This is a genomic window from Pseudomonas sp. NBRC 111131, assembly GCF_001320525.1.
Lineage (GTDB): Bacteria > Pseudomonadota > Gammaproteobacteria > Pseudomonadales > Pseudomonadaceae > Aquipseudomonas > Aquipseudomonas ceruminis.
On record NZ_BCBH01000036.1, the window covers coordinates 1 to 56,424 of the forward strand.

54 protein-coding genes (1 of these 54 only partly in view) are annotated in these 56,424 nt (G+C 64.0%); 18 read left to right on the forward strand and 36 right to left on the reverse strand.

Annotation, left to right across the window (positions count from 1 at the left end; genetic code table 11):
- Positions 1-13: 13 nt before the first annotated feature.
- Genes APH34_RS23735 through APH34_RS23750 form a run of 4 tightly spaced genes read left to right on the forward strand, consistent with a single transcriptional unit; the run spans position 14 to position 4,214 of the window.
- A complete protein-coding gene (locus APH34_RS23735; RefSeq protein ID WP_054903223.1) occupies positions 14-1,054 on the forward strand; it encodes an ABC transporter ATP-binding protein in 1,041 nt (346 codons plus the stop codon).
- Between the two features lies 1 nt (position 1,055).
- Entirely contained in the window at positions 1,056-1,976 is a 921-nt protein-coding gene (locus tag APH34_RS23740; RefSeq protein ID WP_054903224.1) for an ABC transporter permease, read from the forward strand.
- Entirely contained in the window at positions 1,966-2,772 is an 807-nt protein-coding gene (locus APH34_RS23745; RefSeq protein WP_054903225.1) for an ABC transporter permease, read from the forward strand. The genes APH34_RS23740 and APH34_RS23745 overlap by 11 nt, the downstream gene beginning before the upstream one ends.
- A gap of 17 nt (positions 2,773-2,789) precedes the next feature.
- The gene (locus tag APH34_RS23750; protein WP_054903226.1) at positions 2,790-4,214 is read left to right on the forward strand and encodes a gamma-aminobutyraldehyde dehydrogenase; all 1,425 of its coding nucleotides are present in this window, start codon (positions 2,790-2,792) and stop codon (positions 4,212-4,214) included.
- Positions 4,215-4,304: 90 nt separating this feature from the next.
- On the opposite strand, the gene APH34_RS23755 is transcribed toward APH34_RS23750, so the two are convergent.
- The 3 genes from APH34_RS23755 to APH34_RS23765 form a co-directional block, all read right to left on the reverse strand.
- Positions 4,305-5,411, reverse strand: a complete 1,107-nt coding sequence (locus APH34_RS23755; protein WP_054903227.1) for an NADH:flavin oxidoreductase/NADH oxidase — start codon at positions 5,409-5,411, stop codon at positions 4,305-4,307.
- Positions 5,412-5,563: 152 nt separating this feature from the next.
- Positions 5,564-7,273: a single-stranded-DNA-specific exonuclease RecJ gene (gene recJ, locus APH34_RS23760; RefSeq protein ID WP_054903228.1), complete on the reverse strand. Its 1,710-nt coding sequence runs from the start codon at positions 7,271-7,273 to the stop codon at positions 5,564-5,566.
- Positions 7,274-7,281: 8 nt separating this feature from the next.
- A complete protein-coding gene (locus APH34_RS23765; RefSeq protein ID WP_054903229.1) occupies positions 7,282-7,824 on the reverse strand; it encodes a YaeQ family protein in 543 nt (180 codons plus the stop codon).
- A gap of 133 nt (positions 7,825-7,957) precedes the next feature.
- Here APH34_RS23765 and APH34_RS23770 point away from each other — a divergent pair, with 133 nt between their 5' ends.
- Positions 7,958-9,157 carry a CaiB/BaiF CoA-transferase family protein gene (locus tag APH34_RS23770; protein WP_054903230.1) on the forward strand — a complete coding sequence of 400 codons (1,200 nt, stop codon included), beginning with the start codon at positions 7,958-7,960 and terminating at the stop codon, positions 9,155-9,157.
- A 14-nt stretch (positions 9,158-9,171) separates the two neighbouring features.
- Positions 9,172-10,029: a TIGR02285 family protein gene (locus APH34_RS23775; RefSeq protein WP_054903231.1), complete on the forward strand. Its 858-nt coding sequence runs from the start codon at positions 9,172-9,174 to the stop codon at positions 10,027-10,029.
- Between the two features lie 127 nt (positions 10,030-10,156).
- Here the strand turns inward: APH34_RS23775 and APH34_RS23780 are convergent, their stop codons facing one another.
- From APH34_RS23780 to ffh, 12 genes are all read right to left on the reverse strand, one after another.
- A complete protein-coding gene (locus APH34_RS23780; protein WP_054903232.1) occupies positions 10,157-10,438 on the reverse strand; it encodes a DUF3509 domain-containing protein in 282 nt (93 codons plus the stop codon).
- Positions 10,439-10,517: 79 nt separating this feature from the next.
- A complete protein-coding gene (locus tag APH34_RS23785; RefSeq protein ID WP_054903233.1) occupies positions 10,518-10,916 on the reverse strand; it encodes a histidine kinase in 399 nt (132 codons plus the stop codon).
- A gap of 129 nt (positions 10,917-11,045) precedes the next feature.
- Positions 11,046-12,455, reverse strand: a complete 1,410-nt coding sequence (thrC, locus tag APH34_RS23790) for a threonine synthase (protein ID WP_054903234.1) — start codon at positions 12,453-12,455, stop codon at positions 11,046-11,048.
- A gap of 159 nt (positions 12,456-12,614) precedes the next feature.
- Positions 12,615-13,919 carry a homoserine dehydrogenase gene (locus APH34_RS23795; protein WP_054903235.1) on the reverse strand — a complete coding sequence of 435 codons (1,305 nt, stop codon included), beginning with the start codon at positions 13,917-13,919 and terminating at the stop codon, positions 12,615-12,617.
- Between the two features lie 82 nt (positions 13,920-14,001).
- Positions 14,002-14,763, reverse strand: coding sequence for a thioredoxin fold domain-containing protein (locus APH34_RS23800; protein WP_054903236.1), 762 nt, complete (start codon positions 14,761-14,763; stop codon positions 14,002-14,004).
- 152 nt (positions 14,764-14,915) lie between these two features.
- Complete coding sequence (gene xerD / locus APH34_RS23805; RefSeq protein ID WP_054903237.1) at positions 14,916-15,812, reverse strand: site-specific tyrosine recombinase XerD; 897 nt, start codon at positions 15,810-15,812, stop codon at positions 14,916-14,918.
- Positions 15,813-15,920: 108 nt separating this feature from the next.
- Positions 15,921-16,328, reverse strand: a complete 408-nt coding sequence (locus APH34_RS23810; RefSeq protein WP_054903238.1) for an acyl-CoA thioesterase — start codon at positions 16,326-16,328, stop codon at positions 15,921-15,923.
- 94 nt (positions 16,329-16,422) lie between these two features.
- Positions 16,423-16,773 (reverse strand): 50S ribosomal protein L19, encoded by a 351-nt coding sequence (gene rplS, locus APH34_RS23815; RefSeq protein WP_029613346.1) that lies wholly within the window; start codon positions 16,771-16,773, stop codon positions 16,423-16,425.
- 42 nt (positions 16,774-16,815) lie between these two features.
- Positions 16,816-17,568 carry a tRNA (guanosine(37)-N1)-methyltransferase TrmD gene (gene trmD / locus APH34_RS23820; RefSeq protein ID WP_054903239.1) on the reverse strand — a complete coding sequence of 251 codons (753 nt, stop codon included), beginning with the start codon at positions 17,566-17,568 and terminating at the stop codon, positions 16,816-16,818.
- A 3-nt stretch (positions 17,569-17,571) separates the two neighbouring features.
- Positions 17,572-18,108, reverse strand: coding sequence for a ribosome maturation factor RimM (gene rimM / locus APH34_RS23825; RefSeq protein ID WP_054903240.1), 537 nt, complete (start codon positions 18,106-18,108; stop codon positions 17,572-17,574).
- 5 nt (positions 18,109-18,113) lie between these two features.
- Positions 18,114-18,365, reverse strand: coding sequence for a 30S ribosomal protein S16 (gene rpsP / locus APH34_RS23830; RefSeq protein WP_008094480.1), 252 nt, complete (start codon positions 18,363-18,365; stop codon positions 18,114-18,116).
- A 235-nt stretch (positions 18,366-18,600) separates the two neighbouring features.
- The gene (gene ffh / locus APH34_RS23835; RefSeq protein WP_012270758.1) at positions 18,601-19,977 is read right to left on the reverse strand and encodes a signal recognition particle protein; all 1,377 of its coding nucleotides are present in this window, start codon (positions 19,975-19,977) and stop codon (positions 18,601-18,603) included.
- A gap of 273 nt (positions 19,978-20,250) precedes the next feature.
- Between ffh and APH34_RS23840 the strand changes: the two genes are divergently transcribed.
- The 3 genes from APH34_RS23840 (at position 20,251) to APH34_RS23850 (ending at position 23,850) form a co-directional block, all read left to right on the forward strand.
- On the forward strand, positions 20,251-21,060 hold the full coding sequence (locus APH34_RS23840; RefSeq protein ID WP_054903241.1) for an inner membrane protein YpjD: 810 nt from the start codon (positions 20,251-20,253) through the stop codon (positions 21,058-21,060).
- 9 nt (positions 21,061-21,069) lie between these two features.
- Positions 21,070-22,275, forward strand: a complete 1,206-nt coding sequence (locus tag APH34_RS23845; RefSeq protein ID WP_054903242.1) for a transporter associated domain-containing protein — start codon at positions 21,070-21,072, stop codon at positions 22,273-22,275.
- A gap of 276 nt (positions 22,276-22,551) precedes the next feature.
- A complete protein-coding gene (locus APH34_RS23850; protein WP_054903243.1) occupies positions 22,552-23,850 on the forward strand; it encodes an MFS transporter in 1,299 nt (432 codons plus the stop codon).
- 61 nt (positions 23,851-23,911) lie between these two features.
- Here APH34_RS23850 and purT read toward each other — a convergent pair whose 3' ends face one another.
- The 5 genes from purT to APH34_RS23875 form a co-directional block, all read right to left on the reverse strand.
- A complete protein-coding gene (purT, locus tag APH34_RS23855) occupies positions 23,912-25,093 on the reverse strand; it encodes a formate-dependent phosphoribosylglycinamide formyltransferase (RefSeq protein WP_054903244.1) in 1,182 nt (393 codons plus the stop codon).
- Between the two features lie 76 nt (positions 25,094-25,169).
- Positions 25,170-25,637, reverse strand: coding sequence for a VUT family protein (locus tag APH34_RS23860; RefSeq protein ID WP_054903245.1), 468 nt, complete (start codon positions 25,635-25,637; stop codon positions 25,170-25,172).
- A gap of 81 nt (positions 25,638-25,718) precedes the next feature.
- Complete coding sequence (locus APH34_RS23865) at positions 25,719-25,913, reverse strand: DUF1289 domain-containing protein (RefSeq protein ID WP_054903246.1); 195 nt, start codon at positions 25,911-25,913, stop codon at positions 25,719-25,721.
- Complete coding sequence (locus tag APH34_RS23870; protein WP_054903247.1) at positions 25,906-26,430, reverse strand: gamma carbonic anhydrase family protein; 525 nt, start codon at positions 26,428-26,430, stop codon at positions 25,906-25,908. The genes APH34_RS23865 and APH34_RS23870 overlap by 8 nt, the downstream gene beginning before the upstream one ends.
- Positions 26,431-26,471: 41 nt before the next feature.
- Entirely contained in the window at positions 26,472-27,071 is a 600-nt protein-coding gene (locus APH34_RS23875; protein ID WP_054903248.1) for a CoA pyrophosphatase, read from the reverse strand.
- A 123-nt stretch (positions 27,072-27,194) separates the two neighbouring features.
- On the opposite strand from APH34_RS23875, the gene APH34_RS23880 reads away from it, so the two are divergent.
- The 4 genes from APH34_RS23880 to APH34_RS23895 all read left to right on the forward strand — a co-directional run bounded on the left by APH34_RS23880 (position 27,195) and on the right by APH34_RS23895 (position 34,713).
- The gene (locus APH34_RS23880; protein ID WP_054903249.1) at positions 27,195-27,746 is read left to right on the forward strand and encodes an NUDIX hydrolase; all 552 of its coding nucleotides are present in this window, start codon (positions 27,195-27,197) and stop codon (positions 27,744-27,746) included.
- Positions 27,747-27,764: 18 nt separating this feature from the next.
- Positions 27,765-28,319, forward strand: a complete 555-nt coding sequence (locus tag APH34_RS23885; protein WP_054903250.1) for a murein L,D-transpeptidase family protein — start codon at positions 27,765-27,767, stop codon at positions 28,317-28,319.
- Between the two features lie 160 nt (positions 28,320-28,479).
- Positions 28,480-30,159 (forward strand): ShlB/FhaC/HecB family hemolysin secretion/activation protein, encoded by a 1,680-nt coding sequence (locus tag APH34_RS23890; RefSeq protein ID WP_054903251.1) that lies wholly within the window; start codon positions 28,480-28,482, stop codon positions 30,157-30,159.
- Between the two features lie 27 nt (positions 30,160-30,186).
- Complete coding sequence (locus tag APH34_RS23895) at positions 30,187-34,713, forward strand: hemagglutinin repeat-containing protein (protein WP_054903252.1); 4,527 nt, start codon at positions 30,187-30,189, stop codon at positions 34,711-34,713.
- Positions 34,714-34,773: 60 nt separating this feature from the next.
- Here APH34_RS23895 and gspN read toward each other — a convergent pair whose 3' ends face one another.
- The 12 genes from gspN to APH34_RS23955 are packed head-to-tail and all read right to left on the reverse strand — an operon-like array spanning position 34,774 to position 45,446.
- Positions 34,774-35,433, reverse strand: coding sequence for a type II secretion system protein N (gspN, locus tag APH34_RS23900; RefSeq protein ID WP_054903253.1), 660 nt, complete (start codon positions 35,431-35,433; stop codon positions 34,774-34,776).
- Entirely contained in the window at positions 35,430-35,816 is a 387-nt protein-coding gene (gene gspM, locus APH34_RS23905) for a type II secretion system protein GspM (protein WP_054903254.1), read from the reverse strand. The genes gspN and gspM overlap by 4 nt, the downstream gene beginning before the upstream one ends.
- Positions 35,813-36,895, reverse strand: a complete 1,083-nt coding sequence (gene gspL / locus APH34_RS23910) for a type II secretion system protein GspL (RefSeq protein ID WP_054903255.1) — start codon at positions 36,893-36,895, stop codon at positions 35,813-35,815. The genes gspM and gspL overlap by 4 nt, the downstream gene beginning before the upstream one ends.
- Positions 36,892-37,482, reverse strand: coding sequence for a type II secretion system protein J (locus APH34_RS23915; protein WP_054903256.1), 591 nt, complete (start codon positions 37,480-37,482; stop codon positions 36,892-36,894). The genes gspL and APH34_RS23915 overlap by 4 nt, the downstream gene beginning before the upstream one ends.
- A complete protein-coding gene (locus APH34_RS23920) occupies positions 37,479-37,847 on the reverse strand; it encodes a type II secretion system protein GspI (RefSeq protein WP_054903257.1) in 369 nt (122 codons plus the stop codon). The genes APH34_RS23915 and APH34_RS23920 overlap by 4 nt, the downstream gene beginning before the upstream one ends.
- A complete protein-coding gene (gene gspH / locus APH34_RS23925; protein WP_054903258.1) occupies positions 37,844-38,320 on the reverse strand; it encodes a type II secretion system minor pseudopilin GspH in 477 nt (158 codons plus the stop codon). The genes APH34_RS23920 and gspH overlap by 4 nt, the downstream gene beginning before the upstream one ends.
- A 3-nt stretch (positions 38,321-38,323) precedes the next feature.
- Positions 38,324-38,758, reverse strand: coding sequence for a type II secretion system major pseudopilin GspG (gene gspG, locus APH34_RS23930; protein WP_054903259.1), 435 nt, complete (start codon positions 38,756-38,758; stop codon positions 38,324-38,326).
- 18 nt (positions 38,759-38,776) lie between these two features.
- Complete coding sequence (gene gspF, locus APH34_RS23935) at positions 38,777-39,979, reverse strand: type II secretion system inner membrane protein GspF (RefSeq protein ID WP_054903260.1); 1,203 nt, start codon at positions 39,977-39,979, stop codon at positions 38,777-38,779.
- A gap of 3 nt (positions 39,980-39,982) precedes the next feature.
- The gene (locus APH34_RS23940; RefSeq protein ID WP_054903261.1) at positions 39,983-41,431 is read right to left on the reverse strand and encodes a GspE/PulE family protein; all 1,449 of its coding nucleotides are present in this window, start codon (positions 41,429-41,431) and stop codon (positions 39,983-39,985) included.
- Positions 41,431-43,362, reverse strand: a complete 1,932-nt coding sequence (gene gspD / locus APH34_RS23945) for a type II secretion system secretin GspD (RefSeq protein WP_371263324.1) — start codon at positions 43,360-43,362, stop codon at positions 41,431-41,433. The genes APH34_RS23940 and gspD overlap by 1 nt, the downstream gene beginning before the upstream one ends.
- Before the next feature lie 21 nt (positions 43,363-43,383).
- A complete protein-coding gene (locus APH34_RS23950; protein ID WP_054903263.1) occupies positions 43,384-43,809 on the reverse strand; it encodes a pilus assembly protein PilZ in 426 nt (141 codons plus the stop codon).
- On the reverse strand, positions 43,806-45,446 hold the full coding sequence (locus APH34_RS23955; RefSeq protein ID WP_054903264.1) for a hypothetical protein: 1,641 nt from the start codon (positions 45,444-45,446) through the stop codon (positions 43,806-43,808). The genes APH34_RS23950 and APH34_RS23955 overlap by 4 nt, the downstream gene beginning before the upstream one ends.
- Positions 45,447-45,669: 223 nt before the next feature.
- On the opposite strand from APH34_RS23955, the gene APH34_RS23960 reads away from it, so the two are divergent.
- Positions 45,670-47,733, forward strand: coding sequence for a PhoX family phosphatase (locus tag APH34_RS23960; protein WP_054903265.1), 2,064 nt, complete (start codon positions 45,670-45,672; stop codon positions 47,731-47,733).
- A gap of 135 nt (positions 47,734-47,868) precedes the next feature.
- Here APH34_RS23960 and gspK read toward each other — a convergent pair whose 3' ends face one another.
- Entirely contained in the window at positions 47,869-48,834 is a 966-nt protein-coding gene (gene gspK / locus APH34_RS23965) for a type II secretion system minor pseudopilin GspK (RefSeq protein ID WP_054903266.1), read from the reverse strand.
- Between the two features lie 143 nt (positions 48,835-48,977).
- Here gspK and tatA point away from each other — a divergent pair, with 143 nt between their 5' ends.
- The 3 genes from tatA to tatC are packed head-to-tail and all read left to right on the forward strand — an operon-like array spanning position 48,978 to position 50,229.
- Positions 48,978-49,202 (forward strand): twin-arginine translocase TatA/TatE family subunit, encoded by a 225-nt coding sequence (gene tatA, locus APH34_RS23970; protein WP_054903267.1) that lies wholly within the window; start codon positions 48,978-48,980, stop codon positions 49,200-49,202.
- Entirely contained in the window at positions 49,202-49,474 is a 273-nt protein-coding gene (gene tatB / locus APH34_RS23975) for a Sec-independent protein translocase protein TatB (protein WP_054903268.1), read from the forward strand. The genes tatA and tatB overlap by 1 nt, the downstream gene beginning before the upstream one ends.
- Positions 49,471-50,229, forward strand: a complete 759-nt coding sequence (tatC, locus tag APH34_RS23980; RefSeq protein ID WP_054903269.1) for a twin-arginine translocase subunit TatC — start codon at positions 49,471-49,473, stop codon at positions 50,227-50,229. The genes tatB and tatC overlap by 4 nt, the downstream gene beginning before the upstream one ends.
- Positions 50,230-50,278: 49 nt before the next feature.
- On the opposite strand, the gene APH34_RS23985 is transcribed toward tatC, so the two are convergent.
- A complete protein-coding gene (locus APH34_RS23985; RefSeq protein WP_054903270.1) occupies positions 50,279-50,590 on the reverse strand; it encodes a hypothetical protein in 312 nt (103 codons plus the stop codon).
- Between the two features lie 2 nt (positions 50,591-50,592).
- Positions 50,593-54,492, reverse strand: coding sequence for a phosphoribosylformylglycinamidine synthase (purL, locus tag APH34_RS23990; protein ID WP_054903271.1), 3,900 nt, complete (start codon positions 54,490-54,492; stop codon positions 50,593-50,595).
- Positions 54,493-54,733: 241 nt separating this feature from the next.
- Here purL and mltF point away from each other — a divergent pair, with 241 nt between their 5' ends.
- Positions 54,734-56,191 carry a membrane-bound lytic murein transglycosylase MltF gene (gene mltF / locus APH34_RS23995; protein ID WP_054903272.1) on the forward strand — a complete coding sequence of 486 codons (1,458 nt, stop codon included), beginning with the start codon at positions 54,734-54,736 and terminating at the stop codon, positions 56,189-56,191.
- Between the two features lie 88 nt (positions 56,192-56,279).
- Here the strand turns inward: mltF and tadA are convergent, their stop codons facing one another.
- Positions 56,280-56,424: the end of a tRNA adenosine(34) deaminase TadA gene (gene tadA / locus APH34_RS24000; RefSeq protein ID WP_054903273.1), read on the reverse strand. Its footprint extends 335 nt past the window's final position; only the last 145 of its 480 coding nucleotides appear in the window; its start codon lies off the right edge, out of view — the gene reads right to left on this strand; the stop codon is at positions 56,280-56,282.

A 56,424-nucleotide genomic window follows, 5' to 3' on the forward strand; every position in this document is an offset into this window, starting at 1 on the left:
CTGAGTACCGCCTATGCCGCTAGCAGTCCAGTTCACCCAGGTGTCGCGCACCTTCGGTGAGGTCAAGGCCGTCGATCAGGTCAGCATCGACATCGAAGACGGCGAATTCTTCTCCATGCTCGGCCCTTCCGGCTCGGGCAAGACCACCTGCCTGCGCCTGATCGCCGGCTTCGAACAACCCAGCAGTGGTTCGATCCGCATCCATGGCAGCGAGGCCACCGGTGTGCCGCCCTACCAGCGTGACGTCAACACTGTGTTCCAGGACTACGCGCTGTTCCCGCACATGAATGTGCTGGACAACATCGCCTACGGCCTCAAGGTCAAGGGTGTGGCCAGGGCCGAACGCCATGCGCGCGCCGATGAGGCCCTGGCGATGGTGGCCCTGGCCGGCTATGGCGGGCGTAAACCGGCGCAACTGTCCGGGGGCCAGCGCCAGCGCGTTGCCCTGGCCCGTGCCTTGGTCAATCGCCCCCGGGTCCTGTTGCTCGACGAGCCGCTTGGGGCTCTGGACCTTAAACTGCGCGAACAAATGCAGGGCGAGCTGAAGAAACTGCAGCGTCAGCTGGGCATTACCTTCATCTTCGTGACCCACGACCAGACCGAGGCGTTGTCGATGTCCGACCGGGTTGCGGTGTTCAACCGCGGCCGCATCGAACAGGTAGATACCCCGCGTAACCTCTACATGCAACCGGCGACCACCTTCGTTGCCGAGTTCGTCGGCACCTCCAACGTGGTGCGCGGCGACCTGGCCGAGCAGCTCAGCGGCAGCCGCTCGCCATTCTCCATTCGCCCCGAACACATTCGCCTGGGGGTAGCTGCCGACGCTGCGCACGAGGTCCAGCTCAGCGGCCTGCTGCGTGACGTCCAGTACCAGGGCAGCGCCACGCGTTATGAAGTGCAACTGGACAGCGGCCAGTTGTTGGCCGTAAGCCACGCCAACGACCGTTGGCAGGCGCAGCCGCAACCCTGGCAAGCCGGCCAGCGTGTGCAACTGCGCTGGCCACGCGAAGCGATGACGGCGCTGCAGGAAACCGTCCTGGCCGAGGGCCGCTGACATGAGCCACTCGAGCCTGTCGCGCAGGTTTTCCACCCTGCTCTACCGGCGCCCCAATCTCTACCTGGCGCTGCTGCTGATCCCGCCGCTGACGTGGTTTGGGGCCATCTACCTGGGTTCGCTGCTCAACCTGCTCTGGCAAGGTTTCTACACCTTCGACGATTTCACCATGGCAGTCACCCCGACGCTGACCCTGGACAACTTCGCCGCCCTGTTCAACCCGTCCAATTTCGACATCATCCTGCGCACCCTGGCCATGGCCGTGGCAGTGTCGCTGGCAAGCGCGGTGCTGGCCTTTCCCATCGCCTACTACATGGCGCGCTATACCACCGGCAAGACCAAGGCGTTTTTCTACATCGCGGTGATGATGCCGATGTGGGCCAGCTACATCGTCAAGACCTATGCCTGGACGCTACTGCTGGCCAAAGGCGGCGTGGCGCAGTGGTTCATCCAGCAACTGCACCTGGACGCACTGCTGCAAGCGGTGCTGGCGTTACCTGGGGTGGGCGGCAGTACACTGTCGACCTCACACCTGGGGCGTTTCATGGTGTTCGTGTACATCTGGCTGCCGTTCATGATCCTGCCGGTGCAAGCTTCACTGGAACGCCTGCCACCGTCCTTGCTGCAGGCGTCGGCCGACCTGGGCGCCAGGCCCGGTCAGACGTTCTTCCAGGTGGTCCTGCCGCTGTCGATACCGGGCATTGCCGCAGGCTCGATCTTCACCTTTTCGCTCACCCTGGGCGACTTCATCGTGCCCCAGCTGGTTGGCCCTCCCGGCTACTTCATCGGCAGCATGGTCTACGCCCAGCAAGGGGCGATCGGCAACATGCCAATGGCCGCGGCGTTCACCCTGGTGCCGATCGTGCTGATTGCCTTGTACCTGTCCATCGTCAAGCGCCTGGGGGCCTTCGATGCACTCTGAAAACGCTTCGCTGGGCCTGCGCCTGGCGGCCTGGGGCGGGTTGCTGTTCCTGCACTTCCCGATCCTGATCATCATCCTGTACGCCTTCAACACCGAAGACGCAGCGTTCAGCTTCCCGCCCAAAGGCCTTACCTTAAAATGGTTCGCCGTGGCCTTCACCCGGCCGGATGTGCTCGAGGCCATCAAGCTGTCGCTGCAGGTCGCCTGCCTGGCCACGCTGATCGCCCTGGTGCTCGGCACGCTGGCTTCTGCGGCGCTGTACCGGCGCAGCTTCTTTGGCAAGGAAAGCATCTCGCTGATGCTGATCCTGCCGATCGCCCTGCCCGGCATCATTACCGGCATCGCCTTGCTTTCAGCGTTCAAGACCTTGGGCATCGAACCTGGGGTGTTCACCATCGTCGTCGGCCACGCGACCTTCTGCGTGGTGATCGTCTACAACAACGTGATCGCCCGCCTGCGGCGCACCTCGCAAAGCCTGATCGAAGCCTCGATGGACCTGGGCGCCGACGGCTGGCAGACCTTCCGCTACATCATCCTGCCCAACCTCGGTTCGGCGCTGTTGGCCGGCGGCATGCTGGCCTTCGCCTTGTCGTTCGACGAAATCATCGTCACCACCTTCACCGCCGGCCATGAGCGCACCCTGCCAATCTGGTTGCTCAACCAGCTCAGCCGCCCGCGCGACGTACCCGTGACCAATGTGGTTGCCATGCTGGTGATGCTGGTGACCATGCTGCCGATCCTCGGCGCCTACTACCTGACCCGCGGCGGCGAAAGCGTCGCAGGCAGCGGTAAATGACCCACAAGGAGCCCCCGATGCAAACCCATATGCTGATCAATGGCCGCCTGGTCGCCGGCGATGGCCCTGCCTGGACAGTCCTCAACCCGGCCGAAGGCAGTGCCCTGGCGCAAATCAACGAAGCCAGCGAAGCCCAGGTCGATACCGCCGTGCGCGCTGCCGACCAGGCTTTCGACGGCTGGTCACAGACTAGCCCCAAAGAGCGCTCGCTGGCCCTGCTGGCGCTGGCCGATACCATCGAGGCGCACGCCGATGAACTGGCCAGGCTGGAGTCGCAGAACTGCGGCAAACCCTTCAGCGCCGCCCTGAACGATGAGATCCCTGCCATCGCCGATGTGTTCCGCTACTTCGCCGGCGCCGCTCGCTGCCTCGGTGGTTCGGCGGCAGGCGAATACCTGCCGGGGCACACCTCGATGATCCGCCGAGACCCGCTTGGCGTGGTGGCCTCGATCGCACCCTGGAACTACCCCCTGATGATGCTGGCGTGGAAGGTCGCCCCTGCCCTGGCCGCAGGCAACACCGTGGTGATCAAGCCCTCGGAACTGACCCCACTGACGGCCCTGCGCCTGGGCGAACTGGCCAAGGACCTGCTGCCTGCCGGAGTCCTCAACATCCTCTTCGGCCGTGGGCAGAGCGTCGGCAGCCCGCTGGTCACCCATCCCAAGGTGCGCATGGTGTCGCTGACCGGTTCTATCCCCACCGGCGCGCACATCATCGGCGCCACCGCCGACAGCGTGAAGCGCATGCACATGGAGCTGGGGGGCAAGGCGCCGGTGCTGGTGTTCGATGATGCCGACATCGATGCCGCCATCGACGGTATCCGTACCTTCGGTTTCTACAACGCTGGCCAGGACTGCACCGCAGCCTGTCGCCTGTATGTGCAGGCCGGTATCTACGAGCGTTTCGTCGAGCGCCTGGGCACGGCGGTGGCCAGCCTGAAAACCGGCCTGCAGGACGCCGAGGATACCGAACTTGGTCCGCTGATCAGCGCCCAACACCGTGACAAGGTAGCCGGCCTGGTCGGCCGTGCCATCGCCCAACCGCACATTCGCCTGGTCACCGGGGGCAAGGCGTTGCCCGGCAATGGCTTCTTCTTCGAACCGACGGTGCTGGCCGATGCCCTGCAGGACGACGAGATCGTACGCCATGAGGTATTCGGGCCGGTGGTGTCGGTAACGCGCTTCACCGATGAAGCCCAGGCTCTGGAGTGGGCCAACGACTCGGAGTACGGCCTGGCCTCATCGGTATGGACCCGCGACACCGGCCGCGCCCATCGCCTGGCGGCGCGCCTGCAGTATGGCTGCACCTGGGTCAACACCCACTTCATGCTGGTCAGTGAAATGCCCCATGGCGGGCAGAAGCATTCGGGGTATGGGAAGGATATGTCGATGTATGGCCTGGAGGACTACACCTGTGTGCGGCATGTGATGATCAAGCACTAGCCCACGTTCGTTCCACCGCCCTCCTCGCAGGTACCTCACCCACCTTGAGATTGGTGAGGTACCTGTGAAAGAGGCCAGCTCGGCTAGAGCCTAATCCCGCAAATCCGACTCGTGAATCGGGTTGGCCCGGCTGGTCGCGCGCTGGTACTGCGCAGGCCAGGTAGCTTTGTTGCCGCCCAGGTCGTCGTCGGCGTGCAGGGGCCAGTACGGGTCTCGCAACAGTTCACGGGCCAGGAAGATCAGGTCGGCCTGCCCGGTGCGCAGGATGTGTTCGGCCTGTGCAGGTTCAGTGATCATGCCGACCGTGCCCGTGGCGATTTCCGACTCCTTGCGCACGCGCTCGGCGAAACGTGTCTGGTAGCCAGGGCCGGTAGGAATCTCGGCGTTCATTGAAGTACCACCAGAGGACACGTCGATCAGGTCCACGCCCAACACACGTAGCCTGCGCGCCAGCTCGACGGTTTCGTCCGGGTTCCAGCCGTCTTCTACCCAATCAGTCGCCGAAACACGAACGAAAAGAGGCAGTTCCTGCGGCCAGACCTTGCGCACCGCCTCGGTTACCTCGAGGGTCAGGCGGATGCGGTTTTCGAAGCAACTGCCGTATTCGTCACGGCGCTGGTTGCTCAGCGGCGAGAGGAACTGGTGCAGCAGGTAGCCGTGGGCAGCGTGGATTTCCACCACCTTGAAGCCTGCCTGCAATGCCCGTTCGGTCGCTGCGACGAACGCTGCGACGACCTCCTGGATTTCACCCTTGCTCAACTCTCGCGGTACCGTGTGCTCCGGGTCGAAGGCAATCCTTGACGGCCCCACCGGCTCCCAGCCACCGTCTTCGGGCTTGACGCTGCCATGCTTGCCCAGCCAGGGGCGATGGGTACTGGCCTTGCGCCCAGCGTGGGCCAGCTGGATGCCCGGGACGGCACCTTGGGCGGTGATGAAGCGGGTAATTCGTTGCAGTGGCGCGACCTGCTCATCGTTCCACAGGCCCAGGTCCTCGGCAGTGATGCGGCCATCGGCAGTCACGGCCACTGCTTCGCTGATGACCAGGCCGGCCCCTCCTACCGCACGGCTGCCAAGGTGAACAAGATGCCAGTCGTTGGCCAGGCCATCGACGGCAGAATACTGGCACATCGGCGAAACGGCGATGCGGTTGGGCAACGTCAGCTGACGCAGGGTGTAAGGCTCGAGCAGCAGGCTCATGAGGGCACCTCCCAAGGACTCCAATGGTGATCCGGCCCGGGCACTGATGCACGACGCTGGCCCGATATCGGTCATTCATCAGACTAGACCAGAATGCTAGCCGGGTAGGTCCATGGGATTTGCAATTGCCTGCATCACCTGAGCCCGAGCGCTCAGCGCGGCTCCATGTGGGCAATCATCAGTTGTACGGTTTCATTGCCGCGGAACTCGTTCACATCCAGCTTGTACGCCAGCTCCACCCAACGCACGGTCGGGTTCGGCCATACTTCGCGGTCGATGCCGAAGGCAATGCCGTCCAGGCGTACCGAGCCGCACTCGCTCTTGAGCACCACCTTCAGGTGCCGCTCGCCCACCACCCGCTGCTCGACCAACTGGAACACCCCGTGGAACAGCGGCTCGGGGAAGTGCTGCCCCCAAGGCCCGGCATGACGCAAGGCCTTGGCCAGGTCGAGGTGGAATTCCTCCACTGCCAGGCTGCCATCGGACAACAGGCGCCCGGTGAGGTCCTCCTCGCGCAGCTGGCGCCGCACTTCTTCGTCGAACGCCTCGGCGAAGGCCGTGAAGTTGCCTTCCGGCAGCGACAAACCGGCCGCCATGGCATGCCCGCCGAACTTGCTGATCAACTGCGGATGGCGCGCGGCCACCGCATCCAGCGCGTCGCGGATATGGAACCCAGGCACCGAGCGCGCCGAGCCCTTGAGCATGCCGTCGCCGGCATCGGCAAAGGCGATGGTCGGCCGGTGGTAGCGCTCCTTCAGGCGCGAGGCAAGAATGCCGATCACCCCTTGGTGCCAGTCAGCATCGAACAGGCACAAACCATATGGCATCGACTCGACGGGCAAGTCCTTGAGCTGGGCCAGCGCCTCGCGTTGCATGCCCTGCTCGATCGACTTGCGGTCCTGGTTCAGGTCATCCAGCTGCTGGGCCATGTCCTGGGCCAAGGCCGGGTCTTCGCACAGCAGGCATTCGATGCCCAGGCTCATGTCATCCAGGCGCCCGGCAGCGTTCAATCGTGGGCCGAGGATGAAACCGAGGTCGGTCGAGGTAATCCGCCGGTGATCGCGGCGGGCCACTTCGAGAATGGCTTTCAGCCCTGGTCGGGCGCGGCCGGCGCGGATGCGCTCAAGGCCTTGGTGCACCAGTATGCGGTTGTTGGCGTCCAGCGGCACCACATCGGCGACACTGCCCAGCGCCACCAAATCGAGCAGTTCGCCAATGTTCGGCTGTGGTTGCGTCTCGTAGCGCCCAAGGCTGCGCAAGCGAGCGCGCAGGGCCATCAACACATAGAAGATGACCCCTACCCCGGCCAGCGACTTGCTTGGGAAGCTACAGCCCGGCTGGTTGGGATTGATGATGGCATCGGCGTCGGGCAACTGTTCGCCCGGCAGGTGGTGATCGGTGACCAGCACCTTGAGCCCAGCGGCCTTGGCTGCCGCCACCCCGTCGACGCTGGAAATGCCGTTATCCACGGTAATCAGCAACTGCGGCTGGCGCTGCAGCGCCACCTCGACGATTTCCGGGGTCAGGCCGTAGCCGTACTCGAAGCGGTTGGGTACCAGGTAATCGACATGGGCCGCGCCCAGCAGGCGCAGGCCCAGCACGCCGACGGTACTGGCCGTGGCACCGTCGGCATCGAAGTCACCGACGATGAGGATGCGCTGGCGCTGGTCGAGGGCTGCGACCAGCAGATCCACACCGGCCTCGATGCCCTTGAGTTGCTGGTACGGCAGCAAGCGTGCCAGGCTCTTGTCCAGTTCAGCCTCGCTCTGCACGCCGCGCGCGGCGTACAAGCGGGTCAGCAAGGGTGGCAGATTACCCAGAAATGGCAGGGTCGGCGGCAGAGGACGGGGTTCGATACGCATGGGTTGCTTCAGCCACGCTCACCGAGCAGCCACTGCAGTTGCACTTCATGCTGGCCACGGTCGTCAGTGACGAATACCGTGCCTTCACTGATCATCACGTCCCACTTGATGCTGCGCGGCATATCGGTCGCCAGGGTTTCCAACACCTCTTGCGGTACCGCGGCAATGCTCAGGTTTTTCAGGTTCTTGACCGCACTCACCACCTTGCCTTCCCACACCCGCAGGCTGCCGTAGGCCAGCAGGCTGGTGCGTTCGGTACGACGCGAGCACCAGGTCAGGCGATCAGCATCGGGTTGGCCGACTTCAATCCAGTGCAACACGCGATCATCCAGGCTTTTTTCCCACAGTGCCGGCTCATCGACATCCGACAGGCCTCGACCGAACGACAAGTTCTCGTTGAACCAGAGCGCGTACGCCAACAGACGAACGGCCATCCGCTCTTCGGTTTCCGAAGGATGCCGGGCGATCGTCTGCTTGACGCTTTCGTAGACATTGCGATCAAGGTCGGTGAGATTCAATTCGAACTTGTAGGTGGTGGACGGCTGGGCCATGGTCAACGGGCTTCTTGCGCAAAGAAAAGTGACACAGTCTAACCGATCCTGATCCTCGCTGCGCCCGCAGCAGTATCTGCCGCTACAGAGCTATGATAAAACCACGGCTCTGCCCTGCTGCCACGGATGCCTCATGTCAACGCCCAGCAAACCTCTCGCCGGCCTCAAAGTCATCGAACTTGGCACCCTGATCGCCGGCCCGTTCGCCTCGCGCATCTGCGCTGAATTCGGCGCCGACGTGATCAAGGTCGAGTCGCCGGACGGCGGCGACCCGTTGCGCAAATGGCGCAAGCTCTACGAGGGTACGTCGCTGTGGTGGTTCGTGCAGGCCCGCAACAAGCAATCCCTGACGCTCAACCTCAAGCATCCCGAGGGACGCGAGATCCTCAAGCGACTGTTGGCCGACGCCGACATCCTCATCGAAAACTTCCGTCCCGGCGTACTGGAAAAGCTCGGCCTGGGCTGGGACGTGTTGCATGCACTGAACCCGCGCCTGGTGATGGTACGGCTGTCGGGCTTTGGCCAGACCGGGCCGATGAAAGACCAACCCGGCTTCGGCGCCGTGGGCGAGTCGATGGGTGGCCTGCGCTACATCACCGGCTTCGATGATCGTCCGCCAGTGCGCACCGGTATCTCCATCGGCGATTCGATTGCCGCGCTGTGGGGCGTGATTGGCGCCCTGATGGCGCTGCGTCACCGTGAGGTCAACGGTGGCCAGGGCCAGGTCGTGGACGTGGCGCTGTACGAGGCGATCTTCGCCATGATGGAAAGCATGGTCCCGGAGTTCGACGTGTTTGGTTTCGTTCGCGAACGCACCGGCAACATCATGCCGGGCATCACGCCCTCCTCCATCCACACCAGCGCCGATGGCAAGCACGTGCAGATCGGCGCCAACGGCGACGCGATCTTCAAACGCTTCATGCAGGCCATCGGCCGCGCCGACCTGGCGCACGACCCGGCCCTGGCCAGCAACGATGGCCGCGACGCACGGCGCGACGAGCTGTACGGGGTGATCGACCGTTGGGCCAGCAGCTTGCCGCTGCACCAGGTCATGCAGGTGCTTACCGAGGCCGAAGTACCAGCCAGCCGCATCTACTCGGCAGAAGACATGTTCAGCGACCCGCAATACCTGGCCCGCGAGATGTTCCTGCATGCGCGCCTGCCCGACGGCAAACCGTTCAAGATGCCTGGCATCGTGCCCAAGCTCTCCGACACCCCGGGCAGCACCGAATGGGTGGGCCCGGCGCTGGGTGAGCATACCGATGCCTTGCTCAGCAGGCTGGGCTATGACAGCGCAGCTATCGCCATGCTGCGCCAATCGGGCACGGTCTGAGGTTGCCCTCAACAATGCGCGTGTTGAAGCTGCTCTGCGGGCTGCTGCTTGCCATGGCGACGGTGCCTGCACTGGCCAAGGAACGCTTGCTGTGGCTGATCCGCGACCTGCCGCCTTTCACCATTTTCGAGGGTACGGAAAAAGGCCAGGGGGTGATCGACCAGATGTTGCCGCTGTTGATCAAGCAGATGCCCGAGTACGACCACTCCATCGTGCGGGTCAACCGGGCACGCGGCATCCAGATGTTGCAGGACACAAGCTACTTCATCTGCGACCCTACACTGCTGTGGACACCGGAACGCGCGACATTCGTACACTTTTCCAAACCCACACTGGGCGTAATGAGCGGCGGTCTGGTGGTGCGCAAGCAAGACGCGGCAATGCTCGCACCTTTTCTCGATGGCCAGCAGGTCGATCTCAAGGGGTTGCTGAGCAGCACACAGCTCAAACTTGGCATCGTCGCCGAACGCAGCTATAGCACACAGATCGACGACACCCTGCGGCAACTGCCTGACGCGGCCCTCAGCCGACATTATGGCAACGAGGCCACCGCCAGCCTGCTGCAGATGCAGCGGCTTGGGCGCCTGCAACTGGTACTTGGCTATTGGCCGGAAGTGCGTTACCTGATTCAGCAGCAAGGAGGCTCGCTGGACGACTATCGGTTCCACCCGATAAAAGGCGTGAGCCCCTACCATTTCCTGCATGTAGGCTGCTCTGACACACCTCAGGGCCACCAGGCCGTGACGCATATCGACCAGTTGTTACCGGCGCTACGCCGGGACACACTGCAAGCGCTGTATGCACGATGGCTGGACCCGGAACTGCGGGCAGACTACCTGGAACAAAGCAGCCAGTTCTTCGAAAGCAGATAAAAAGAAACCCCGGTCGCTGGGGAAGACGCCCGGGGTCAATCGAAAGTCCATGTGGACTTCCCGCGACGGCCGGCCCGCACCGGAGCTGTGTGCTGGCTGGCTGCCGTTACTGCCTCTGATCGGTCACTCAGGCAAAGGTTCCCTGCGGCTGCTGACGCTGCTGCAATGCAGCGATAACGCAAGGCTGCAAGCGGCCCTCGGCAATCTGCAAATCACGGTGCAAGCCGTCGACCAGGTCGATCAGCAGGCGTTGCTCCTGTAACTGGCGCTGGCTGACTGTGCGCTGCAAGGTGGGGCTACCCAGGCTGTCGAACACGGTCAATTGGCGGTTGCCGCTGGCATCCACGGTACCAAGTTCGGTCTGGTAGGGGCTCAGGGCGTCGTTGAGCAGTCTGCAGATTCTTTCCATCCGGATCACTCGCTGCGTGGTGGGACATGAAGGAACTGACCAGCAAGCGCAGCGAAAAGTTCGTTACGCCGCCGCTGTTTCAGCGAGCATGCGTGGGCGATGTGACCCTTTGAATACGCTGCAATGCCTGCTGCCAGCGCAGCACCGGCAAGGGCCAGGGCAAATCGGCCAGCACCCACAGGCCACGCCGCTGGGCCTCTTTGGCAAGGTCTGGGCGATGGCTGCTGGCACGGCCAACGAACAGCAGGGCCCGTGAAGACCGGTTGCGCTCGATGTGCTCGAGCACGGTCAGGCCATCGTTCATCGAATGATCGAGAATAAGCAGGTCAGCACTGCCACGGCGGGCCAGGCAGGCATTCAGCTCAGTCAAGCCGTCAGTGACGCGAACGTCGAAAACCCCCAAGGCGTTGCAGGCCTGGTGCAGGAGGATCTGGTGGGAAGGCCGTGCCTGGTGAATCAACACGTAGGGCTGATGCATGAGCCGCTCCTGGGAGAAGGACCGGCCACTCTATGCAAGGCGCCAAGCGCCTTACATAGGACAATTCCGAAAACTATCGCGGAAAAGGTGGAGAAACAAGGGCCGCGCAGCGGCCCCCTGCCACACGACTTAAAGCGGCTTGCCGCGATTACCGTGTTGACTGACAAAGGCTTGAACCGCCTTCAGGTCATTCGCCAGAACCGTGCAGCGCTCTTCGCGGCTGAACAGGTCGGCCAAGTGCACTGGCAGCTCCAGCGCCTTGCCGACGCCGGCCTTCTCCACCGCTTCCGGGAACTTGACCGGATGGGCAGTGCCCAGCACCACCATCGGCGTGTCCAGGCTGCGACGGCACTCGCGGGCGGCCTTGACGCCAATCGCGGTATGCGGGTCGAGCACCTCACCGGTACTGGCAAAGACCTCGGCGATGGTTTCGCAAGTCTGCTCGTCGCTGACGGCCAGTGAGTCGAACAGCTTACGCGCTTCGGTCCAACGGTCCTGGTCGACGCTGAAACCGCCACCTTGCTTGAAGTTGGCCATCAGTTCGCCGATAGCGGCACCGTTGCGCCCATGCAGGTCGAACAGCAGGCGCTCGAAGTTGGACGAAACCATGATGTCCATCGACGGCGACAGGGTCGCGTGCAGGGTCTCCTTGACGTACTGGTTGCCGCTCATGAAGCGGTGCAGGATGTCGTTGCGGTTGGTTGCCACGACCAGTTGGCTCACCGGCAGGCCCATGTTGCGCGCCAAGTAGCCCGCGAAGATGTCGCCGAAGTTGCCGGTAGGTACCGAGAAGGCAACCGAACGGGCCGGGCCACCCAGCTGCAGTGCGGCATGGAAGTAATAGACGATCTGGGCCATGATCCGCGCCCAGTTGATCGAGTTGACCGCTACCAGGCGGGTGCCCTTGAGGAACGACTGGTCGGCGAAACTGGCCTTGACCATCTCCTGGCAGTCGTCGAAGTTGCCCTCGATGGCGATGTTATGGATGTTGTCGCCAAAGATGGTGGTCATCTGCCGGCGCTGTACTTCCGAAACGCGCTGGTGCGGGTGAAGGATGAAGATATCGACGTTGTCGCAACGACGGCAGCCTTCGATGGCCGCAGAGCCGGTGTCGCCACTGGTGGCGCCGATGATCACCACACGCTCGTTGCGCTTGGCCAGCACGTGATCGAGCAGGCGGCCGAGCAGTTGCAGAGCGAAGTCCTTGAAGGCCAGCGTCGGGCCATGGAACAGCTCGAGCACCCACTCGTTGCTGTTCAGCTGACGCAGCGGTGCCACCGCGGCGTGGGCGAACTCACCGTAGGTCTCTTCAAGGATTTTCTTGAAATCGGCATCGGCGATGCTGCCTTCGACAAACGGGCGCATGACGCGCAAGGCCAGCTCGTGATACGGCAGCCCGGCCCACGAGGCGATTTCTTCCTGGGTGAAGCGTGGCAGGTTTTCTGGCACATACAGGCCGCCATCGCTGGCCAGGCCTGCCAGCAGGACGTCTTCGAAATTCAGGGCCGGTGCCTGGCCGCGGGTACTGATATATCGCATATGCAAACCTTCGGTTTGAGCGGCAAGTTGCAAGGTGCAGGCTACAAGAAAAAGCGGATCGGCATTTTTCCTGCGTGCTACACCCTCCCTTGCCACGAATGTAATCGGTTCAAAGCTTCAACCCCGTACTGCGCTTGTTCGCAGCTGAGAGCCTGGAGCTTAATTGAGCTGCTCGACGCGGATGCGCACGACCTTGCCGACCACATCCTGCAAGGCTTCCAGGGCGACAATAGCGTCGTTGATACGTTGTTCGACCACACCGTGGGTCAGCAGGATCATCGGCACCAGGCCATCCTGTTCCTCAGCTTCCTTCTGCATGATCGACTCGATGTTGATGCCACGCTCCGACAGGATGCTCGCCACCTGTGCCAGCACCCCCGGGTGATCCTTGGCCTGAATGCGCAGGTAGTACGCGCTTTCGCAGGCTTCGATTGGCAGGATCGGGTGAGCCGACAGGGCATCAGGCTGGAAGGCCAGGTGCGGTACACGGTTTTCCGGGTCGGAGGTCATGGCGCGGACCACATCCACCAGGTCGGCAACCACCGAGGAAGCCGTCGGTTCCATACCGGCACCGGCGCCGTAGTACAGCGTGGAACCGGCGGCATCGCCATTGACCATTACAGCGTTCATCACACCATTGACGTTGGCGATCAGGCGGTCGCTCGGGATCAGCGTCGGGTGCACGCGCAGCTCGATGCCTTCGGCCGTGCGGCGGGCAACCCCCAGGTGCTTGATGCGGTAGCCAAGGGCCTCGGCATAGTTCACATCGGCCGTGGTCAGCTGGGTGATACCCTCGGTGTAGGCCTTTTCGAACTGCAACGGAATGCCAAAGGCGATGGACGCCAGAATGGTCAGCTTGTGGGCGGCATCGATACCTTCGACGTCGAACGTCGGGTCGGCCTCGGCATAGCCCAGCGCCTGGGCTTCGGCCAGCACGTCGGGGAACGCACGGCCTTTTTCGCGCATCTCGGTGAGGATGAAGTTACCGGTGCCATTGATGATGCCGGCCAGCCAGTTGATGCGGTTGGCCGATAGCCCTTCGCGGATGGCCTTGATCACTGGGATGCCGCCTGCGACTGCCGCTTCGAACGCGACAATGACGCCCTTCTCGCGAGCCTTGGCGAAGATTTCGTTGCCATGCACGGCGATCAGCGCCTTGTTTGCGGTCACCACGTGCTTGCCGTTTTCGATGGCCTTGAGTACCAGGTCACGGGCAATGGTGTAGCCACCGATGAGTTCGATGACAATGTCGATCTGCGGGTTGCTTGCAACGTCGAACACATCAGCGGTAATGGGGGTACCGGTAATCTGACAGTTCGGGTTCTGCGAGCGCATGGCGATCTGTGCCACTTCAATACCGCGCCCGGCACGGCGGGCAATCTCCTCGGCGTTGCGCTGAAGTACATTGAAGGTACCGCCACCGACGGTCCCCAACCCACAGATGCCTACTTTGACCGGTTTCACTGTGAACTCCCCATTGAACGGACGGCACCTGCGCCGACCGTGAAACATGCCGTCACCCCATGACGACGGCGTACTGAATGAATTACTTGGTCGCTTGCTGCTGGCTGGCAAGGGCCAGCTTGGCCACTTGCGGCGCTGGCTGGTAGCCCGGGATCACCTGGCCGCTTTCAAGCACGATCGCCGGCGTACCGTTGACGCCGATCGACTGCCCCAGCTGGAACTGCTTGCCGACCGGGTTGGCGCACTTGGCGGCCTTGATTTCCTTGCCATCGATCATCTTGTCCAGCGCCGCGCGGCGGTCGCTGGAGCACCACACCGCCTGCAACTGCTCATCACCCGGCGAGCCCAGGCCCTGACGCGGGAAGGCGACATAACGCACTTCGATACCGCGACGGTTCAGCTCGGGCACTTCGGCGTGCAGCTTGTGGCAATACGGGCAGGTGGTGTCGGTGAAGACGGTGATGTGCGACTTGGTTTCGCCCTTGGCAGGATAAACCACCATCTCGGCGGCCGGAATGCCATTGATGAGCTTGGCGACGCCCAAGCGTTCGGTCTTCTCGGTCAGGTTGACCGGCTTGCCATCCTGGATCTGGAACAGGTAGCCCTGCATCACGAACTGGCCATCGGCGCTGGCATACAGCACGCGGCCGCCCTGCAGCTTGACCTCATAGAGGCCGCTGACTGGGCTGCTGGCAACGCTTTCTACCGGTACTTCCAGTTCCAGGTTCTGCAACGACTTGCGAATAGCCTGCTCGGCACCGGCATTGGTATCGGTGGCCGCGGCAACGGCGAAGGTACTGGCCAACGCCAACGCGGCGGCGGCGAACATCTGGGTCACGCGCATGGGAACTCCTGAAGGCGGACAGGGGCCGGAGGGCGTCGCCTGCGCAAAAACGCGGCGACCGTGCGGCCCTTGGTGCAAACCGCCCAAGCCTACCACAACACGCTGCCAATGAAGGGGTCTGCAGGTGCCGGTTGGCGGATCATGAAAATCATTCATCCACGCGGGTGGTGCTGGGCGTGCAACTGCTGCAAGCGGGCCTTGGCCACATGGGTGTAGATCTGCGTGGTCGACAGGTCACTGTGGCCCAGCAGCATCTGCACCACCCGCAGGTCGGCGCCGTGGTTGAGCAAGTGGGTGGCAAAGGCATGGCGCAGGGTGTGCGGTGACAGAGGCTTGTCGATCCCGGCAACGCGCGCCTGGTGCTTGATACGGTGCCAGAAGGTCTGGCGGGTCATCTGCTCGCCACGCTGACTGGGGAACAGCACGTCGCTGGGCCGCCCGTTGAGCAACTCGGCGCGGCCATCGCGCAGGTAGCGCTCGAGCCACAGCACCGCCTCCTCGCCCATCGGCACCAGGCGCTCCTTGCTGCCTTTGCCCATCACCCGCAGTACGCCCTGGCGCAGGTTGACCTGGTCGAGGGTCAGGCTGACCAGCTCGGTGACCCGCAGGCCGCAGGCATACAGCACCTCGAGCATGGCGCGGTCACGCTGGCCGATGGCTTCGCCCAGGTCCGGGGCCTGCAACAAGGCTTCAACGTCGGCTTCCGATAGCGACTTGGGCAAGGGTTTACCCAGTTGCGGCATTTCCACCTGCAGGGTCGGGTCGACAGCGATCAGCTTTTCGCGCAGCAAGTAGCGAAAGAACCCCCGCAGGCCAGAGAGGAAACGCGCGGTGGAACGCGGCTTGTAGCCCTGGTCGAGGCGCCAGGCCAAGTGATCGAGGATCAAGTCACGGCCAGCATCGGGCAGGGTTACGGCGTGCTCCTGCAGCCAACCGTTGAACAGGGCCAAATCGCTGCGGTAGGAGACGCGGGTGTTATCGGACAGGCCTTTTTCAAGCCACAGGGCATCGAGAAACTGATCGATCAGGGGGTGGTCCAGGGCAGGCATGCGCGGGGGGCTTAGTAATGAGAGGTCGACAGTGTTTCACAGCAGGTTGTGGTTGTCTGTACTGGCCCTATCGCCGGCAACCCGGCGATAGGGCCAGTACAGGAAGCTTCAGGGCTGCGGCAACACCGGCACCGGACGTTTGTCCTCGTCGATGGCCACAAAGCTGAATACTCCATGGATCGCTCGCTCGCGGCCATCCAGGTACATGTTCTCGACAAACACATCCACCTGTACCTGCAAGCTGGTATTGCCAACCTTGATCACCGTGCCCACCAACTCCACGATCGAGCCCGCCGGGATCGGGTGCTTGAAGTCGATACGGTCGGTGGACACCGTTACCAGGGGCAAGCGGCAGAAGCGCGTAGCGGCGATGAACGACACTTCGTCCATCCATGCCAGTGCGGTACCGCCGAACAGGGTGTTGTGGTGGTTGGTGGTGTTGGGGAACACCGCCTTGGTCACGCGGGTCACCGACAGCTCGGTGCGGCGCTGGATTTCCTGGTCTCGGGTAGTCATGTCGGTCACATCTGAAGGGGTTCAAAACGCAAAAAAGCAGCCCGAAGGCTGCTTTTTTCTCGCTAGGCGGCCAGGGCCGCCAGGCAAACTGTACTCAGGACAGTTTTTCCTTGATGCGAGCGGCTTTGCCGGACAGGTCGCGCAGGTAGTACAGCTTGGCTTTACGCACGTCACCACGACGTTTCACGGCCAGGCTGTCGATCTGCGGGCTGTAGGTCTGGAAGGTACGCTCAACGCCAACGCCGCTGGAGATTTTGCGCACGGTGAAGGCGCTGTTCAGACCGCGGTTACGCTTGGCGATAACGACGCCTTCGAACGCCTGCAGACGGGAACGCTCACCTTCCTTCACTTTAACCTGGACGACGATGGTGTCGCCTGGTGCGAAGGCTGGGATTTCCTTGCTCATCTGCTCGGCTTCGAGCTGCTGGATGATCTTGTTGGTCATGCTGTGCTCCTAAGATGGATACGTGATCCACCATCGATACGTTTAACTATCGTCCCGCTCGCGGAGATATTCCTCGAGCAGCTTCTTCTCTTCTCCAGAAAGCGAGCGACTTTCCAGAAGATCGGCGCGTCGTTCGAAGGTCCTACCAAGGGACTGCTTCATCCTCCAACGCCGGATGTGTGCATGGTTGCCACTGAGCAACACGTCGGGAACACGCTGATCCGCATACACCTCAGGTCGGGTGTAGTGCGGGCAATCGAGCAGACCGTCAGTGAAGGAATCTTCCTCCGCCGAGTCCACATGCCCTAAAGCTCCGGGCAGCAGCCGTGTAACCGCATCGATCAGTACCATGGCCGGCAGCTCGCCACCGGAAAGCACATAGTCACCAATCGACCACTCCTCATCGACATGAGCCTCGATAAAGCGCTCGTCGATGCCTTCATAACGACCGGCGATCAGAATCAGCGATTGCTGTTCAGCCAGGCCTTTGACCGCTTGCTGAGTCAGCTTGCGGCCTTGCGGCGAAAGGTAGATCACCTTTGCCGATGCTCCGGTCGCTTGCCTGGCGCTAACCAGGGCGTCTTCCAGAGGCTTGATTTTCATCACCATGCCCGGACCACCGCCAAACGGCCGATCATCCACGGTATGGTGGCGATCTGTGGTGTAGTCCCGCGGGTTCCAGCAAGTCACCTGAAGCAACCCCTGTTTCACCGCGCGGCTGGTAATGCCGTACTCCGTGATGGCCGAGAACATCTCGGGAAACAACGTGATGACGTCTACGCGAAGGTTTCCCATCGTTTAGAAGTCCGCGTCCCACTCAACCCGCATCACGCCTGCTTCCAGGTCGATTGCCAGCACACATTGCTCCGTATAGGGCAACAAACGCTCGCGATCATCCAGGCTGCCTGCGCAGGGTTTGACCACCATTACATCGTTCGCACCGGTCTCCAACAGGTGATCGACCTTGCCGAACAGTTGTTCGTCCTGGTTGATGACCTTCAGCCCCTGCAACTGGTACCAGTAGTACTCGTCGACGGGCAGGTTGGGCAAAAGGCTCCGCGGGATGCAGATTTCGAAGCCGCTCAGAAGACGGGCTTCATCACGATCATCGAGGCCTTTCAATTTCACGACCAGGCCCTTTTGGGAGCCACGACCGCTGACCAGCTCGACCTGCTTTACCTTGCCTTCGTGCCGAAGCGTCCAGCGTGGATAATCCAACAGGTTTTCAATCGGATCGGTAAAGGAATACACCTTCACCTCGCCGCGAACGCCGTGAACCGAAAAAATCTTGCCAACGACGATGAGGTCGTCAGCCTTTTCTGGCGTCGCGTTCATATGACTCAGGCAGCGGCCTTGGCAGCGTCCTTCAGCAGCTGAGCAACACGCTCAGACGGCTGCGCGCCCTGGCTCAGCCAGTAGGTGACGCGTTCCTGGTTGACCGACAGCTTGACTTCGGCGCCCGATGCGATCGGGTTGAAGAAGCCAACGCGCTCAACGAAACGGCCGTCACGGGCGTTACGCGAGTTGGTCACGGTCAGGTGGTAGAAAGGGCGCTTTTTCGAGCCGCCACGGGCAAGACGAATGGTTACCATGTGAACATCGTTCCTATAGTCGGTGCTGCAAATCTGAATGCCAAATAGGCACACGGGTGCCCAAAAGGCCGCATATTCTCAGGGAATACACGGACATTTGCAAATGCCTTTTTCGGCAGGGCCTTGCCTTGCCGTTCAGATTTGCCGGTTAAGCCACGGATTTCGCGGCCGTTACCCGCCGCAGCGGGGGTTCTGAGCGTTCCATCTGTTAACAGACGAACGCCCGGAATAAGGGTTACAGCTTCGGCATGCCGCCACCGGGCAGCATCCCGCCAAGGCCGCGCATCATTTTGGCCATGCCGCCTTTGGCAGAGAATTTCTTCATCATCTTCTGCATCTGCTTGTGCTGCTTGATCAGCCGGCCGATGTCCTGCACCTGGGTGCCAGAACCCAAGGCGATACGGCGCTTGCGCGAGCCGCTGATCAGGTCAGGGTCGCGACGTTCGGCCGGGGTCATCGAGTTGATGATCGCTTCCATCTGCTTGAACTGCTTCTCGGCCGCACCCTGGGCGTTGCCCATCTGCGACAGGTTGACCCCGCCGATGCTCGGCAGCTTGTCCATCAGGCCACCGAGGCCGCCCATGTTTTTCATCTGCTGCAACTGGTCGCGGAAGTCCTCGAGGTCGAAGCCCTTGCCTTTCTTCAGCTTCTTGGCCAGCTTGTCGGCCTTGGCCTTGTCGATGGTCTGCTCGGCCTGCTCGATCAGACTGAGCACGTCGCCCATGCCGAGGATGCGCGAAGCGACGCGGTCCGGGTGGAAGGGTTCGAGGGCTTCGGTCTTCTCGCCCATACCGATAAACTTGATCGGTTTGCCGGTAATGGCACGCACCGACAGCGCGGCACCGCCACGGGCATCACCGTCGACCTTGGTCAGCACCACACCGGTCAGCGGCAGGGCTTCGCCAAAGGCCTTGGCAGTGTTGGCGGCGTCCTGGCCGGTCATGGCGTCGACCACGAACAGGGTCTCGATCGGCTTGACCGCGGCATGCAGAGCCTTGATCTCGTCCATCATGTCGGCGTCGATGTGCAGACGGCCGGCGGTATCGACGATGACCACGTCGATGAACTTGAGCTTGGCTTCGCGGATCGCCGCCTCGGCGATGGCCACCGGCTTCTGGCTGATGTCGGACGGGAAGAAGGTCACGCCGATGTCGTTGGCCAGTGTCTCCAACTGCTTGATCGCCGCCGGGCGATAGACGTCGGCCGACACCACCATCACGCTCTTCTTCTTACGCTCCTTGAGGAAGCGCGCCAGCTTGCCGGCGGTGGTGGTCTTACCGGCACCTTGCAAGCCGGCCATCAGCACCACGGCAGGCGGCGCGGCGTTCAGCGCGAGGTCCTCGTTGGCCGCGCCCATCAGGCTTTCCAGCTCGGCCTGGACGATCTTCACGAACGCCTGGCCCGGGGTCAGGCTGCGCGACACCTCGGTGCCGACCGCACGTTCCTTGACGCTGTTGACGAAATCCTTGACCACCGGCAGCGCAACGTCGGCCTCGAGCAGGGCCATGCGCACTTCGCGCAACGTATCCTTGATGTTGTCTTCAGTCAGCTTGGCCTTGCCGGTGACATGGCGCAGCGTCTGTGACAGGCGGTCGGTCAGGTTTTCGAACATGGTGATCCTTTCAGGCCCAGTAAAAGCCGAGATTCGTCAGGCGCCCAGGTGAAAATGCACACGCGCTGGGCACAGCAAGGCGGCGATTATAGCGAAGACCGGCGGCAACGCACACCTTGGCTTCCCAGCGGTGGGCTGCAAGCGTGACGGTGCGAGAAATGCAGCCATCTCACGAATCTGTCTTTGCGTGCAGCGTGAGGCTTGCACCTCACTAGCCCCCCCGGCGCGATCTATGCCAAACTCCGTCTCTTTAAGGCTCGCCAACCAGCACTTATGGTCTCCTCACCCAGCCTCATCCCCAACCTGATCGCCGCCGGCCTTTATATAGCAGCGACCGTCTATCAGGGTTCGCGACTGGCCCAGTCGAACAAAGCCGACAAACGGCTGCTTGGTTTGCTCGGCGCCCTTGCCGTAATTGCCCAGGGCGGGGCCCTGTTCTTCCAGTTGATCACCCCGCTCGGCCTGAGCCTGGACTTCTTCAGCGCCGCTAGCCTGATCGCCGTGGCAGTCATTGCCCTGACCCTGTTGGCCTGCCTGCGCATCCCCGTCGAGAACCTGCTGGTGCTGCTGTTCCCGCTCGGCGCAGTAACAGCGTTGCTGGCGCAGTTCGCACCGCCTGGCACCGTACCGCTGATCAACGAAGAACCGGGCATTCTTGCCCATATTCTGCTGTCGATCCTGGCCTACGGGCTATTCACCATCGCGGTGTTCCAGTCGCTGCTGCTGCTGTTGCAGGACCGCCAGTTGAAGAACAAGCACCCTTCCGGCCTGATCCGCAACTTCCCGCCGCTGCAGACCATGGAAAGCCTGTTGTTCGGCTTCCTCTGGGCAGGCTGGTGCCTGCTGTCGCTGTCGCTGATTTCCGGTTGGCTGTTCCTCGACAACCTGTTCGCCCAGCACCTGGTGCATAAAACCTTGCTGGCCTGCGTTGCCTGGGTCGTGTTCAGCGTACTGCTGTGGGGCCGCACCCGCCTCGGCTGGCGTGGCCACAAGGCGATCCGCTGGACGCTGGCCGGTTTCTGCCTGCTGATGCTGGCCTATTTCGGCAGCAAGCTGGTTCGCGAATTCATCCTGCATATCTGACGGTTGCCCATGGACACCCTGCCGTACGCTCCGCTACTCGGCATTCTGGCACTGGCGCTGCTCTGGTCGGCGCTGCTCACCGCCGTGGACACCGCCCGCCTGCAACTCAATGGCTCGCTACGCGCCGGCGAAGACGGCCAGCCCGCCTTGCCCACCCAGGCCCTGGTGCTCTGCGCCAGCCTGGGCAAGCTGTTGGTACTGGGCCTGGCCTGCTTGATCGGCCAGCGCTACAGCGGCGAGCACGGTTTCTGGCTGGCCGGCCTGGCCGCCGCCATGGCCTTGCTGATTTTTGCCGAATACCTTCCGCGGCGCCTTGCACGGCGCAACCCGCAAGCCATCGTCAGCCTCGGCGCAAGCCTGTTGAGGTTGCCGCTGGCACTCCTGCAGCCCTTGGCCTGCCTGCTGGACGGCTGTGCCAAGCTGATCCTGCGCCCGTTCCGCGTGCAACCCACAGCCGTGGCCCTGCACCCGCAGGAAGATGACGACTACGCCGAGGATGAAGACCTCGACACACCACGCCACGGCCTGCTGGATGGCCTGCAGTCCCTGGACAAGATCACCGTCAATGACATCCTGGTGCCGCGCAACGAAGTCGACGGCATCAACCTGGACGAGCCGATCGAGCGCATCATCGAGCAGTTGATCGTCAGCCGGCACACCCGTCTGCCGGTCTACCACAACGACATCAACCAGGTCGAAGCGATCCTCAACACCAAGCTGATCAGCCACCTGCTGCCCAAAGCCGAGCTGACCCTGGAAAAACTCCACAGCGCCTGCTACGAGCCCTATTTCGTACCGGAAAGTACGCCATTGCAGCTGCAGTTGCTGAACTTCCACAAACAACAACGCCGGCTGGGCGTGGTGGTGGACGAATACGGCGAGGTACAGGGTATCGTCACCCTCGAGGACATCCTCGAAGAGATCGTCGGGGAGTTCGAGGACGAGCACAGCCTGGACAACCCCCATGTACACCCACAAGCCGATGGTACCTTTGTCATCGAAGGTACAGCCTCGCTGCGGGAGATCAACCGTACCCTGGGTTGGCACCTGCCGTGCGACGGTGGCCCGAAGACCTTGAATGGGCTCGTCACCGAGGCCCTGGAGAGCATCCCGGAAAGCGCCGTCTGCCTGAAGATCGGCCGCTATCGCCTGGAGATCCTCGAAACAGAGGACAATTGCGCCAGCAAGGTACTGGTGTGGACCGTGACCCGATAGCTATACTCGGGTCACGCTTACCCAGCCCCGCCGTCCCGCCTGCTACCCGCACCCGGCGCCCCACGGCCAGTCCGCTCCACTGACACGCCCTGCGGTCCTGCTTCAACACCCCGAACAGTGCCCGCCCCGCCCCTATCCCCCTTGGGCTATCGTCAGTCGGGCGAGCAAAACAACAATACGCTCCGGCGTCTGCAAATGCGTGCCTGCCCTCTGTTGATGAGCGCGCCTTCGCGGGCCAAGCCATGGAGCACGATCCGACTGTTAGGGACCTACTTAATGACAACCAGCACTTATGCCCAAGCGCCTGCGGCGCCGGTCAACTCGCCCGCGCGGGTGGCCACCGCCAGCTTCATCGGCACGGCCATCGAGTTCTACGACTTCTACGTTTACGCCACCGCCGCCGCGCTGGTGATCGGTCCGGTGTTCTTCCCATCCGGTTCGGGCACCGCGCAAATGCTTGCGGCGTTCCTGACCTTCGGTATCGCCTTCCTCGCCCGACCCTTGGGCTCGGCGTTGTTCGGCCACTTTGGCGACCGCATCGGCCGCAAGTCGACCCTGGTCGCCTCGCTGCTGCTGATGGGCGTGTCGACCACGCTGATCGGCGTGCTGCCGGGCTACGACAGCATCGGCGTCTGGGCGCCGATCATTCTCTGCCTGCTGCGCTTTGGCCAGGGCCTGGGCCTGGGGGGCGAATGGGGTGGCGCGGCATTGCTGGCTACGGAAAACGCACCAGAAGGCAAGCGCGCGTGGTTTGGCATGTTCCCGCAGCTTGGCCCTTCGATCGGTTTTCTGGCGGCCAATGGCTTGTTCCTGACCTTGGCCCTGGTACTCAGCGACGAGCAGTTCCGCGAGTGGGGCTGGCGCATTCCGTTCCTGCTCAGCGCCGCGCTGGTGCTGGTTGGCCTGTATGTACGCCTGAAGCTCGAAGAAAGCCCGGTGTTCGCCAAGGCAGTGGCCCGTCACGAGCGGGTGAAAATGCCGGTGGTCGACCTGTTCTCCAAGTACTGGTTGCCAACCCTGCTGGGCGCTGCGGCCATGGTGGTGTGCTATGCGCTGTTCTACATCTCCACGGTCTTCTCGCTGAGCTACGGCGTGACCACGCTGGGCTACAGCCGCGAAACGTTCCTTGGCCTGCTGTGCTTCGCAGTGGTGTTCATGGCCTTGGCCACGCCGTTGTCGGCCTGGCTCAGCGACCGCTACGGGCGCAAGCCGGTGCTGATTGTCGGCGGCCTGCTGGCGATAGCTTCGGGCTTTACCATGGAACCGTTGCTGACCTCGGGTTCGACCACGGGGGTGGCGCTGTTCCTGGCCATCGAGCTGTTCCTGATGGGCGTGACCTTCGCCCCGATGGGCGCGTTGCTGCCCGAGCTGTTCCCGACCCACGTGCGGTATACCGGCGCGTCGGCGGCCTATAACCTCGGTGGCATCGTGGGGGCCTCGGCAGCGCCGTTCTTTGCTCAGAAACTGGTGAGCATGGGCGGTTTGAGCTGGGTGGGCGGTTACGTGTCGGGGGCAGCGGTGATCAGCCTGATCGCGGTGCTGTGCCTGAAAGAGACCCGTAATACGCAGCTGTAAGGTGCAAGCCACAGGGTGCAAGCGTAGAGCGCTCCTTGCACCTTATGGCTTGTGGCGTGGCTTAGAACTCGACCTTCACCGCCTGCGACGCACGGGTCGCCTTGGCCCGCGCCGCTTCGATCGACTCGTCACGCGCCAGGCACACGCCCATACGACGCTGGCCGTTGATTTCTGGCTTACCGAACAGGCGAATGGCGGTATCCGGCTCGCTCAGCGCCGCACCCAGGTTGGCGAAGCTGGTCTGCTGTGATTGGCCCTCAGGCAGGATCACCGCCGAAGCCGAAGGGCCGAACTGGCGCACCACCGGGATCGGCAGGCCAAGAATGGCACGTGCATGCAGGGCAAATTGCGACAGGTCCTGGGAAATCAGCGTCACCAGGCCGGTGTCATGCGGGCGCGGCGATACTTCGCTGAACCATACCTGGTCGCCCTTGACGAACAACTCCACGCCAAACAGGCCACGCCCGCCCAGCGCATCGGTGACCGCCTTGGCCACCCGCTGCGACTCGGCCAGGGCCTTCGGGCTCATGGCCTGGGGCTGCCAGGACTCCTGGTAGTCGCCCTTCTCCTGACGGTGGCCGACCGGCTCCAGGAACGTGGTGCCGCCCACGTGGCGCACGGTCAGCAGGGTGATTTCGTAGTCAAAATCGATGAAGCCTTCGATGATCACCCGCCCCTTGCCAGCACGGCCGCCTTCCTGGGCGTAATCCCACGACGTCTGCAGGTCGGCATCGCTGCGCAGCAGGCTCTGCCCCTTGCCCGAGGAGCTCATCACCGGTTTGACCACGCACGGGTAACCCACGTCGGCCACGGCCTTGGCGTAGTCTTCATAGGTGTCGGCAAAATGGTACGGCGAGGTGGGCAGGTCCAGCTCTTCGGCGGCCAGGCGGCGGATGCCTTCGCGGTTCATGGTCAGCTGAGTAGCGCGAGCGGTTGGCACCACGTTAAAGCCTTCACTCTCCAGCTCAACCAGGGTCGCGGTGGCAATGGCTTCGATTTCAGGGACGATGTAATGCGGTTTTTCAGCCTCGATTACCGCGCGCAGCGCCACCCCATCGAGCATGTTGATCACGTGGCTGCGGTGCGCGACCTGCATCGCTGGCGCATTGGCGTAGCGGTCCACGGCGATCACTTCGACGCCCAGGCGCTGCAGCTCGATCACCACTTCCTTGCCCAGCTCGCCACAGCCGCAGAGCAGTACACGGGTCGCGGTTGGCGACAATGGGGTTCCGATACGGGTCATTTCAGGTCCTCGAAGGCGTCCGGGGCCGTGCCAGGCTTGGCGCAGCCCGCTGAAAAAGGACCGATATTCTACACCATCAGCCGGTAACGGCAGCCCGCCGCGCTCGAAAAGCCATGGCCAGCCACACCGCGGTCACGCCGGCGAACTTGGAGGCCATCGCGGTGCCGATCACTGCGGGGGTCAAGGCGCCAATCATGCCGAAGAAGATGAAGGTATCGACCGGAATGCTCAGCGCTGAGCTCAGCCACAGGCGGTCACGCAATGGCCGCCGGGTGATGCTGAATACCAGCCAGTCGATCAGTTCGGAGACGAAGAAGGCAGTGGCACTGGCCAGGGCAATGGCAGGCTCGGAGGTGGCGTACGACAGCACCAGGGCCATCAGCATGGCGATCAGTGCGCCGTGCCCATAGCGGGTCTGCACCATGTCGCGCAGGATGAACACCAGCCCGCCCCAGGCGGACCAGATCACGTCCAGGTGGGGGGCACTGGAAAAGGCGTAGTTGATCAGCACTACGCTGCTGATGTAGGCAATCAGATAGAACATGGCGGGTCGTCTGTGGGCAAGCCGTACAGATTACCGCTGGCGTCTTCGCCGGTAAACCCGCGCCCACAGGATCGCCCAAGGCTAGAGGATGAGGCCGGCCTCCACAGCCCGTTCATGGCACAGCTTCAGTACCGCCCGACGCTCGTCATTGTCCATCCGCCCCCAGCGGCCAATCTCGGCCACGGTACGCTGGCACCCGGTGCAGATATCCTGCTCGTCCAACGCGCAGATGCTCACGCATGGCGAGGCCACCGGCCGCTCCACACCATCACTCATCGTCAACCACCAGCTCCCGCGCATAACGTTGGGCATTGTGTACATAGTGCGCGGCACTGGCTTGCAGCAAGCGCTTCTGCTGCTCGGTCAATTCACGCACCACCTTGCCCGGCGAGCCCATCACCAGCGAGCCATCGGGGATCTCCTTGCCTTCCGGGATCAGCGCATTGGCGCCGATGATGCAGTGTTTGCCGATCCGCGCCCCATTGAGAATGACCGCATTGATACCGATCAGGCTGTAGTCGCCGACGGTACAGCCATGCAGCATGGCGTTGTGGCCGATGGTCACGCCTTTGCCCAGCGTCAGTGGCGAGCCCATGTCGGTGTGCATCACCGTACCGTCCTGGACGTTGCTGTCTTCGCCAATGTCGATCAGCTCGTTGTCGCCGCGCAGCACCGCGCCGAACCACACACTGGCTCGTGCCTGCAGGCGTACCTTGCCGATCAGCATGGCGTTAGGTGCTGCCCAGCTGGTGGGATGGCTTTCGACCCGCAGGTCGCCCAGGCGGTATTTCATAGTCGCTCCTCAGGGTATCAACGGCGGCGGGGTGTGCCCGCTCAGATTTCTATATAGCGCTCTGGGGGCTGGTGCAGGCTGATGCCTGCGTCGTACAGCAGGTTGACCAGCTCGACGATCATGATCGCCGACAACCCCCAGATCTTGTACTCGCCATAACGATAGCTGGGGACATACCAGCTGCGGCCCTGGTAATCGATGCGGTGGGTATGGTCACGCGGGTCCTGACGGAAGAATTCCAGGGGCACGCTGAATACTGCCGCGATCTCCGCATCATTGGCGTGATACTCGACGAAATCGGGGATCACCCCGACGAACGGCGTCACTTTCAGGCCATGCAGGGAAATCAGCGGGCTGAGTGGGCCGAGCACTTCGACCAAGCCAGGCGGCAGGCCGATTTCCTCTTCGGCCTCACGCAACGCGGTGAAGACCAGATCGGGGTCTTCAGGGTCGCGTCGGCCTCCGGGAAAGGCGACTTCGCCGCCGTGGGTGGACAGGCCCTTGGCGCGCAGGGTCAAAACCAGTTCGGGCGCTTCGCTGCGGGTGATGGGCAAAAGAACCGCCGCCTCGGGGAACCGTCGGTCGGTTTCCAGCGAAGCCGGTTGGTGGTTGCTCATTCGGCGAAGTAGCTCGTCCAGCATCACGCACTCTCGTTTCCAAGGCCTGCCTGCATGATGCACCAAAGCCGCGAAGCACCCAAGCCCCGCACGCTTGCAGCAGCACCGCCTGGCGCGCCAAGATAACCGCAGACAAAGGGAGACAGCATGAAATTCTGCAGCGCGTGCGGCCAGCCGGTCATTCAGCGGATCCCCGCAGGCGACAGCCGCCTGCGGTACGTCTGCGAGCATTGCCAGACCATCCACTACCAGAACCCGAACATCGTCGCCGGGGTATTGCCTACCTGGGGCAGCCAGGTGCTGCTGTGCCGGCGAGCCATCGAGCCGCGCCGCGGTTTCTGGACCCTGCCCGCCGGGTTCATGGAGAATGGCGAGACCCTGGACCAAGCCGCCCGTCGCGAAACCGTGGAAGAAGCCTGCGCCCGGGTCGGGCCGATGAGCCTGTATCAACTGTTCGACCTGCCCCACATCGACCAGGTGCATGTGTTCTTTCGTGCCGAACTGGCCGACCTGGACTTCGCGATCGGTGAGGAAAGCCTGGAAGTACGGCTGTTCGAGGAGCACGAGATCCCCTGGCGCGAGCTGGCTTTTCGCACCGTCACGCGCACACTAGAATGCTACTATCGCGACCGCATCGGGCAGCACTACCCCATAGGCCATGAGTACCTGCCGCCGATGAACGTTTCGCCCACCACTTAAGCTTGCAGGTACCGCTTCATGCGCTGGTTGTTTGCCTTTTTCTGCCTTTGCGTTACCTCGGTGTCCCAGGCGGCCTTTACCGAGACCATCATTCGCAAACCCCAACCCCCGGTGCCGGCGCAGACTCAATCGCAGACCGCCATGCAGCCGCTGATCGACAAGGTACTGGTGATCAAGTCCGAGCGCCGCCTGCAACTGATCAGCCGGGGCGAGCCGCTCAAGACCTACCGCATCTCCCTGGGCAAGCAGCCCAAGGGGGCAAAGGAGCGTGAAGGCGACAAGAAGACCCCAGAGGGCCTTTACTGGCTGGACTGGCGCAAGCAGAGCGACCGCTTCAACCTGGCCATGCACATCACCTACCCGAACATCAGCGACGCCGCCCGCGCCACCCGCGAGGGCTGGAGCGCCGGCAGCATGATCATGATCCATGGCACGCCGATCAACGATGACTATCCCGAGTGGTATTTCCACACCCTTGACTGGACCGATGGCTGCATCGCCATGCGCAATGCCGACATGCGGGAAGTCTGGGAACTGGTGCGCGACGGCACCCTGATCGAGATTCGTCCCTGATCGTCCTGCATTCCAACTCAGGATGTAGGAGCTTTCTCACCTCAATTCCACATCTGCCCTACGTTTGCGTAGGCAGCAGACTGCATCCAATCGAATGGCAAAATTTCTAGCATCCACGCAAACGAGTACGTAAGCCGTACGCCTTTTGCGGGGTTCACCCATGCCGTTCCGATTTCACCCGGTCGCCAGCAGGCTACTTGCCTGCTACCTGTCGTATTGGCTGGCCGCACCGATGGCGCAGGCCAATGACCCCGCCAGCCAGCAGCTGCGCGAACAGCAGCAGACAGGGCGGCAGCTGGAGCAGCAACAACGGCTGGAGCGCTGGCTACGTGCCCCGTCCGCCGTGCGCAACGGCGCGCCGTCGTCTGCCGAGCCCGGCGACGGCCACTGCTGGGCGGTCAGTGGCGTGCGTCTGGCCGGCAACCACCTGCTGTCGACCCAAGCCCTCGCCCCCACTGTTCAAGCCCTGGTGTCCCCCTGCATGGGCGTCGCCGATATCAACCGCTTGCTCAAAGCCATCACCCAACGCTATGTGCAGGCCGGCTACCCGGCCAGCCGCCCTTACCTGCAGCACCCACCCGCGCAGGGCGACGCGTTGGATATCCTCATCATCGAGGGCTTCGTAGAATCGGTCGAGCTTGACGTCGAACGGCCGCTTTCCCTGCACAGTGCCTTCCCCAACATGCTTGGGCAGCCGGTTTACCTGCCAGACCTCGAGCAGGGGCTGGACCAGCTCAACCGCCTGCGTGCCTACGAACTGAGTGCCGACCTGCTGCCAGGTGAAATGCAGGGAGGCACCCGGGTGCTGCTGCAATCCCGCCAGGGAGACTCGCGCTGGCACCTGGACAGCCGCTTCGACAACCGCGGCAGCCCCCTGACGGGGCGTTACCGCCTTAACCTGACCCTCGGCGTAGACAGCCCGCTTGGCCTCAACGACGATCTGCGCCTGTCACTGGCGACCACGGTTATCGATGCGCCCGGGCGCAGCCAAGGCGTCAGCGCCTACTACAGCATTCCCTACGGTCCCTGGACCTTCACCCTCAATGCCAGCCAATTGAGCTACAACGCGCCCCTCCCGCAGAGCGTGCAGCGCAGCAGCGGCAGCAGCCAATACCAGGGCGTGAGCGTCGAACGCATGCTCTGGCGCAACCAGCACGGCATGCTCAGCGCCAGCGCCCGCCTCGATCGCAAGCAACTGATCAACCGCACCGGTGGTGCCCTCGTCCAGTTGCAAAGCCCGACCCTGACCAGTGTGGAAGCCGGCCTCAACCTGCTGTGGCTGGACAACGGTGTCTGGAACACCTACGTCGGCGTCGCCCAGGGCACAGGCTGGCTCGGCGCCACGCAACCCGCGCGACGTGCGGACGCGCCCCCCCGGGATTTTCGCAAGTACCGCGCCAACCTGCTGCACCTGCGTCAGGGGCCGGCGAACCGGCCATGGCGCTGGCAGAGCGAGCTTGCCCTGCAGTACAGCAGCCAGGCCCTGCCCGCAGTCGAGCAGATGCTGCTCAGCGACGACTCGGCCGTGCGCGGCTTTCGCCAACACACCTACAGCGGCGCCAGTGCCGCCGTCTGGCGCAACACCTTGAGCCAACCTCTGCCACTGGGCTGGACCGCACCTGCCCAGGTGCGTCCCTACCTGGGTCTGGACACAGGCTGGCTACGCCTGGCGCAGCGCTCCCCCTCGCAGCGCCTGACAGGGGCCGCGGTCGGCGTTGAACTGAGCCTGCCGCACAGCCGCCTTCGCCTGGACTACCAGCGCGCCCTCTACACCAGCGACCGGCACCGCCCGCTTCTGGAGCCCGGCTTCTGGGTAGTGGAGTGGGCCTTGGACCTCTGATTCACCCACAACAAAGAGAACGAGAACATGCACACACTCTCGCAGTTACCGTCTATCCACCCCAATACCTTGCGCTGGGCCATCTTCCTCGCCCTGCTCAGTTCTACCACCGCCCTGGCCCAGGGTGGGCTGGAAGCCGCCCCTGGCCCCGGTGGCATACCAGTCATCAACCATGACCACGGCGTCCCGGTGATCGATATCGTCGCGCCCAACGCCGGTGGCCTGTCGCACAACCAGTTTCTCGACTACAACGTCGCCAGCCCCGGGGTGGTGCTGAACAACGCCTTGCACGCCGGCCAATCGCAACTGGCCGGTGCGCTCGCCGCCAACCCGCAGTTCCAAGGCCAGGCAGCGTCGACCATCCTCAACGAAGTGGTCAGCCGCAACGCCTCGCTGATCGAAGGCCCGCAAGAGATCTTCGGGCGCCCGGCCGACTACATCCTGGCCAACCCCAATGGCATTACCCTCAATGGCGGCAGCTTCATCAACACGACCCGTGCCGGCTTTCTGGTGGGCACGCCAGAACTTCAGGACGAGCAGCTCAAACACCTCAATACGCTGCACGCCAGCGGTACCTTGCAGGTACTTGACGGCGGCCAGAGCAATGCCGAAGGCGCGCTCGAACTGATCGCGCCGCAGCTGGACAGCACAGGCACGCTCATGGCCGGGCACGACCTCAACGTCACCGTTGGCCGCAACCGCCTCGGCTACAACGACGGGCAGGTGCTCGAGCACTTGCCCGGCACGGCGTCGAGCATCGACGCCAATCTGTTCGGCGCCATGCGGGCCGGGCGCATACGCGTAGTCAGCACCGCCGAAGGTGCCGGGGTCCGCATGGGGCCAGTGCAGGCCAAGGCCGATCATGGCATCAGCATTCAGTCAGCCGGCGCGCTGCGGGTCGACGGTACTGCCGACCGTCCAGGTGAACTGCACACCGAGCAGGGTGAACTGCTGCTCACCGCCGCCGATGACCTGACGCTGCGCGCGGTCGACGGCAAGGCCGACCGCATCGAGGCCAAGGCCGGCAAAGCCCTCATTCTCGATGCCGATACCCGCGAGCACATCGCCCACGACCGTGAAAACTGGAAGAAAAAGGTTCTGTTCATCACCCGCGAGACCTACAGCCGCGAGCGCACGACCACCGAGCGCCAGCAGCGCGGTACACAGTTGCAAGGCAATAACGGCATACAGTTGCAGTCCGGCGCCGACATGCGTCTGGTGGCCGCCGAGGTGAATGCCGGCGGTGACCTGACCCTCGACAGCGGTGCCAACCTGGACATCGTCGCGGGCATCGACAGCCAGCGCATCGAAGAACAGGTACGCCACCGCAAGGACCTGTGGCGCGGCGACAGTGATTCACAGCAGTACAAGGAAACCGCGCGAGGCAGCTCGCTCAGTGCCGGGCACGTGGCCGTCAAGGCGAACGACACACTCACTGTACAAGGCAGTACACTGCATGGCCGCAACGACCTGGACCTGCATGCCAAACAGGTCGAAATCGGCACCACGGCCCTGCAGGAACAGGGCACACGACGCAACTACCGAGGCGACCTGGTATCCGGCACCTTCTTTGCTGACCGCCAGGGTAATGACACCCAGGCCCAGGTCGTTACCGGCAGCAGCGTCAAAGCGGACGGTAAGCTGCAAGTCACCGCTGACCAGGTCAGCGTCAAGGGCAGTACCGTTCACGGCGGGCAAGACGCTGTGCTCTACAGCGAAAAGGGTGCGCTGGCGATCGGGGCAGACCATGGCAGCTCCACGTCGAGCGAGCACGAGAACAACAGCAAGCTGTTCGGCCTGATAGGGCGCGACCGCGAGCACACGCAACGCAAGCAACACGCCCTGGTCAGCGACGTCAGCTCTGCCTCCAACCTGCGCCTGGCCAGCGCCGACGAGCTGCGCATCAATGGCGCCAACGTTGAGGCCGGCAAGCACCTGCAGGTCGAAGCCAAGGGCGACCTGATCATCGACAGCACGCAATCGGTCGCTGACAGTGACACCCGCAGCCAGCAGCGTAGCTTCGTAGCCAGCGCCAAGCAGACTCAAGACGCCGAAGACGGCAAGCCCGGCTCCCGCCAATACGCCGCGGGCCTGGCTTACGAGGTTGTCACCACCTCAGGCAAGCAGCGCGAGGTCTCTCAGGTGGCCAGCGCACTGAAGGGCGCGACGGTTGCCCTCAACAGCGGCGCGCACCTGCAGGTCAATGGCTCCAGCGTTCAGGCCGGCGCCGGTGACCTGGACATCCAGGCCAAGCAGATGAGCCTCGGCGCGGCCCGTAACACGCGCGATTCATCCACCAACACCACGCGCAGCGGTGGCGGGCTCACGGTAACCGGCGGCATCGACCGGATAGGTAGCCAGTTCGAAGGCCAGCACAACGTCGAGACGGTCACCGAGCACGACAGCAAGGTGCAGCGCAGCACGTTGCAGGCCAGTGGCGACCTCAAGCTCGGCGCAGATGAACTGGTCGCCGAAGCTGCCAAGGTGGAAGCGGGCAACGGCCTCAAGGTGACCGCCAAACGCATCGAGAACCGCGCCGTGCAAGACATCCACGAACGTGAAGAACGCCGGGAAGACTGGCAAGGCAGCCTTGGTGCCAGCGTCGAATACCGAGACCTTACCCGGCCGATCGAGCGCTTGGTGCTGGGCGAAGAAGCCGCGCGCTTCCAACAGGCGTCCCCCGAGGACGCAATGGTTGCGCCCAGCATGGGCGCCGACATGACCGTTGACCACCTCAAACGCCTGGAAAACCAGCGCCGCGGCTTTGCCCATGTGAGTGAACTGTCCGGCGCGACGGCCCAGGTCACGGCCGACTCTATCGATGACCAGGGCACCGCCTGGCGCGCCAACGCCGGCGCATTGCAGATCGATGCGCAGCAACACACCCTGCGCGCCGCAAAGCATACCCAGGAAAACACCGGCGAACGGCTGGCCTACGGCGGCGACCTGAGGGTCGACACCAGTACCGGCGAAGACCTGAACGTGCGTGTCACCGGCAAGGGCGGTTCGTTGTCCAGGCAAGACACCGCCAGCACCGCCGTGCCCGGCAGCCTTTACGGGCAACAGGGCATTCAGGTGCAACTGGGTAGCGATGGCCGCTATGAAGGCGTGCGCATCGACGGTGGCACAGGCGACGTGGTCATGCACAGCGCCGGTTCGTTGTCGCTGACCCAAGCCAGCGACCACGCCGAACAGCGCACGCAGCAACTCGATGGCAATGCCTGGGCCAAAGTTGGCAACCGCCCAGGCAACACCGGTGTCGATGGCCGGGGTTATCTCGACCATGACCAGCGCCAGAGCGCACAGACCAAAGCCCAGGTGGCGCAGATCGACGCTCAGGGCAGCGTGCGCCTCAGCAGTGGTGGCGACCTGCTGCTCGAAGGCACCCGCATCGGCAGTCGCGAAGCCAAAGCCGGCGATATTCTGCTGCAAAGCGGCGGCCGCCTGCAGGTTACGGCGGCCAGCAATACCCAACAGGCCGAAGGCGGCGGCCTTGGCGGCGGTCTGGAGCTGGCGGCCAAAACCGGTGCCACCCGAGGTGGAGCCCTGGGTGGGCACTTCACCCATGGCAAGCAGGAGGAAAACGCCCAGCAGGCCGTCGATGCCCAGTTCCACAGCGCTGGCAAGCTGGCCCTGCAGAGCCGCGCCCGCGAAGACATCGCCCTGCACCTGGAGGGCCTGCACGCCACAGCGGAGCAGATCGATATCAATGCCGCCAGCGGCGGCATGCTGATCGAAGCCTCTTCCGACCGCGAACGACGCAACAACCTCGATATCACGGCCGGCGCTGGCTTCAACCAGTCCAAGGGGGGTACTGACGCCTACGGCCTGCACGGGCGCGCGCAGCTCAACCTGGACAAGCGCGACAACCTGACCTGGAACGCCGGCAACCTGCGCGCCGAGCGCATCGACCTGCAAAGCCGCGGCGACACCCGTATCGAAGGCGTCAGCCTGGAGGCCGGGCGTATCAAGGGTGAAATCGACGGCGACTTGCGCATCGCCAGCCGCAAGGACAACGTCGATACCCTGACCGTGAAAGGTGACGCTCGGCTGAGCAAGGAGAAGAACCCGCAGGGTTACGCCAACGCAGCCAGCGCCATGACCAGCCCCCTGGGAAGCAAGGTGAGCGCTAAGGCGGGCTCGGCCGCGAGCAAGGCAGACCCCGGTTTCTCACCCACCTTCAGCCTTGAAGTCTCCCACGTGCAACGTGACAGCGTAGCGCAGCACACCACGCTCAAAGGCAGTGAGGGCATCGACTTGAAGGTGGGGGGCGATACGCACCTGGTGGCGGCGAAGCTGCAATCGGCGAAGGGCAATGTCGCGCTCGATACCAATGCCGTGACCAAACAAACCTTGAGCGGCAACGACTATCGTCGGGATGTATCGATCGATGCTTCCAATTCGCCAGTGGACCTGGGCACGGCCATTGCCCAGATAGCCAAAGGCAAAGGTGCAGCGGACGGTGAAAATGCCCTGGACCTGGGGTTGCTGCGCACCAGCGGGCATAACCGCAGCGAGCAGTGGGTATCCAGCGTGCAAGGCAAAGCAGACTGAACACAGTAGCCCGTACGGCCCTGTCGTCGGCGCGACCCGCCCACGACAGGGCCAGAAGGGTTACCAGCGCAAATCCCGTTGCCCGGACGCCGCCTGCGCCCCCAACCACTGCGCGCCGCGCAGCAACGGCGTCAGGGCAGCCTCCGGCTGGAGCTCAAAGGCGACCTGCGCTCGGCGCCCCAGCAGGTCGGCATCCCCTGTCAGTTGATGCTGCCCTTGTTGCGCCAACTGGCCGTGCAGGCGCCAGCCGTTGTGGCAGTCCAGTTCAACCCACCCCTGGCCCAGGCTCAACGACCAAGGTTCGCTCAATGCCAGATCGCTGACCGTGATGCGGCCTTCGCTGGCGCGGCAGGCACGTCCCACGCCCTGCACTCGCAGCGTACCCTGCCACTGCCCGGCCACTCGGTAGTCAGCCTGTGCCGTCGCCTGGGCCCCCAATGCCGCCACTTCAAGCCGCCAGCGCCATGGCCAGCCGTCGGCGCGCAACTGCCAGCCCTGCCCCTGGAAACCCAACTGGGCATTTGCCTGCAAGCGCCAGGGCTGCAGCGTCCATTGCATGGGGCCGACAGGCCCCAACTGGCGCGCCTGCCCCTGCCAGAGGCTACCGCTGACCTCGTGCATGGGCAGGCCAACGCCGCGCGCCACCCATGACGCCGGTAGCTCTACCAACAGGGTCACGCTGAATACCCCGCTCACCCATAGCATCCCCCAGCGGCTCATGGTTGCACCACCAGATCGAAACGCAGCCCCTGGGCGTCCTGCTCCAGCCCCCATTGCAGGGGTTGGACACCCTCTGAGCGCAAGGCTTGCAGCCAGCCTTCCAGGACACGGTCATCGGCCACCTGGCCACGCAGCTGCCAGCGCTTGCCTTGTAGCTCGACATCGACAAGCTCAACCCGCCGCGCCTGGGCAGACTGGCGCAGCCGTTCCAGGCTCAGCCCAGGGCCGCTGCGCAGTCCAGCCGCCTGCTCTGCCAGCCCACGCCAGTGGCTCAGTTCACGCCAGTGGGACAGCCCCTCGCGCACTGCCAACACGGCCAGTAACAGACCAATCAGGTACCACGCCAGCAGCAGCCGATGGCGCTGAATCCAGTGTCGGTTCATGTTGCCGCTCCCAGGTCGAACACCACGTGCGACGCTGCGTCCTGCACCTGCACCGTCGCCCCCGCGGCACTGGCCATCTCGGCCCAAGGCGGTGCACTGCCCTCACCGTCCAGACGCAGGTACCAGCGCTGGCCGTCGAAGCGCGCCGCGTGCAGGCGCCAGCCGGGGTGATCATGCAGCCAGGCCTGTACCTGGGCTTGCAGTTCTTGCAGTTGGCGCATGTGCAGCTGCTGTTGCCGCTCGCTGTCGCGCAGGTGTTTGAGGGCCTGTGCCGCCTGCTGCGGGCTGGCCTGATTGCCAGCCACCGCCTGCACCTGCGCACGCCAAACCTGGGCTTGGCGCCATTGCTGGCTCAGCCACAACCCGCCCCACCCCGCTGCCAGCACCAGGCAAGCGGCAATCAGCCGTTGCTGATGGCGTGGCACAGCCGGCCACCTGTGGGCCGTGCGGGGCTGTTCGAACAGGCTCGGTAGGTTGTCCAGGGGCGCCAGCGCAGTTGGCCATGCACCGGCCAGCGGCACCGTGCGCTGTTGCAGCCAAGGCAGTTGTGGAGTATCGCCGAGCACCGCTGGCCAGAGCAGCCAGTGTTCCCGGCCATCGTCCCCCCGCCCTTTGTACAGGGTCGTGCCGGGTGCCCGTTGCCACTGCCAGACAAGACCCGGTTCGGGTGTCGGCAGCAGTTGGAACTCCGCCCAACAACGGTCCACCTGCACACCCCACTGAGCACACTGCCTGCGCCAGGCATGCAGGCGCTCGCGTGCCACGACCAGCAAACGCAGTTGCCCGGCGTGGCGTGACAGGCAAGCGCAGTGCACCTCGTCCGGGCCCTGCATCAGCTGATCTTCCAGCAGCAGTGGCCACTCGTCACGCTTGAGGCCGGGCGGCGCAGCCAGTTGAAACTGGCTGCACTGCTCGCCTGGTAGGATCAACGCTACCCGTGCGACCAGGCTCGCCGGTGGCTGACCCTGCCCTTCGCGTTGCACAGTACCGTTATCTAGCAGCAGCCAGTCCCAGGTATCGCCTGGGCGCAACAGCAGCCAGGGCCGGGGCTGCGCCCGTCGGTGCCATTCACGTTTCATGAACGCCCCCAAGGGAGCATGAAGGTACAGACATAGGGGGCTCCATCACGCTGTAATTCCACGCGCACACCACGGCCGGGATGCGCGGGTTGGTCGGCAGGCCAAGGCAACCAGCGGCCACCCTGGTGGTAAAGCACGTTGAACGCACTGACCCGCTGCAGTTGCTCACGCAAGCGCCAGTTGGGTTCGCTGGCGGCATACAGGTCTGCCGAGGTTTCCAGCAGCAGCGCTTGCCCATGGACGTCGAAACGCAGGCGCTGACGTTGCAGCCGCGCGCCCCCCTCGGCCTCGGGCAAGGCAGCGCCAGCCACCCACAGCAGTTGCTGGCGATCGCCCTGCCAGTCGAGCCAGCGGCTGGCCAGGGGCAGCCGCTGCTCGTATACCTGCCGCAGCACCGGGCTGTCGAAGCGCCGCTCCAGGGCAAGGCAGAACTCGAGCACGCGGGTTTCCTGGCCTTTCACTTGCAACCGCTCGCGTACCTTGAGCCAGCCGTTGACCAAGGCCGCAAGCATGACTCCCAGTACCGCAGTCAAGGCCAAGGCCACCATCAGCTCGATCAGGGTCAACCCGGCCTGACGCTGCTTCATGGGCGCTCCAGAAAAACCGTGTACTGGCCTAGCGGCAGGCGCTGGTCGCGGTCGGCGAAAAGCTGCAGCTCGCCCCGGCGCAAGTCGCGCACGCCGGTGCGACGCAGCTGCAACTGCCAGTGGCAGGACTGGCCGCCCTGGCTCAGCACACCGCTGGCCTGGTCGTTCGCCGGCCAGTACTGTTCCACGGCAAAGCGCGCCTGCAATTCACGGGCACATAACACCCCCAGGCGATGCTGCTGCACGCTGTCCTGCACGGCCAGGCGCTGGCGCAGCACCTGGCTGGTGATGACCGCCAGCACTGCGGCAATCGCCAGGGCCACGGTTACTTCCAGCAAGGTGAAGCCGCGTTGCTGACGCTTCATGGCGACATCACCGTGCGCAGTTGACCGTCACGTTCCCACTGCCAGCGTTGGCTGCCCTCGGCCCAGCGCCAGCGCACCGAGCCAGGCTGGGCCCACCCCTGGGGCGTAAACAGTAAGTGCGGCTGCGCACTGGCATGCCAGTCCGGGCGCAGCCCCTTGGGCCAGTCACCCAGGCTGACCGCCTCGACTACCCAGCCATCACCCTCACGCCGCACGAACTCGGGGTGCGTGCCCGTCCAGCGCAGCCCGCGCAACTGCCCGGCATGCCGGGCCAGAGCGGCCTGCGTATAGACGTGCGCGGCAAGCCGCTGCAACGCCTGCTCGACACTGGCCTTGCTGCTGTCGAGCCAGGCCACGGCGAGCCCGGTCATCAGCCCGGCGATGGCCAGCACCACCAGCAACTCGAGCAGGCTGAAGCCGTGCTGGCGGCCGCTCCCCCTCAAGCCCGCTTCCACCTTCAGCGCAGCGCCCATCGCTTACAACGCCCAGTTGCCCAGGTCGGCATCCTGGCCTTCGCCACCCGGCATACCATCGGCACCCAGCGAATACACATCGACCCGACCATGTTCACCCGGCATCCGGTACTGGTAAGGCGTACCCCAGGGGTCTTCCGGCAGGCGGCGCACATAGCCGTCGCTGCGCCAGGCGCGGGGCTGTGGCTCCTGGCTCGGCTTTTTCACCAGCGCGGCCAGACCTTGCTCATTGCTGGGAAAGCGCAGGTTATCCAGGCGATACATGTCCAGCGCCTGTTCCAGGGTGGCCAGGTCGGCCATCACTTTCTGCCGCATGGCCTTGTCCTGGTTGCCCAACACACTGGGCGCGACCACCGCGATCAGCAAGCCGATGATGAAGATCACCACCATGATTTCCATGAGGGTGAAGCCGCGCTGGCGGCTACGTCGATGCTGCATGGGGGTACTCCTTGTCATTTACAGTTGCAGGCCCTGGTTGAGTTGCATGATCGGCAGCAGCACCGCCAGCACGATGAACAGCACCACGGCGCCCATCACCAGGATCATCAGGGGTTCGAAAAGGGCCATGGCCGTGTCCACCTGGCGGGCGAAACCGCGTTCCTGGTCGTCGGCCACGCGTTCGAGCATGTCGGCCAGTGTGCCGCTGGCCTCGCCGCTGCCGACCATGTTCACCAGCAGCGGCGGAAATTGCCGGCTCGCCTCCAGGGCGCGATGCAGGCTGGTGCCGCCCTGCACCTGCTGGCGGACCTGCTCCATGGCCAGGTGGATACGCCGGTTGCCGACGGTTTCGGTGGCCACCTGCAAGGCTTCGAGCAGGGCCACGCCACTGCTGCTGAGGATCGCCAGGCTGCGCGCCAGGCGGGCGCTCTCCAACACCTGCAACAGCCCGCCGATACGCGGCAGGCACAGCAGCAGATCGTCGCGGCGCAGGCGCCAGCGCGGCTTGCGCAGCAACCACGAACCCAACAGGGTGGCCAGCATCGCCAACCCCAGGAGCCAGGGGCCGATGTGTACCAGGGCCTGGCTCAGGCCGATCAGCAGCGAGGTGATCAGGGGCAGGCTCTGCCCCGCGTGGGCAAACTGTTCGGTGAGCTTGGGCACCACGAAGGTCATCAGGCCGATCACCACGGCCAGTGACACGCCCATCAGCACGCAGGGGTAGATCAGCGCGGTGCGGGCCTTGTGCTGCTGGCGTTGCACCTGCTCAAGGTGATCGGCCAGCCGCGTCAAGACCTGGGCAAGCCGCCCGGAACGCTCGCCGGCCTCGACCAGCGCGCAATACAAACCGGTGAAGGGCGCACCTTGGCGGGCCAGGCTGCGCGCCAGCCCCACCCCTTCGGCGAGCGAACCCCGCAATGCCACCAGCACGGCCTGCAGGGCCGGCTGGCGCAATTGGCGCTCCAGCGTGGCCAACGCATCGACCAGGGGGATACCGGCACCGGTCAGGGTCGCCAACTGGCGGGTCAGCTCACACAGCTGGGCGCGGCTCAGGCGCTGGCTTCGCTGCCGGCCGGTGGCAGCCTCCAAGCGCTGCAACTGCCGCGGGAACAGGCCCTGCTCTCGCAGCAACTGCCGCGCATGGCGCTCGCTGTCGGCCTGCACGCTGGCCTGATGGCGCTTGCCCGCAAGATCCACGGCCTGGTAGCGAAAGGTCGGCATAGGTCAGCCCTGCACCACACGCAGCACTTCGGCCAGGCTGGTTTCGCCCCGGGCCAGGCAGTCACTGGCCATCGCCACCAGGCTCTGGCGGCGCTCGGCCAGGTAATCCTGCATGGCCAGCTCGCTGGCGCCGTTGTACAACAAGGCGACCAGGCCGGCATCCAGCTCGATGAATTCGTACAGGCCCAGGCGCCCCACATAGCCACTGCCCTGGCACTGGTCGCAGCCCACAGCTTGATAGCTGCTGCCCAGTGCCGCCAACTCCGGCCACAGGGCACGTTCGGCCGGCTGCAGTGGCTGGGCCACTGCGCAAGTGCACAGGCGCCGCACCAGGCGCTGGGCCAGCACGCCACGCAGGCACGATGCGATCAGAAAGGGCTCGACGCCCATGTCGCGCAAACGGGTTACCGCGCCTACCGCACTGTTGGTATGCAGCGTCGACAGCACCAAGTGGCCAGTGAGGCTGGCCTGCACGGCGATCTGCGCGGTTTCCTGGTCGCGGATCTCGCCGAGCATGATCACGTCGGGGTCCTGGCGCAGGATCGCGCGCAGGCCACTGGCGAAGGTGAGGCCGGCGCGGGGGTTGATGGCAGTCTGGCCGATACCGGCGATGGCATATTCCACCGGGTCTTCGACGGTGAGGATGTTGCGGCTGCCGTCGTTGAGGCTGTTCAGGCTGGCGTACAAGGTGGTGGTCTTGCCCGAGCCAGTGGGTCCGGTGGACAGCACGATGCCATTGGGCCGCGCCAGGCAACAGCGCAGGGCCTGCAGCACAGCGGCGGGCATGCCCAGATTATCCAGCGCCAGCAGGCTGGCCTGCTTGTCGAGCACCCGCATCACCACACGCTCACCGTAGATCCCGGGCAAGGTCGAAACCCGCACATCCACTTCACGCCCGGCCGCTCGCAAGGTGATGCGACCGTCCTGGGGCTGGCGTTTTTCTGCGATGTCCAGGCGCGCCGTGACTTTGATCCGCGACACCAGCATCGCCGACAGCGCCCGCGGTGGGCGCAGCACCTCGCGCAGATGGCCATCGACGCGCAGGCGCACCACCAGGCTCTGCTCGAAGGTTTCGATATGGATGTCCGAGGCGCGCAGGCGCAAGGCCTGGCCAAACAAGCCGTTGATCAGGCGGATCACGGGGGCTTCATCATCGCTTTCGAGCAGATCCTCGATGCGCGGCATCTCGCTCATCAGGCTGGCCAGATCAACCTGCTCGCCGATGCCTTCGATCAGCGCTTCGTTGGCCGCCGCGCCTGCCTGATACAACTGGCCAAGGCGCTCGTCGAACGCTGCCGGCTCCAGATATTCCAGCGCCGCCGGGCAGCCATGCACCCGCAGCAGTTCCTGCACCTGGTCACTGTCGGCATCGCGGCGCAGCCACAGCTGCCAGCCAACCTCTGCCGGAGCCATGGCCAACCCGGCCTGGCGCGCCAAGCGATAGGGCAGCATCACCAGTCACCGCCTTCAAGCCGCGCACGGCTGGCCGGAAACACCCGCAGCAACTGGCCACCCTCGGCCAGGCCTGGCAGCTTGAGTGGCGTGGTCTGCTGCAGCGTGCGGTACTTGTCTTCGCTCAGGCCCGCCAGGCTCGGCCCATCCCGCAGAATGCGCGGGCGAATGAACACCATCAGGTTCTGTTTGGTGTGCTTGCTGGCGTCGGAGCGAAACAGCCGGCCCAGGCCCGGGACATCTCCCAGGAAGGGCACACGTTGGTTGCTGGTACTCAGCTCATCACTGATCAACCCGCCAAGGATGACCAGACCGTTGTCCTCGACCATGACCTTGGTCTTGATTTCGCGCTTGTTGGTGATCACGTCGCTGGCGGCACTGGAGTCGGCGATCGACGAAACTTCCTGGACGATGTCCAGGCGTACGCTGTTGTCGATGTTGATCTGCGGCTTGATGCGTAGCTTGACCCCGACTTCCTTGCGCTCGATGGTCTGGTACGGGTTGGCGTTGTTCTGGGTCACCGAGCCGGTGACAAAGGGCACCTCCTGGCCGACCAGGATCGACGCCTCGGCGTTGTCCAGGGTCAACAGGGTGGGCGTGGACAGCAGGTTAAACCCGCTCTTGCCCTTGAGCGCATTGATCAGCATGGCGAAGTTGAAGCCGCCGCCGAAGTGGCCGACCCCCACGGTGGCACCCGTGGTGGCCGAGAGCAACTTGCCCAGGCCCTCATTGTCGCCACTGGCGGCTGCGCCGGCGATGTTGCCGATGTTCACCCCGTTGTTGCCGAAGTTGACGATGCCCCCACCGAACTTCTCATCGGCAAACAGCCACTGCACGCCCAGCTCCTGGGCCTGGCTATCGGACACTTCGGCGATGATCGCTTCGACCACCACCTGGGCGCGACGGATGTCGAGCTGTTCGACAATGGAGCGGTACGCCGCCAGTTGGCTGTCCGGGCCGACCATGACCACAGCGTTGGTGCCTTCCTCGTATTCCAGGCGTATGCCCGAGTCGCTGGCGGCTACTACCGGCGTGTCCTTGCCCTCCCCTTGCCCCGCGCCTGCGCTGGCCACGGCCCCTTCCTGGCTCAGCCCGCGCAGCACCTTGACCACTTCGCTGGCATTGGCATGGCGCAGGTACATCACCTGGGTGTTGCTGGTGTGCGCGGTATCGCTAGGCCGGTCGAGCTGAGCCAGCAAGGCCCGGACGCGGTCGGTGCTGCCTCGCACCAGCAAGGCGTTGCTGCGCGGGTCGGCAACGACCTGGGTGCTGTCGGCGCCCTGCTCGCGGGCCAGCAACCGGGTCAGCATCTGCGCGGTGTCGGCTGCGCTGGCGTGGCGCAGGGGCATGACCTGCAGCGGCTCGTCACTGACCTGGTCGAGCTGGCGCAACAAGCTGTCGATGCGCTCCAGGTTACTCCGCCAGTCGGTGACCACCAGCAGGTTGGCCGCAGGATAGGGCGTGATCACACCCACCCGTGGGTCGATCAGCGGTTTGAGAATGCCAAGCATCTGTTCGCTGGCTGCATTGCGCACATTGAACACCCGCGTGGCCACACCATCACTGCCCGCACTCTGTTTGCCGGCAGCTTCCACCGGCACCGGCTCCAGGCGCGCCGCCTGGTCGGGGACGATCTTCACGCTGCCATTGGGCAGGTCCACTGCGGCGTAGCCTTGGGCGCGCAGTTGGGCCAGGAAGATATCGTAGATGGCCTCGGCGTCATGCCGATCAACCGTGCGTACCGTGACCTTGCCCTTCACCCGTGGGTCGACGATGAAGGTGGTGCCGGTGATGCGCGACACGCTGTCGATGAACTCGCCCAGATCGGTGTCGACAAAGTTCACCTCGTACACCGGGGTACCGTTGTCATCGAAGGTTTCGGGCTCTTCTGCCCAGGCCACGCAAAGGGCCAGGCTCAAGGCAGCGGCCACGCAGTATCTGACAGGCATCGTTCATCCTTGCCGCTTGAAGCCGGTCACGGCGGGGCGTGGCGGCCAGGGCAGGCGTTCGCGCCGCCCCTGGTTGTCGAAAATCAGGCCATCGGCGTCGATGTCCTGTAACACGATCCCTGGGGCCAGGCGTTGGCCACGGCCCAAGGTGCGTACCTGCTGGCCATAGCGCAGTACCACCACACTGGCTGACAACGGCTCGGCCTTGAGGCCGCCGAGGTACTGCAGCGGCAGGCGAGTGAGCGCGATCGCCGTCGCGTCGAGGGGCGCCTGCCAGTGGCCGATCATCAGCCCCGGCAGCGGCGTCTGCGTGGTCACCGGTGAGCGTGCCGGCTGCGGCTCACGCCCCAGTTGCAACACGCACTGGGCAGCCAGCCAGCCGACCAGCGTGAGCAGGCCGGCGGTGAACAGGCGGCTAGCCCTGCTCACGCTGGCACCTGGCGTGGATGCCAGCCGGGATGGCCTTGCACGTAGCGCACTTCGGGCAGCTGCAGCGCCGCCAGTTGCCAGCCCGACGTTTGCCGCGCCAACCAGGCCTCGAGACGTTGCCACAAGGGTTCACCGGCCTGGGCCTCGAACTGCAGGCCAAAGGTGCGGCACAGGCCCTGCACCGGGTCGAGGCCTGAGATTCGCTTGCCTTGAGGGCTGTAGCTGACCTGCCAGGCCTGGCTCTGCCAGCGCGGCAGGTCCTGGCTGTTGTCCAGCAGCAACGGGTCGCCGAACAGTTGCTCCGCTGCGTTTTCCAGCACCTGTTCGACCTGTCGGGCCGGCGCCTCCACCACCGGCGCCGGGTAACTGCCGGTCAGGCTGATCAGGTGCTCGCGGGTAATGGCCTCGCCGGCAGCCAATGGGTAGTCGTAGCGCAGGCCCGGTAACAGCACTGGCATGCTGCTGTCGTCGGCCAAGGCCTGATGCAACAGGCGGTCCCAACTGCCGCCGCGGGTGTCACGGCGCCACAGCGCCTGTGGGGCGCGCGCCAGGGGCTGGTCCAGCCACGCCGCGTGGCCGGCTCGCTGGCGTTGCAACTCGGCCTGCAACTGGCGGGCACGTGCCTGTGCGGCAGGTGAAAGTTGCTGGGGGAAAGCGGCAAAGAAGCGCCCCTCGAATTGCCATTGCCCTGCCATGCGCTGGCAACGCAGGCGAAACGCACCGCTGGCACGGCAACCGGCAAACACTACCGGCACACGGCGGCCACTGGGTTGCGTGGCGTACACGGGCGTAGGCCACAGGTCCTGGCCACGGGCACAGAGCAACAGGTCGATTTCCGGCACCCGTTCGGCCAACCACAACCCCGGCCCGGTACCGACATCCGCCAGCGCCACCACCAGATCGGCCTCGCGACGCGCCTGGGCAAAAGTGGGCAGCAGCGACTGGTACCACTGTTTGAGGGAGGCTTTCTGATCCTGTGCGTAGGGATCGGTGACGCCGACCACGGCAATGCGCATGCCGCCACGCGCGAAGACTTTCAGGGGTTCAAGGCCCAATGCCTTGCGCTGTTCGTCGGCGAGCCCGGCGCCGAGGGTAATGGAAGAAGACTGACGATAGAGCCCTGCGCTTCGCTGCGGCCAAAGCACCCGCTCATCGCTGCTGACCCGCGCCTCACTGCCCAGCAACTGGCTGCCCTGCACACCGCTTTCGCCCTGGGTCAGGTAAGCCAGGCCACTGCCATTCCAGCCCTGGCCATTCTCCAAAGTGAGGCTGTTGCCCGCCCCGGCCTCGCTGCGCAGTTGCGCCAGCAATGCGGCGAGCACGGCATACCCACCCGATTGCACGCCGGCGGCCTGATTCGCATCGAGCAGAGGCGCCAGTTGCGGGTGGGCCAGGCTGGCATTGGCGCCGGTCATCCACGGCGCCCGTCCCAGGTGGCTGACCGGCCCCAGGCGAGTGGCCGGTACCACCGGCAGGCCGGGTTGGCGTGCATCGAGGGTGTCGGCCACGTAGAGCAGGTCCACGTTGGCATCGGCGCCTTGCTGGCCCGGCAGGGCAGAACAGGCGCCGAGCAACGGTGCCAACGCACCGACACCCATCCAGCTGATCACTTCGCGCCTGTGCACACTGCTTGCCATCGGGCCCGCCATCCTTATCCGAGTTCTGTTGGGCCCCGGATGTTGCGGCGTTCGCATGACAGTTTAATGGCAAAAATCGGACAACAATTCCAAATTGATCTGTCGCTCACAGTCGTAAGAACTTACAGTTTTAAAGCCCCGTTAATATTTCTGCCAATGAATCATCATACTTGCGCTCTAAAGTCGCGGGTTCCTCTAACTCAGCCACTACAAGGACACCCTGATGAGTCGAGAAACCGGCGACAACCTGGACCGCAACCACAGCGGCAACCTGCCGATGGCCAGCGTCATGGACGCTTACCTGAGCCGCCGTAGCGTGATGCGTGGCAGCCTTGGCGCCGCTATCGCGATGATTGCCGGTACTGGCCTGACCGGCTGCTTCGACAGTGGCGGCGGGTCTCACCATGACAATCCGGTCACCGAGCCGCCAGTCACCGAACCGCAAGTGCCGAAACTGGCGCTGGGTTTCCAGTCCATCCCAGGCTCGCGCACCGATGCCTGCGTGGTCGCCGCCGGGTACAGTGCCTACGTGCTGGCACCCTGGGGTACACCCCTCAATAGCAACGCCAACCCGTGGAAGGCAGACGGCAGCAACACCTCGACCGACCAGGCCAATGCCATGGGTATGCACCATGACGGCATGCACTTCTTCCCGATCAATGGCAGCTCCGACGACGGCCTTTTGGCCATCAACTTCGAATACATCGACACCGCCGCACTGCACCCCAAAGGCCCGACGACCGACGCCAACGGCAAGCGCCCAGCCGAGGAAGTCCGCAAGGAAATAAACGCCCACGGTGCTGGTGTGGTGCGCCTGCAGAAGGTCAACGGCCGTTGGCAGGTAGTCGACAACGACCCGCTCAACCGCCGCTTCACCACCGCCTCGCGCATGGAAATCACCGGGCCGCTGCGCGGCACCGACCACGTCAAGACCAAGTACTCGGCCGACGGTACCCATTGCCGTGGCACCAACAACAACTGCGGCAATGGCTATACCCCGTGGGGTACCTACCTGACCTGCGAAGAGAACTGGCCCGGCATCTTCGTCAACAAGGGCACGCGCCCTGAAGACCAGCGCCGCATCGGCGTCGGCACCTCCAGCGGCCAGTACAAATGGGAAAGTGCCGCCGCAGACAGCACCGAGGTCGATGGCGAATTCGCCCGTTTCGACGTCACGCCCAAGGGCGCCAGCGCCACCGACGACTACCGTAACGAAGCCAGCACCTACGGCTACATCGTCGAAATCGACCCCTACAACAGCAGTACGCTGGCCACCAAGCGCACCGCACTGGGCCGCTTCCGCCACGAAGGGTGCTGCCCGGGCCTGCCGGTGGCAGGCAAGCCACTGGTCTGGTACATGGGTGACGACTCCAACAACGAATACCTGTACAAGTTCGTTTCCACCGCCGTGTGGGACGCCGCCGACGCCAACCCGGCCGACCGCCTGGCCACCGGCGCCAAGTACCTGGACCAGGGCAAGCTCTATGTGGCCCGCTTCAACGCCGACGGCACCGGTGTGTGGCTGCTGCTCGACGTCGCCACAGCCACCAAGGCCGGCAGCACCTTGGGTGCACTGTACGGTGACCTGGCGGGCATCATCCTCAACACCCGGGGCGCGGGCGATGCCGTGGGGGCAACGCCGATGGACCGCCCGGAATGGACAGCGGTCAACCCGCTCAATGGCGATGCCTACCTGACCCTGACCAACAACAGCGCACGTACCCCGGACAAGGTCGACGCTGCCAACCCGCGCGGCCCTAACCGCCACGGCCACATCATTCGCTGGCACGACAGTGACGACCAGTTGAGTTTCACCTGGGACATCTTCGTGTTTGGCGCCAATGCTGCCGGTACCGCTGACATCAACCGCTCGGGCCTGACCGAACTCAACCAGTTCGCCAGTCCCGATGGCATGAGCTTCGATAGCCGCGGCGTGCTGTGGTTCGAGACCGACAACGGCGAAACCACCCTCACCGATTACACCAATGACCAGTTGCTGGCGGTGATTCCTACCGACCTGGTGGACGCTACAGGTAAACAGGTGCCGATCAATGCACAGAACCAGGTGGACCTGCGCCGCTTCTTCGTTGGGCCGAACGGCTGCGAAGTGACCGGGATTACTTTCACGCCGGACAACAAGTCGATCTTCGTCAATATCCAGCACCCGGATAACTGGCCGTATACCGACAAGGCCACCGAGGTGACCCCGGCGGGGACTACGCTGCGCCCGCGGGCTTCGACGGTAGTGATCCAGCGTGATGATGGGGGCGAGATCGGCACAGTCTGATCCACTCAACCAGGGCCGCTTTGCGGCCCGTCCAGCCAGGTGGACTGCCCCCGGAAAGTTGGACACCAATCCAACCCAAGGGGGCCGTTCACGGATCGTAGAAGCGACACCGAGCTCTGTGGGGGCTGGGCACGCTCACCACATAACAGGCTCCCGACTTTTTACCCGCACTTGCTGCGCCGGCACCCGGGCATGCCATTGCACCACCCCCAGCGCCTCCACCAGGAACTCACTGCGCATGGTCCGCCCCGCTTCCTCGAACGACAGCTGCAACAGAAAATGCCCACTGTTGAGCAGCAAGCCCTCGCTTAACCGTTCGAATGTCTCGTCATCCACGGCCCCTAGCGCCTGACGCAACGCTGCAGCATCAACATATCCCGACGCCGGTCGACCACTGACGATCCGGGTCAGCAGCGACCGCGGATAGCGCCCTTCATACAGTGCCTCGAGCAGCGGTAGATGCTCCAGGCCCAAGGCATTGGCGTTCAAGCGCCAACCACTGGTCTGCGGCAAGGCACATAGCATCGGGTAGCGGCCCTGGCGGGAGGCATCCGGCTCCAGCAGCAGGTTCAGCTCACTGGTGTCGAGCATCGGCTGGTTGGCCGCCAGGCGCGGTGGCTGCTGGCGTAGGTACTGGGCACTTTCGGCGCCCTGCAGGCGGGCGTCACTGTCACTGTCGAGCCAGTCGGCCAAGGCATCGATCAAACGCTCTGCCGCCATGTCATCACCCAGCAGGTGCCGCAGCTGGCGTTCGGCACGCTCGCCATCAGCCCCCAGCAGCGCATTGACGTTGAAGCACGTGTGCTGATCGTGCACCCGCAGTTGCGCCTGGCCGGCACCAAAATCGTAATTCAGCGGCTGGCCGCGCAGCGCCTGCCAGAACAGCGGGCTGAGCCGCCAGGCCGGGTCACGCAGGGCCTGTGAGGCATAGGCCAGTCCGGCCTGCTCCATGGCCCGGACCTGCACGCGTTGGCGTAGCAATTGCACCTCATCGACCTGGCGCCGGCCGTCTTCCACCAGCCAGGCCATCCCTGCGGCGAGCATTGCCAGCACCACCATCACCATCAGCAGTGCCGCACCCTGCTGTCGCTTGCCAGCCATTCACATTCCCTTTCATTCAATAAAGGCGTCAGTCAACACGCGGGTTGTTGCAGGTAGATGGCAACAGCGTTGCAGTCATGTGCGCGTCATCTGCCCACGGCAGGATTGGCCTTTCTTTTCATGGCCTTACAGGAGTGGTCGTAATGGGTGGCATTGGTATCTGGCAACTGGTGATCGTACTGCTGATCGTGTTTCTGCTGTTCGGTACCAAACGCCTGAAGGGCTTAGGCAGTGACGTGGGCGAAGCGATCCAGGGCTTTCGCAAGTCCATGGGTGGCGACACTGACGCCACCCGTGCGGACCAGGTGCAACAGCACCCTCCCCTGACCACCCAGGCGGCGCAGCAACCAACGGATCGGCAAGCCTGATGTTCGAGGTAGGCTTCAGCGAACTGCTGCTGGTGGGCGTCGTCGCCCTGCTGGTGCTTGGCCCGGAACGTCTGCCCGTGGCGGTGCGTACCTTGGGCCGTGGCCTGGGCCAGGCGCGCCGGGCAATGCAGGGGCTGCGCGCGCAGATGGAGCGCGAGATCGACATGCCGCCATTCGACAGCGCGCCGCTGCAGCGCCTTGAGCAGGACATCCGCCAAGGCATCAGCCTTACCCCCGAGCCGAGCAAGGTGCCCAGGGAGAACAACCCATGAGCCTTGCCCTGGATCCGACAGCACGCATGCCACTGACCGGTCACCTGGGTGATTTGCGCAAACGGCTGGTGCGCTGCCTGCTCTTGCTGACACTGGTGTTCGCCGGCCTGTTCCCGTTCGCGCAACAGCTTTATACGTTGATCTCCGAACCGCTGCGTCGCTTCCTCCCCGAAGGCGCCAGCATGATCGCCACCAGCGTCACTTCACCGTTTCTCACGCCGTTCAAGCTGACGGCCATGTCCGCGCTGTTCGTGGCCATGCCGCTATTGCTGCACCAGGCCTGGGGGTTTCTCGCACCCGGGCTGTACCGCCGCGAACGGCGCATTGCCCTGCCATTGCTGGTGTCGAGCATCGTGCTGTTCTATGCCGGCATGGCGTTCGCGTTCTACCTGGTGTTCCCGATGATGTTCGGGTTCTTTGCCAGCGTGACGCCGGATGGCGTGGCAATGATGACCGATATCAGCCAATACCTGGATTTCATCATGGCGCTGTTCCTGGCCTTTGGCCTGGCGTTCGAGATCCCGGTGGCAACCTTCATCGTGGTGTGGGTGGGGCTGGCCGATGTGGCCACACTGCGGCGAAGCAGACCCTACGTGATCGTCGGGTGCTTTGTGGTGGGGATGATTCTGACACCGCCGGATGTGTTTTCGCAGACGATGCTGGCAGTGCCGATGTGGGTATTGTTCGAGGTGGGACTACTGGCGTGTACAGGGTTGCGGCGCGCCGCGCAGGCCACGGAGCGTGCGGCTGAGTGAGCCGGCCCTGTCGCTGACAAGTCCGCACCCACCACAGGGACGCCGCCCTCTAGAACTCGGCGAGCCGCCAGACTTCATAGGCTGGCGTCTCGTACGGGTGGCTGTGCTTGAGCGCGGCGACGACCTGTACCACCCGATCGTCAGCCACCACCAGCTCCACCTTCCACTCCTCGACCACTTCGACCTGACCCGTTTGCCCGAGGTACGGCTGGCTGCCGTGCAACGGGCGGAACTGGCCCTGGCCCAAGGTTTGCCAGGCGCAGTGGTCATAGTCGCCGATGCGCCCGCCACCGGCGGCGAACACAGCGGCCTTGACCACGTCGACATGGCTGGCGGGGACGAAGAAGGCGAGCTTGTACACCCTTAGTTCACCCACACCCGCGCATTGCGGAACATACGCATCAGCGCGGCGTCTTCCTGCCACTCATCCGGGCGCCAGGAGTTCTGCACGGCGCGGAACACACGCTCCGGGTGCGGCATCATGATGGTCACGCGGCCGTCGCGGCTGGTCAGGCCGGTGATACCACGCGGCGAGCCGTTCGGGTTGGCCGGGTAGGCTTCGGTGACCTTGCCATGGTTGTCGACGTAGCGCAGCGCCACGCAACCGGACAGGTCGGCTTCCAGCAGTGCCTCTTCGCTGGCGAACTCGGCGTGGCCTTCCCCGTGGGCGATGGCGATCGGCATGCGCGAACCAGCCATGCCCTGCAGGAAGATCGAGTTGGACTTCTGCACCTCGACCATGGCCACGCGCGCCTCGAACTGCTCCGAGCGGTTGCGCACGAAGTGCGGCCAGTACTCGGTGCCCGGGATCAGCTCGTGCAGGTTGGACATCATCTGGCAACCGTTGCACACGCCCAGGGCGAAGCTGTCGGTGCGCTCGAAGAAGGCCTGGAAGGCATCACGGGCACGGCTGTTGAACAGCGCCGACTTGGCCCAGCCTTCACCAGCGCCCAGCACGTCACCGTAGGAGAAGCCGCCGCAGGCCACCAGGCCTTTGAACGCGTCGAAGTCGACACGGCCAGCGAGGATATCGCTCATGTGCACGTCGATGGCAGCAAAGCCTGCACGGTCGAAGGCGGCTGCCATCTCGACCTGCCCGTTGACGCCCTGCTCGCGCAGGATCGCCACTTGCGGGCGCACGCCTTTCTTGATGTACGGCGCAGCGATGTCGTCGTTGACGTCGAACCCGACCTTCACCGACAGGCCAGGGTTGTCCTCTTCCAGCAGCAGGTCGAACTCCTGATCGGCGCAGTCGGCATTGTCGCGCAGGCGCTGGATCTGGTAGCTGGTCTCGGCCCACTGGCGCTGCAACATGCGGCGGTCGTCGTCGAACAGCACTTCGCCGTTCAGGCTGATGGACACTTCAGCGTTGTTCACCGGCTTGCCGATCACGGCAACGCACTGTTCGCCCAGGCCGGCAGCGCTGAACTGCGCAAGCACGTCCGGGGTGGCATCCTGGCGAACCTGGATGACCGCACCCAGCTCTTCGTTGAAGAGGATGGCCGGCACGTCCTTGCGGCTGTCGGTCAGTGGGTCGAGCTGCAGGTCGAGGCCGCAGTGGCCGGCAAAGGCCATTTCCAGCACGGTGGTCAGCAGGCCACCGTCGGAACGGTCGTGGTAGGCCAGCAGGTGGCCGTCGGCGTTCAGGCCCTGGATCACGGCGAAGAACGCCTTGAGGTCTTCGGCGTCGTCGACGTCCGGCGCCTGGGCGCCGATCTTGCCGTAGGTCTGCGCCAGGATCGAGGCACCCATACGGTTCTTGCCACGGCCCAGGTCGATCAGGATCAGGTCGGTTTCACCCTTGTCCATGCGCAGTTGCGGGGTCAGGGTGCCGCGGATGTCAGTGACCGGGGCAAAGCCGCTGACGATCAGCGACATGGGCGCGGTGACGCTCTTCTCGACGCCCTCATCGCTCCACTTGGTCTTCATCGACATGGAGTCCTTGCCGACCGGAATGGTCAGGCCCAGCTCTGGGCACAGCTCCATGCCGACAGCCTTGACGGTGTCGTACAGGCGGGCGTCTTCACCCGGGTGACCGGCGGCGGACATCCAGTTGGCCGACAGTTTGATGTCGGACAGTTTTTCGATGCGGGCGCCGGCCAGGTTGGTCAGCACCTCGCCGATGGCCATGCGGCCGGACGCCGGGGCATCCAGCAGGGCCAGCGGAGTGCGCTCACCCATGGCCATGGCTTCACCGGTGTAGACGTCGAAACTGGTAGCAGTGACGGCGCAGTCGGCCACCGGGACCTGCCACGGGCCGACCATCTGGTCGCGGGCAACCAGGCCGGTGATGGTGCGGTCGCCGATGGTGATCAGGAAGCTCTTGCTGGCCACCGCGGGGTGGTGCAGGACGCGCTCGACGGCCTGGTCCAGGTCCAGTTCGCTCGGGTCGAAGTCATCGCCCAGCTCGGCCTCGCGGGTAACCGAACGGTGCATGCGCGGCGGCTTGCCCAGCAGCACGTCGAGCGGCATGTCCACCGGGGTGTTGCCGAAGTGGCTGTCGGTCACGGTCAGGTGCGGCTCGGCGGTGGCTTCGCCGACCACGGCGAACGGGCAGCGCTCGCGCTCGCAGATGGCCTGGAAGCGCTCGAAGTCCTCAGCGCTGACTGCCAGCACGTACCGCTCCTGCGACTCGTTGCTCCAGATTTCGTGCGGCGCCATGCCCGGCTCGTCGTTGGGCACGTTGCGCAGTTCGAAGCGGCCACCGCGGCCACCGTCGTTGACCAGTTCAGGGAACGCGTTGGAAATACCACCAGCGCCCACGTCGTGGATGAAGGCGATCGGGTTCTTGTCGCCCAGTTGCCAGCAACGGTCGATGACCTCCTGGCAACGACGCTCCATTTCCGGGTTTTCACGCTGTACCGACGCGAAGTCGAGGTCGGCGGAGCTGGCACCGGTGGCCACCGAAGAGGCGGCACCGCCGCCCAGGCCGATCAGCATGGCAGGGCCGCCGAGCACGATCAGCTTGGCGCCGACAGTGATCTCGCCTTTTTGAACGTGGTCTTCACGGATGTTGCCCATGCCGCCGGCGAGCATGATCGGCTTGTGGTAGCCGCGCACTTCTTCACCACGCGGGGTGTTGATGGCCTGCTCGAAGGTACGGAAGTAGCCGGTCAGGGCCGGGCGGCCGAATTCGTTGTTGAATGCGGCGCCGCCCAGCGGGCCTTCGACCATGATGTCCAGCGCATCGACGATGCGGCCTGGCTTGCCATAGGCCTGCTCCCAGGGTTGCTCGAAGCCTGGAATGCGCAGGTTGGACACGGTGAAGCCGGTCAGGCCAGCCTTGGGCTTGGCGCCCCGACCGGTAGCACCTTCGTCGCGAATTTCGCCGCCGGAGCCGGTTGAGGCGCCGGAGAACGGAGCGATGGCGGTCGGGTGGTTGTGCGTCTCGACCTTCATCAGGATGTGCACCGGCTCCTGCACCGCGCCGTACTGGCGGGTTTCAGGGTTCGGGTAGAAGCGGCCGGCGACGTTGCCGACGATGACCGAGGCGTTGTCCTTGTAGGCCGACAGCACGCCTTCGCTGTGCATCTGGTAGGTGTTCTTGATCATGCCGAACAGGCTCTTTTCCTGCGCCTGGCCGTCAATGTCCCAACTGGCGTTGAAGATCTTGTGGCGGCAGTGCTCGGAGTTGGCCTGGGCGAACATCATCAGTTCGATGTCGTTGGGGTTGCGCGCAAGGCCCTGGAAGGCATTAACCAGGTAGTCGACCTCGTCTTCGGCCAGGGCCAGGCCCAGGTCGATGTTGGCCTTGGCCAAGGCCTCACGGCCACCTTCGAGGATGTTGACCGACGTCATCGGCTTGGGCTGGGCATGGCTGAACAGGTCGGATGCCTGCTCCGGCTTGGCCAGTACGCGCTGGGTCATGCGGTCGTGCAGTTGGGCAGCGACACGTTCGGCGTCGGCCTCGCTCAGGTCACCGGCGACATAGTAGGCGATGCCGCGCTCCAGGCGCTGGATCGACTGCAGGCCGCAGTTGTGGGCGATGTCGCTGGCCTTGCTGGCCCAGGGCGAGATGGTGCCCAGGCGCGGCACGACCAGGAACAGGCGGCCAGTGGGCTTCTGTACCGGCACGCTCGGGCCGTATTTGAGCAGACGGCCCAGCACCTGCTGCTGGTCGGCGGTCAGCTCGCCGTCAACGTCGGCGAAGTGGGCGAATTCGGCATACAAACCAGTAACAGCGGGGACTTTCTGGCTCAGTTGCTCGAGTAATTTACCGTGGCGAAAGGCAGAAAGGGCAGGAGCGCCGCGCAGGATCAACATCGTCGGGACAGCCTCAGGAAGGGGTGTGCTTAGAGGCCGTGCATTCTAGCCTAATTCCACGGCTTTCGGCACCCGCTCTAAGCCAAGCCTGCCGGGCGGTGGAACCGGACTTTCGGGTCAAAAAATTTGCCCTGCCTGGCCTGCACCTTCGCCAAGGCCGGGGCAACACAGAACGCGCTACCAGACAAGCTATCTGTTGTCGAGATATGGCTGTGCCGGTCCTTTGCGTATACTGCAACCTATGTTCGCCCACACTGCTTTGCGCCAGCGTTGCGCCAGATGGCTCTTCGCAACCGGACTCTTTCTGATGCTCGGTGCCTGTGTTGAAAAACCCAGCACCCTCGAGCGCGTGAAGGAGGATGGCGTGCTGCGCGTGATCACCCGCAACAGCCCGGCCACCTACTTCCAGGACCGCAATGGCGAAACAGGCTTCGAGTATGAACTGGTCAAGCGTTTCGCCGACGATCTCGGCGTAAAGCTGCAGATCGAGACCGCCGACAACCTCGATGAGCTGTTTGACCAGCTGGGCAAGCCTTCCGGCCCGGTGCTGGCTGCCGCCGGCCTGGTCAGCAGCGAGCGGCGCAAGGCCCAGGCGAAGTTCTCGCACCCGTACCTGGAGGTGACCCCGCAGGTCATCTACCGTAACGGTCGCCCCCGGCCCACCGACCCCAAGGGCCTGGTCGGCAAGAAGATCCTGGTGCTCAAAGGCAGCAGTCACGCCGACCAGTTGGCCGAGCTGAAGAAGCAGTACCCCGGCCTGGAATATGAAGAATCCGACGCCGTGGAGGTGGTCGACCTGCTGCGCATGGTCGATGAAGGCCAGATCGACCTGACCCTGGTCGACTCAAACGAGCTGGCCATGAACCAGGTGTACTTCCCCAACGTGCGGGTCGCCTTCGACCTGGGCGACACGCGCGATCAACGCTGGGCCGTGGCGGCAGGCGAAGACAACAGCCTGCTCAACGAGGTCAACGAATACCTCGACAAGGCGCAGAAGAACGGCACGCTGCAACGCCTTAAGGACCGCTACTACGGCCATGTCGACGTGCTGGGCTATGTCGGTGCTTATACCTTCGCCCAGCACCTGCAGCAACGCCTGCCCAAATACGAGAAGCACTTCAAGAGCTACGCCAAGGTCGAGCAGGTGGACTGGCGGCTACTGGCAGCGATTGGCTACCAGGAATCGATGTGGCAGCCGGAAGTCACCTCCAAGACGGGCGTACGCGGCCTGATGATGCTGACCCAGCGCACCGCTCAGGCCATGGGCGTGTCCAACCGCCTCGACCCCCGGCAAAGCATCCAGGGCGGCGCCAAGTACTTCATGAAGATCAAGGAAGAGCTCGACGACAGCATCCAGGAGCCGGACCGGACCTGGTTTGCGCTGGCCGCCTACAACGTCGGCACCGGCCACTTGGAAGACGCCCGTACCCTGGCCAAGCGCGAAAAGCTCAACCCGAACAAGTGGCTGGATGTGAAGAAGATGCTGCCACGCCTGTCGCAGAAACAGTGGTACCGGCAGACCAAGTACGGTTACGCCCGCGGCGGCGAGCCGGTGCACTTCGTGGCCAACATCCGGCGTTACTATGACATCCTCACCTGGGTGACCCAGCCCCAGCTCGAAGGCCAGGTGGCCGAGGGCAACTTGCATGTGCCCGGGGTCAACAAGGACAAGCCGGCGGAACAGTCGCCGCCGATGTAACCTTCGAGCGAAGCCGTCCGCGGACTGTTCAGGCATCTCCCCCGCAGGGTCACCGTACGTTCTGACGGTGACGCCGAAGCTGAACAGACTAACCCTTCGCCCGCCGCGCCCTGAAGAAGTCACTGAGGATCTGCCCGCACTCCTGCGCCAGCACCCCGCCCTCCACCATCACCCGATGGTTGAGAAAGCCCTGGCCGAAGAACTGCCCCTGGCTCTGCACGACCCCCGCCTTG

Excerpts from the sequence above, each read along its gene's own strand:
- APH34_RS23735 (WP_054903223.1), top strand. The coding sequence starts at position 14 with ATGCCGCTAGCAGTCCAGTTCACCCAGGTGTCGCGCACCTTCGGTGAG.
- APH34_RS23740 (WP_054903224.1), top strand. The coding sequence starts at position 1,056 with ATGAGCCACTCGAGCCTGTCGCGCAGGTTTTCCACCCTGCTCTACCGG.
- APH34_RS23745 (WP_054903225.1), top strand. The coding sequence starts at position 1,966 with ATGCACTCTGAAAACGCTTCGCTGGGCCTGCGCCTGGCGGCCTGGGGC.
- APH34_RS23750 (WP_054903226.1), top strand. The coding sequence starts at position 2,790 with ATGCAAACCCATATGCTGATCAATGGCCGCCTGGTCGCCGGCGATGGC.
- APH34_RS23755 (WP_054903227.1), bottom strand. The coding sequence starts at position 5,411 with ATGAGCCTGCTGCTCGAGCCTTACACCCTGCGTCAGCTGACGTTGCCC.
- recJ (WP_054903228.1), bottom strand. The coding sequence starts at position 7,273 with ATGCGTATCGAACCCCGTCCTCTGCCGCCGACCCTGCCATTTCTGGGT.
- APH34_RS23765 (WP_054903229.1), bottom strand. The coding sequence starts at position 7,824 with ATGGCCCAGCCGTCCACCACCTACAAGTTCGAATTGAATCTCACCGAC.
- APH34_RS23770 (WP_054903230.1), top strand. The coding sequence starts at position 7,958 with ATGTCAACGCCCAGCAAACCTCTCGCCGGCCTCAAAGTCATCGAACTT.
- APH34_RS23775 (WP_054903231.1), top strand. The coding sequence starts at position 9,172 with ATGCGCGTGTTGAAGCTGCTCTGCGGGCTGCTGCTTGCCATGGCGACG.
- APH34_RS23780 (WP_054903232.1), bottom strand. The coding sequence starts at position 10,438 with ATGGAAAGAATCTGCAGACTGCTCAACGACGCCCTGAGCCCCTACCAG.
- APH34_RS23785 (WP_054903233.1), bottom strand. The coding sequence starts at position 10,916 with ATGCATCAGCCCTACGTGTTGATTCACCAGGCACGGCCTTCCCACCAG.
- thrC (WP_054903234.1), bottom strand. The coding sequence starts at position 12,455 with ATGCGATATATCAGTACCCGCGGCCAGGCACCGGCCCTGAATTTCGAA.
- APH34_RS23800 (WP_054903236.1), bottom strand. The coding sequence starts at position 14,763 with ATGCGCGTGACCCAGATGTTCGCCGCCGCCGCGTTGGCGTTGGCCAGT.
- xerD (WP_054903237.1), bottom strand. The coding sequence starts at position 15,812 with ATGCCTGCCCTGGACCACCCCCTGATCGATCAGTTTCTCGATGCCCTG.
- APH34_RS23810 (WP_054903238.1), bottom strand. The coding sequence starts at position 16,328 with ATGACTACCCGAGACCAGGAAATCCAGCGCCGCACCGAGCTGTCGGTG.
- rplS (WP_029613346.1), bottom strand. The coding sequence starts at position 16,773 with ATGACCAACAAGATCATCCAGCAGCTCGAAGCCGAGCAGATGAGCAAG.
- trmD (WP_054903239.1), bottom strand. The coding sequence starts at position 17,568 with ATGGGAAACCTTCGCGTAGACGTCATCACGTTGTTTCCCGAGATGTTC.
- rimM (WP_054903240.1), bottom strand. The coding sequence starts at position 18,108 with ATGAACGCGACGCCAGAAAAGGCTGACGACCTCATCGTCGTTGGCAAG.
- rpsP (WP_008094480.1), bottom strand. The coding sequence starts at position 18,365 with ATGGTAACCATTCGTCTTGCCCGTGGCGGCTCGAAAAAGCGCCCTTTC.
- ffh (WP_012270758.1), bottom strand. The coding sequence starts at position 19,977 with ATGTTCGAAAACCTGACCGACCGCCTGTCACAGACGCTGCGCCATGTC.
- APH34_RS23840 (WP_054903241.1), top strand. The coding sequence starts at position 20,251 with ATGGTCTCCTCACCCAGCCTCATCCCCAACCTGATCGCCGCCGGCCTT.
- APH34_RS23845 (WP_054903242.1), top strand. The coding sequence starts at position 21,070 with ATGGACACCCTGCCGTACGCTCCGCTACTCGGCATTCTGGCACTGGCG.
- APH34_RS23850 (WP_054903243.1), top strand. The coding sequence starts at position 22,552 with ATGACAACCAGCACTTATGCCCAAGCGCCTGCGGCGCCGGTCAACTCG.
- purT (WP_054903244.1), bottom strand. The coding sequence starts at position 25,093 with ATGACCCGTATCGGAACCCCATTGTCGCCAACCGCGACCCGTGTACTG.
- APH34_RS23860 (WP_054903245.1), bottom strand. The coding sequence starts at position 25,637 with ATGTTCTATCTGATTGCCTACATCAGCAGCGTAGTGCTGATCAACTAC.
- APH34_RS23865 (WP_054903246.1), bottom strand. The coding sequence starts at position 25,913 with ATGAGTGATGGTGTGGAGCGGCCGGTGGCCTCGCCATGCGTGAGCATC.
- APH34_RS23870 (WP_054903247.1), bottom strand. The coding sequence starts at position 26,430 with ATGAAATACCGCCTGGGCGACCTGCGGGTCGAAAGCCATCCCACCAGC.
- APH34_RS23875 (WP_054903248.1), bottom strand. The coding sequence starts at position 27,071 with ATGCTGGACGAGCTACTTCGCCGAATGAGCAACCACCAACCGGCTTCG.
- APH34_RS23880 (WP_054903249.1), top strand. The coding sequence starts at position 27,195 with ATGAAATTCTGCAGCGCGTGCGGCCAGCCGGTCATTCAGCGGATCCCC.
- APH34_RS23885 (WP_054903250.1), top strand. The coding sequence starts at position 27,765 with ATGCGCTGGTTGTTTGCCTTTTTCTGCCTTTGCGTTACCTCGGTGTCC.
- APH34_RS23890 (WP_054903251.1), top strand. The coding sequence starts at position 28,480 with ATGCCGTTCCGATTTCACCCGGTCGCCAGCAGGCTACTTGCCTGCTAC.
- APH34_RS23895 (WP_054903252.1), top strand. The coding sequence starts at position 30,187 with ATGCACACACTCTCGCAGTTACCGTCTATCCACCCCAATACCTTGCGC.
- gspN (WP_054903253.1), bottom strand. The coding sequence starts at position 35,433 with ATGAGCCGCTGGGGGATGCTATGGGTGAGCGGGGTATTCAGCGTGACC.
- gspM (WP_054903254.1), bottom strand. The coding sequence starts at position 35,816 with ATGAACCGACACTGGATTCAGCGCCATCGGCTGCTGCTGGCGTGGTAC.
- gspL (WP_054903255.1), bottom strand. The coding sequence starts at position 36,895 with ATGAAACGTGAATGGCACCGACGGGCGCAGCCCCGGCCCTGGCTGCTG.
- APH34_RS23915 (WP_054903256.1), bottom strand. The coding sequence starts at position 37,482 with ATGAAGCAGCGTCAGGCCGGGTTGACCCTGATCGAGCTGATGGTGGCC.
- APH34_RS23920 (WP_054903257.1), bottom strand. The coding sequence starts at position 37,847 with ATGAAGCGTCAGCAACGCGGCTTCACCTTGCTGGAAGTAACCGTGGCC.
- gspH (WP_054903258.1), bottom strand. The coding sequence starts at position 38,320 with ATGGGCGCTGCGCTGAAGGTGGAAGCGGGCTTGAGGGGGAGCGGCCGC.
- gspG (WP_054903259.1), bottom strand. The coding sequence starts at position 38,758 with ATGCAGCATCGACGTAGCCGCCAGCGCGGCTTCACCCTCATGGAAATC.
- gspF (WP_054903260.1), bottom strand. The coding sequence starts at position 39,979 with ATGCCGACCTTTCGCTACCAGGCCGTGGATCTTGCGGGCAAGCGCCAT.
- APH34_RS23940 (WP_054903261.1), bottom strand. The coding sequence starts at position 41,431 with ATGCTGCCCTATCGCTTGGCGCGCCAGGCCGGGTTGGCCATGGCTCCG.
- APH34_RS23955 (WP_054903264.1), bottom strand. The coding sequence starts at position 45,446 with ATGGCAAGCAGTGTGCACAGGCGCGAAGTGATCAGCTGGATGGGTGTC.
- APH34_RS23960 (WP_054903265.1), top strand. The coding sequence starts at position 45,670 with ATGAGTCGAGAAACCGGCGACAACCTGGACCGCAACCACAGCGGCAAC.
- gspK (WP_054903266.1), bottom strand. The coding sequence starts at position 48,834 with ATGGCTGGCAAGCGACAGCAGGGTGCGGCACTGCTGATGGTGATGGTG.
- tatA (WP_054903267.1), top strand. The coding sequence starts at position 48,978 with ATGGGTGGCATTGGTATCTGGCAACTGGTGATCGTACTGCTGATCGTG.
- tatB (WP_054903268.1), top strand. The coding sequence starts at position 49,202 with ATGTTCGAGGTAGGCTTCAGCGAACTGCTGCTGGTGGGCGTCGTCGCC.
- tatC (WP_054903269.1), top strand. The coding sequence starts at position 49,471 with ATGAGCCTTGCCCTGGATCCGACAGCACGCATGCCACTGACCGGTCAC.
- purL (WP_054903271.1), bottom strand. The coding sequence starts at position 54,492 with ATGTTGATCCTGCGCGGCGCTCCTGCCCTTTCTGCCTTTCGCCACGGT.
- mltF (WP_054903272.1), top strand. The coding sequence starts at position 54,734 with ATGTTCGCCCACACTGCTTTGCGCCAGCGTTGCGCCAGATGGCTCTTC.